The sequence below is a fragment of the Enhygromyxa salina genome, assembly GCF_002994615.1.
Taxonomy (GTDB): Bacteria; Myxococcota_A; Polyangia; order Nannocystales; family Nannocystaceae; genus Plesiocystis; species Plesiocystis salina_A.
Genome location: NZ_PVNK01000214.1, coordinates 1 through 54,934 on the forward strand (window position 1 = coordinate 1; position 54,934 = coordinate 54,934).

Genomic DNA, 54,934 nt, shown 5'->3' on the forward strand with positions numbered 1-54,934 from the left:
GACGGGGGGTGGGGGTGGAGGTGGGTCGCCGTCGCCCGGCGACAGGAGGAAGGGATAGGTGACGACCACGTTGCCGGCGTCTGGCGGCTTGGGGAATTTCCAGCGCTTGACCGCCTTGGCGACGCACTTGGACACGGTCGCGCTCTCGATCGTGCTCTCTTGTACGATCGAGCTCGCGACCTCGCCCCTCGAGGTGACCACGAACTTGATCGCAAGCATGCCGCCGAGGCTGGGGTCCTTGCTCAGCCCGGCGTTGTAGCAGCTGCGGACCTCGTTGATGTGGGCCCGGACGATCCGGCGGACGATGTCCTTGTCGAGCGAGCCCCGGATCGTGGGCCTGGCCTGCCGGACCGTCGGGACCCCCGTGCCCCGACCGCCGAAGCCGGCACCCGAGCCGCGGCCGTAGCCCGTGCCCGTGCCCGTGCCCGTGCCCGTGCCGCCCCCGCCGCCCGTGCCGATCAGCCTGGTGTCGCCGAGCTCGCTCGTGTCCTCGCTGGTCCCGCCGCCGCCGCGCCCGGTCCCGATCAGGCCCAGACCTCCGGTACCGTAGGCCTCGCCGATCTCGCTGCCGGTCAGGCCGCCCCACACCTCTTCGCTGTCCTTCGCCCCGTCGAACTCCCGCGCCATCTGGGGGACCACGCTCCGGGGGCCCTGCATGGCGTGGAGGCCGGACCTTGACCTGGACGTGGGCTTGCCCATTTGGCCCTCCTCGCCCTCGTGCCGTTGCCCCTGGCCGCCTGCTTGTTCGTCTGCCTTGGGCCTCGCTTCGGGCTGCTCGAGCACCGGGCCGCGGCCAAACCACAAGCTGGTCCGCGCGGTCGCGACCACGCCCTGCTCGCCGACGGTGAGGATGTCGGCCAGCGCCTTGCGATCGATGTTGAAGCGCGCGTAGTCGGCCTCGGTCTCGAGCACGAGCAGCGCCGTGAAGTCGCTGAGCACCCGGTGGGTCGTGGACAGCCGCACGATCTCCGCGCGGAGCTCGTCGCGCAGCGCCCGCTCACCCGGCTCGGTGCCCAGCTCGGAGCGCTGCAAGGTCTTGGCGTCGATCCGCGCGCCGACCCACGCGCGCTCGAGCAGCGCCTCGCTCACCTCCGTCAGCTCCACGGGGGCCTCGGTCGTCTGCTCGCCGCCGAGCAGCACCCGCATCGGCATGTCCTCGGGCAGCTTGGCGTAGACCAGGACCTCGTCGCCGGGCTGAACACCGTCGAGCTTGACCGGCCAGCTCCACTCGGCGCCCGGGACCGAGACCTCGATGTCCGACAGCGTGGCCAGCTTCAGGCGCGTCGCTAGGGTGTCCGCGGACGCGCGAGCGTCGAGCACGACGCCGTCGCGGGCGAGGCCGGCCGAGGTCATCGCCACCAGGGTGTCGCGGTCTTGGAGTCCACCATCGATGATCGCGTCGAGTCGCTCGACCCCGGCCTCGCCCAGCCCGGTCACCGCCGCCTCCAGCGCAAAGAGCTCGGTCTCGCCCGCGGTCGCGATGCCATCGCTGACCAGGACCACGCGCCGACTCCCGCCGACCTCGGCCAGCCGCGTCAGCGCGTGGGTCAGGTCCGAGGCGCCCATCGCCCGGCCGCTGTAGATCTTCTGGAGCTGCGCGGGGCCGAACCCGGTCGCGGAGCCCTCGTAGATCAGCGCGAGCTCCTGATCGAAGGTCATCACCCGCAAGCGGAAGTCCGCGCCCGCGCGCAGCTCGGCGACCAGGGCCTCGAGCCGGCGGAGCTGACCGTCGAAGCCCAGGGCCCGCGACGCGCTGGTGTCGAACAAGATCGTCAGCTCGTCGACCGGGTCGGGCGGCAGCTCCCCGACCGCGGCCACGCGCGCGAGCGCGAGCTCCTGGTGGCGGATCCCGACGGTCTCAGCCGGCCGCGCGGACGCGACCTCGAGGTTCTTGTCGGGCACGAAATTGTGCTCGAGCACGACGATCTCTTCGCGCGATGACGAGCTCCCGCCGATCGAGGTCGCGCCCGTCTTCGACCCGGCGCCCGCGGGCCGATCGATCACGATCTCGACGTCGAGCGTGTCGAGCTCGGGCAAGCCCTCGAGTATCATCCGGTAGGGCTCGCGCGAGTCCGTGAGCTCCTGCGAGTACGAGATGATCAGCTCCTTGCGCGCGTTGGCGGGGATCGGAAACACCCGGGCGGTGAAGCGGTTGCCGGCCTGCTTCTCGAGCAGCGCCGGGTCCTGCTTGCGGTGGAGGAAGTCCTCGTAGGCTCGGCGCGCGGCCTGGCGCTCGACGACCTCGCCCTCTTGCCAGCGCGCGCCGATCTTCATCGCAAAGCGCGAGATCGCGGCGTCGGGCGGCAGGTCGATCTGAAAGCGCCCCTCGATCGTGCGGGGCTCGGGGTTGTCGAAGACGAGGTGGAGCTCGGTGAAGGCGAGCGGCTCTTGAACGACCGCGCGCCCGGTCAGCGAGACCAACCGCAAGCCCGTCCCGTCGCTCGCGGTCAGGCTCAGCGGGGCCTCGGCTGCGCTGTCGTGGTTGGGGTCCGGGAGCGCGCGGGCCCCCAAGTCGGCGGCGAGGGGCTCGAGCGGCCCCGGAGCGGGCGAGTCCTCGCGTTGGGCGGGCGGCTGGCCCTTGGGTGCACACGCGCTGAGCAGGCCCCCGAGCATGATGGTCTGGAGACGGGGGACCCACCGATACGAGCGCATGAAGCCACGATACGATGGGCCCGCGACCGCGGCCACCGAGGACGCGGGCGGGGCGAGTGCGAGGACTCAACCCGAGCTTCGAACTTGTTGAGCTCGATGACGGAACTTCACCGGGCGCGAGCGGTCGGCGACCGAGATCGAGCTCGACAGTTCACGAGCTCGGATCCAGCTGGAGCTCGAGCTAGCAGGCCCGGCCGCGCCGCAGCCACAGCCCCAGGCCCGCGATCACGCCGAGCTCGAGCACGACCAACCACCAGCTCGGCGCGCGCTCGGGCGCGACGGGGACGAGCTCGCAGTCGCAGCCCTCGTCGGGCTGTTCGCCGTTGAGCATGACGCAGTCGCACTGCTCGCAGCCCGCGGGCAAGAGATCGGTGCCGCTGTCGTCGCGCAGCCAGCACAGCTCCGGCAGCGGCACGCCGTAGATGCCCCCTTCACCGCACGCGCCCCCGCGCGAGATGACCCCGGCCAGGCGCCACTCGCCCGACCCGAGCTGGACCAGCGCCGGACCGCCGGAGTCGCCGAGGCAGGTGTCCTTGCCCCCGCCGCCCGCTCGAAACTCGCGGCCCGACTCGTTGAACGAGGTCAGCGAGGCCAGGACCTCGCGCTTGGTCCCGACGACCGCGCTCTCGTCCTCGCCGTAGCCCACGAACCACAGCTGCGTGCCCGCTCGCATGACCTCGTCGAACTCGAGCGGATCGGTGATCGGGATGATCGGCTCGATCGCGACGGGCGCGGGCAGCCGGACCCACGCGAAGTCGTGGAGGTCTTCGCCGCAGTCGGCGGGCAGGCAAAAGTCGGGGTGGCGGCCCCACTCGCTCGACGACACCTCGTTGCCTGTGGCCAGATCGTCGCCGAAGTAGATCCGGACGTCGGCGACCGGCTCGGGGTCGAAGCAGTGGGCCGCCGTCAGGATCAGATCTGGCGCGATCAGGGTGCCCGTGCACAGCTTGCTGGTCCGGACCGCGACCACGGCCGGCCACTCACCCGGGTCGATGTCTTCGCCACCGTAGATCAGCGGGTCGCGCGGCTCGTGATCGATCTCGCCCGGGACCGTGGGTGGAGCTGCCAACCAGACACCGAACCAGAGCGCGACGAGCGACATCGAGGCCCCAGCATACCAGCACTGGCCGGCGGCGCTCATGCATACTCGGGCCGTGGCACGACCTCGCCCCCGCCCGGCTCCGGCTCCGCGCCCGCGGACGGTCGTGATCGGCCTGGTCGGCGCACAGCTCGACCGCGGCGGGCGCAAGCGCTGGGAGCGGTGGCGCCCGACCCTGGATCTGTGCCGCCACGAGGACTTCATCGTCGACCGGCTCGAGCTGCTGTTCACGGCGGGACCGCGGGGCCACGCGCACATCGTCGACGAGCTCGAGGCCGACCTCGCGGTCGTCAGCCCCGAGACCGCGCTGGTTCGCAACCCGATCGAGCTCGGCGATCCCTGGGACTTCGAGTCGGTCTACGCGGCGCTGCTCGACTTCGCCCGGGGCTACCGCTTCGCCGAGGACGAGGACTACCTGATCCACATCACGACCGGGACCCACGTCGTGCAGATCTGCCTGTTCTTGCTGACCGAGTCGCGCGAGCTCCCGGCCCGGCTGCTCCAGACCTCGCCGCCCGGGCCCGGGCAGTCGCGCAGCGAGCCCGGGACCTTGCGGATCATCGACCTCGACCTGTCGAAGTACGACCAGCTCGCCTCGCGCTCGGCCGCCCGCCAGGCCGCGGATCTGTCCTTCCTCAAGCAGGGCATCGAGACCCGAAACCCCGGGTTCAACGCGCTGATCGAGCGGATCGAGCGGGTCGTGCTCGCGAGCCGGGCGCCGATCTTGCTCTGCGGTCCGACGGGCTCGGGCAAGACTCGGCTCGCGCGGCGGATCTACGAGCTCGCCCGCGAGCGTCGGCAGGTTCGCGGGCGCCTCGTCGAGGTCAACTGCGCGACGCTGCGCGGCGACGGGGCCATGTCGGCGCTGTTCGGCCACGAGAAGGGCGCGTTCACGGGCGCGGTCGGCAAGCGACCCGGGCTGCTGCTCGCGGCCGACGGCGGGATCTTGTTCCTCGACGAGATCGGCGAGCTCGGCCTCGACGAGCAGGCGATGTTGCTGCGCGCGATCGAGGACCGCCGCTTCTTGCCGATGGGCAGCGAGCGCGAGACCGAGAGCGACTTCGCCCTGATCGCCGGGACCAACGTGGATCTGCGCGAGGCCGTCGCGAGCGGGAGCTTTCGCGCCGACCTGCTCGCGCGGATCGACCTGTGGACCTTCGAGCTCCCGGCCCTGCGCCAGCGGCCCGAGGACATCGAGCCCAACCTCGACTACGAGCTCGAGCGCTGGGCCGCGCGCAGCCACCTGCGGGTGACCTTCAACAAGGAGGCGCGGGCCAAGTTTCTGGCCTTCGCGCGCTCACCCGCGGCGACCTGGGCCGGGAATTTTCGCGACTTCTCGGCCGCGATCGAGCGCATGGCCACGCTCGCCGATGGGGCGCGGATCGACCTCGCCCTCGTTGACGAGGAGGTCGCGCGCCTGGTTCGGCAGTGGCGTCCAGTCGCGCGGCGGCCTGAGGGCGAGCTGCTCGAGGCCCTGCTCGGGGCCGAGGCCCTGGCGGAGATCGACCGCTTCGATCGGGCGCAGCTGGCCGAGGTCGTGAGCGTGTGTCGCGAGAGCGAGAGCCTGTCCGCGGCCGGGCGCGAGCTGTTCGCGGCCTCGCGCGCGCGCAGGCGCTCGCGCAATGACGCGGATCGGCTGCGCAAGTACCTGGCCCGCTTCGAGCTGAGCTTCGCTGACATCAAGGGCTGAGCGGCGCTCGACTCTTCCGCGCGAGGCTCTGCCAGCCCTGCCACCGAAGGAGGGGGCGCCGCAAAACTCCTGCCTGCCGCGACCTTCGCCTTGGTCGAGCGCCGCAAGACTCCTGCCTGCCGCGACCTTCGCCTTGGTCGAGCACCGCAAAACTCCTGCCTGCCGCGACTTCGAGCTCACAGACAAAGCGCGCGGACCTGCGGTCGCGGTGTGCTCCCAGCTGAGCTTGGTCACGACTGAGCGTGGGCCAGCGCGTGGTCCAGCCCGGCCTGGACGGCTGCGACCTGGGCGGCGTTGCAGATCTCCGGCGTGGCCTTGGGGCTGTCCGGATAGACCTCCGTGGTCGTGGTGAAGCGCGCACGCGTGAGGCCAGCGCACAGCCCCAGCGCCACGAGTGGATAGTTGATGACGCCGCGCTGGGTGACCTTTGATCCGATGATCTCACCGCGCTCGTCGGCCGGGGCGATGTGAGTGACCTGCTCGACGCCCGCGATGATCGCCGCCTGGAAGGCCTCTTGGGGGTTCTCGGTGTCGCCGACCGTGTAGAAGCCGTCGGGGATCAGGCCAGGCTCGAAGGCCTTGCCGTCGCGAGCTGCGAGCGCGGGTCGAAACTCGTCCTCGTCGCTGTCGGTGGTCTCGTGCAGATCGATGTGAACGAGGAAGCTGACGCCGAGCTGCGCGACGTGGCGCATCAGCGCCGCCGACTCCTCCGCCGGGCTGTTGGGCACGAAGGAGCGGTTGGGATCGATCGCCTGCGGGTTCCAGCGGTTGATCACCTCGTAGCCCCAGGGGCTGACGCAGGGCGCGACGACCAGGTTGAGGCGCTCGGCGTAGGCTGCGGCCGAGCTCGCGAGGAAGGCCAGCGCGCCCTGAACACCGCTGGTCTCGTAGCCATGGACACCGCCCGTGATCAGGACCCAAGGTGCGTCCGGCTCAACGCGGGCGCTGTGAACCGCAAACAGCGGGTAGCGATCGGCGTTGATGCTCAGGGCGCCGTACTGGCGGAGGTCGAACACCGAATCGAGGCGCTCGAGCTTGTCGAGCACCTCGTCTCGGTAGCTTCGCTCGATCTTTTGGCGGGCGTACCAGGTGGCCTTGTCAGCGTCGGTCCAAGGCTGGCCCGGCGTACCGATCGGATAAAAACGTTCAACGGTCATGGGTACCCTCGTCGAGGCCACTTTTTGCCACACGGGCCCCGCCCTGTCGACGATTCCAGCAATTCACGCCCACCCTAACATACGCGAGCGTCCGTTGGACGGGTGGACCCGCTGCCGTCGGACACACGAGCGGAGCCGTCGCCGCTCGCCAGGCCCCGGCGCTACAATGACGACTCATGCAGCTGGGAGCCTACGAGTTAATCCGCAAGATCGGCGCGGGCGGCATGGCCGAGGTCTGGATGGCCCGCCGGGTCGCGGCCGGCGGCGCGAGCAAGAACTTCGCCGTCAAACGCCTCGCCAAGCACCTGTCCGACAAGCCCGGCTACCGCGAGATGTTCCTGTCCGAGGCCCGGCTGTCGATGCTGCTGAGCCACTCGAACATCGTCCAGGTGTTCGACGCGGACGAGGACCAGGGCGAGCTGTTCTTGGCCATGGAGTGGATCGACGGCCTCGACCTCGCCCAGCTCGGCGACCGGCTCCGGGCCACGGGTGAGCGGCTCTCGCTGATCGCGGCCAGCTACGTGATCGCCGAGGTCCTCACCGCCCTCGCCTACGCCCACGATCTGCGCGACGAAGCCGGGGGCCAGGTCACGGTGGTCCACCGCGACATCTCACCGCAAAACGTGATGCTCTCGGTCTCGGGCGAGGTCAAGCTGATGGACTTCGGCATCGCCCGGCTGCAGTCCGAGGAGACCTCGGGCTCCCACATCAAGGGCAAGGTCCGCTACATGCCGCCCGAGCAGCTGCGCGGGGACACGCGCGCCCCGACGATCGATCTGTTCGCGGTCGGGGCCATGCTCCACGAGCTCCTCGACGGCCAGCGCTTTCGCGCTGACGCCAGCGACGAGGCCCGGCTCTACGGCATGGTCCTCGACGGCGAGGTCCCCGAGCTGCTCCACGCCGACGAGATTCCCCCCGAGCTCGAGGTCCTGCGCCAGCGCCTGCTCGCCGAGGACGTCGAAGATCGGATCCAGAGCGCGCGCGAGGCCCTCGAGTGCCTGTATCGCTGGCCCGGCTACCGCAACGCCAAGCTCGAGATCGCCACGCTGCTCAAGCGCCTGCGCGGGGTCGAGGCCCCGACGACGGGCGGGACGGCGGTCAAGACCGATCCTGGGGCCGGCGGGGCCGGCGAGGCCAAGACGGAGCTCGTCGCCCCGAACTTCGACCACGCCGAACCCGAGACCTCGCGGACCAAGCTGCTGGCCAGCTCCGACGAGGGGCCCGAGCTGTCGAGCACCCGGATGCTCCCGGGTCACGGCAAGCCGACCCTCGAGCAGGTCGACAACCCGGCGACCGAGCGTCGGGTCAAGGGCGCGGCCGCCGAGCGCGAGGACACCGAGCTCGGCGAGCGCGAGGGCACGACCCGGACCCGGCGCGAGCCCGCCCCGCGTCGAGGTCTCGGCCGCGTCGGCGCGAGCATCCTCGGCGTCCTCGCGCTCGCGGGCGTGGGCGCGGGTGTCGGCGCCGCGCTCGGGTGGTTCGAGCCCCCCGCGCCACCGCCCGGCGAGGACCCGAGCGAGCAGCCCGCGCCCGCGCCGGTCGTCGACGAGACCCGCCGCGCGCGGGTCCTCGGCGACGCGCTATCCGGCTACGCGGGCTTTCGCCACAAGGACATGGCGGCCCTCGCCCAGCTCGGGATCGAGTACGCCTACAGCGACGAGCCCGACAGCCACGCCCGCCTGAGCGCGCTCGGCCAAGGCGACGCGGAGTTTGCCCTCGCGAGCCTCGACCGTGTCCTGCTCGAGCGCCCGGCCGGAAAGATCGTCGCGCTCGTCAGTCTCTCGGTCGGCGCCGACGCGCTGATCCTCGACACCGTGCACCACCCCGAGCTCCAGACCCTGGCCGATCTGCCCAAGATGCTCGCCCACGGCGACGCCCGACCCGTGATGGCCTACGCCGGCGGGACCTCGAGCGAGTACTTGTCGCTCCACCTCGACCGGACCCTCGCGGCCCTCGACCGCAGCAGCCTGGTGATCTCGGACGACTTCGCTGACGTCGCCGCGGTCTGGAAGGCGCTCGAAGATCCCGCCACCCCCGTGGCTCTCGGTGTCTTGTGGGAGCCGTGGGTCAGCGAGGCGCGCCACGCCGGGATGACCGTCGCCGTCTCGACCCGCGACTTCCCCCACACGCTCATCGACGTGCTCGTCGCCAGCGATCGCGTGCTCGAGCAGGACCCCGAGCTCGTCGACGCGCTGGTGCTCGCCTACTACCGCCAGGCGATCGCCCTGCACCGCGAACCTCGACGCCTGCGCGAGCAGCTCGGCAAGGAGACCGGCCTCGACGCCGAGGACATCTCGCAGGTGATCGCCAGCCTCTGCATCCTGACGCCGCTCGGCGCCGAGCCCTGGCTCGTCGCCCCGCCTCCGAGCGCCGAGGGCGAGGCCCAGCGCGCGCTGATCGACAACGCGATCCACCACGTCTGGGCGACGCTGTCGCTCAGCGGCCGCGCCCAGGGCAAGCTCGGCGCGCCCGGGGACTACTACGACGATCGGGCGGTCCGAGCCGCGGCGGCCGACACCCGCGAGCTCCTGGCCGAGTCGGGGATCAGCGCGCTCGGGATCGAGAGCACCTGCCTCGAGGCTGACGCCACGCCGGGCTCGGCCGCCGAGGCCGCCACCCTCGAGCTCGGTCCCCTCGAGCTGCCGCCCTCGACGCTCGTCGCCCAGCCATGGTTCGTCGCGAACACCCCCGAGCTCGCCCTCGCCCTCGACGAGCTCCTCGAGGACGTCGAGTTCTCCCTCGCCGAGCTCAACGCCCAGACCATCGCCGTCCGGGTCGTCGGCTACGGCGACGGGCCCGGCTACAAGGGCCGCAAGCTCGGCGAGAAGCGGGCCAAGCGAGTCGCCGAGCTGCTCGAGGCGCGCGGGCTCGAGGTCCAGGTTACAGTCGAAGGCCGCGCGCTCGGCGAGACCGCGCCGACCTCCCGCGTCGAGTTCGAGCTGCTGCGCCGGGCTCGCGGCTGAGCGAGGAGCGAGGGCGAGGAGCGAGGGCGAGGAGCGAGGGCGAGGAGCGAGGGCGAGGGCCGGCGCTAAAAGGGCTGGCAGCTCGGGTCGCCGAGCTCGAGGTCGGCGGCGCTGCGCGGGCTCAGCTTGAAGTTCGAGAAGGACTCGAGCAGCACCCCGGTCACGCTGACAAAGCTCGAGTCGAGCGGGCACATGTTGTCGAGCGCCTCGAACATCAGATCATCGACGCGCAGCCCGTCGACCTCGAACTCGTCGTAGTCCATCGCGTCGGGGTTGACGTTGGTGATGACCACGTCCTCGACCCTCAGGAGCATCGACTCGTGGGCCTCGGCCTCGGCTCCGCCGGTTGCGATCTGCCCCGGCTCCATCAGCTTGGCCGCGAACCCGGGGCTCCCGTCGCCGGGGGTCACGATCGTGACCTCGGCGTCGACGAGCTCGGTCAGGTCGAAGTACTCCTCGACGGTGCCCTGAACGTCGACGAGGTCGCCGACCCCGAGCCCGCCCGGGTTGCCCCCGGTGAACACGAAGATCCCGGTGTAGGGCTGGCCGCTGCCGGTCTCGGCCGTGAACGCGCCGCCGTCGGGCTGGATCGCGGTCACGGTCAGGCCTTCGACGAGGACCACGGAGCCCGGCGGGACGTGGCCCGGATCGCTGGGGTCCTGGATCTGCTCGACGGTCGCCGGGCAGGCTTGGTTACCGGGGTTGGCCACCGGGCAGTCGTCGCAGGCGTCGCCCTTGCCGTCGTCGTCGGCGTCGGCCTGGTCGGCGTTGGGGTCGAGCGGGCAGTTGTCCTCGTCGTTGGCGACGCCGTCGTTGTCGCTGTCGTCGGGATCGGGGCCCTCGCACACCTCGCCCGCGTTGGACGGGCAGGGATCGCAGACGTCGCCGAGCCCGTCGAGGTCGCTGTCGGGCTGGTCCTCCCACATCGGAAAGGGCACGTTGAACACCGGGTTGAACACCTCGGGGCAGTTGTCGACCTCGTTCGGGATCCCGTCGCCGTCGAGATCCTCGGCGGTCGGGCCGTTGGGGTATTCGTCGCGCGAGGGCACGCAGCTGGGCTCGTCGTCGGGCAGACCGCAGAAGAACAGCGGGTAGCCAGCGGCGCCCTCGACCGCGCTGAGGCTGGTCCCGGTGTCTCGGGCCACGCACGCGCGCTTGGCCACGCCGCACACCTCGAGGGGCTCGCAGACCTCGGCTCCGAGCGCGCCCGAGCCGAGCAGCTCAGCGTCGCCGTAGAGCGGCTCGCCGCCGCGCAGGACCAGCGCGACCTTGGACTCGTGGCCACGCACGACCGCGCCGTGGTCGGCCTCGCCCTGCTTGGCGAAGACCGCGATGTCGGCGACCCAGCCGACCGAGAGCTCACCGATCGCAAGCTCGCCCCCGACCGCCTGCGCGCCGCCGCGGGTCGCCATCGCCCACAGGTCGCGGTCGGAGAAGTAGTCGCCGTAGTGGGTGTCGTCGAGGTACGCGGCGCAGGCCAGCTCGCGCAGCATGTTCATCGAACCCGAGGGCAGCCAGTCGGTCCCGAGCGCGAGCGGGATCCCGAGGGCGTCGAACATCGTGACCGGCGCGGTCGCGCCGTAGAGCACGACGTTGGACCGCGGCGACCAGATGACCTTGGCGTCGGCGTCGGCGATCTGCTGGGCCAGCGCGAGCGGGGCCCCGAGCGCGTGGACGACCGCGGTGTTGGACTCGACCACGTCGGTCGCCCCGGAGGTCGTGCAGACCAGCTCGTTGCTGGCGTACTCGTTGATGCCCTCGGCGATGTGCGGCAGGTAGGCGCCGCCGTCGAGGTCCTGGCTCGTGGTCGGATCGCCGCCGTAGCTGCAGCCCGAGGCCTGCTGGATCCCGTCGTTGTCGTCGAGGGGGAAGGTGTCGCTGTCGGCCTGGGGGATGCTCAGGCCCTCGAGCCCGCCCGAGTCGAGGTTGCGCAGGAGCCCGGGCTCGCCGCCGGCGCTCGCCGCCGAGGTCGCCCCCGCCATCACGAAGCGCAGCTCGGCGGCGAGCACCGTCTCGGCCGAGGCCCCGCCCGCGGTCGAGAGCGCGGCGTGGCCGTTGAGGCCCTTGCGCCAGTCGTGGCGGTGGTCGTAGCGATCGACGCCCGCGCCGATCGGCCAGTTGTTGGCGAAGGAGATGTGGTCGTGGGGGTTGATCAGCCCGGGCGAGACGACCGCGTCGGCGCAGGTCAAGGTCGCGTCGGCGGCCTCGCACTCGCAGCCGACGCAGGTGATCTCGCCGCCCTCGATCCGGACCGAGCCGCCGCGGTAGACGGCGTCGGGACCCAGCACGTCGCCGCGGATCAGCAGCGAGCCGCCAGCTTGGCCCTCGGCGGTGCAGGTGCCCGCGTCCGCGGGCTCGAGCTCGCCGCACTCGACGATCTCCGCTTCGTCGCCGGTCTCACCGGTCTCGCCGGTCTCGCTGGTGTCGTCGGACTTGCCACAGGCGGCGGCCGAGGCCACCAGCAGCGAGAGAATGGATGCGAGCTGACGAGTCGACATGGCGGTCCGCGACAGTTGCACGACTGGGCGCCCAGGGCTACAGCCTCCGCCGCGACGCGATGTCGACGCCATGCCCGGTCTGCGCTCGTGCGCGTTCGCGCCGACTTGCGCCAGCACGGTCACGCCCGCGAGCGACTCTCCCCCGCTGAAGCGCCCTCACTTGGGACAACACGCGAAACTCGTGGGTGACATGGGGGCTGTCGAGCGGGCATCATCGTCGGGAACTTCGAGTCGGCGACCGCGCGTCGCCTCTCCAAAGCCCTGACCATGGCCCGTCTACATTTTCTTCACCGCCCCCTGATCCCATTTACAGCCCTCGGACTCGCCTGTGGCGCCCTCGCCTGCGCGGACGATCCGCCCGACGGCAGCACCAGCCTCACAAACGGTGAGCTCGGCGACGGCGACGCAGACACCGAGACCGGCGACGGCGACGGCGACTCGGGCGACGGAGACGGCGACTCGGGCGACGGAGACGGCGACCCCGGGGACGGCGACGGCGACTCGGGCGACGGAGACGGAGACGGCGACGGCGACGGCGACACCGGGGACGGCGACGGCGACACCGGGGACGGCGACGGCGACTCGCTGTGCGGCAACGCCGTGGTCGACCCGGGCGAGGAGTGCGACGTCGGCAACGAGACCATGTACTGCGACAGCGACTGCACCTTCGCCGTGTGCGGCGACGGCTATCACAACACGCTGTCCGAGGAGTGCGACGACGGCAACGCCCAGAACAACGACGGCTGCATCGGCCCCTGCGTGATCAACGTCTGCGGCGACGGGACCGTGTGGGAGGGCGTCGAGGAGTGCGACGACGCCAACAACGTCAACACCGACGAGTGCAAGAACGACTGCACCAACGCCTTTTGCGGCGACGGGGTCATCTGGGAAGAGGTCGAGCAGTGTGAAGACCTGAACATGGTCGACACCGACGCGTGCACCAACACCTGCCAAGACGCCGTGTGCGGCGACGGGATCTTGTGGGAGGGCGTGGAGGTCTGCGACGACAACAACTTCGACGACGACGACATGTGCCCGGGCAGCTGCGAGCCGGCCTTTTGCGGCGACGGCTACACCCTCCTCGGCGTCGAGGAGTGCGACGACGCCAACATGGTCGACGACGACTTCTGCACCAACGACTGCACCTCGAACGGCTGGTACGACGACTTCGAATCCAACGATCTCAACACCCTGCCGTGGTCGAGCGACGGCGACGCGATGTGGGCCACGAGCAACACCGAGCCCCACCAGGGCAGCTTCGGCGCCGCGAGCGGGACGATCACCAACAGCCAGCAGAGCCACCTCGAGGTCACGCTCCTGATCCCCTCGGACAGCGAGATCAGCTTCTGGTACCGGGTCAGCAGCGAGGCCAACTTCGACTATCTGCGCTTTTACATCGACGACGTCCAGCAAGGTAACGGCTGGTCCGGCGACCTCGCCTGGGCCCAGGCCAGCTACCCGGTCGACGCGGGCAACCACACCTTCCGCTGGTCCTACACCAAGGACGGCTCGGTCAGCTCGTTCTCCGACAAGGCCTGGATCGACGAGGTCGACATCGGCCTCCCGCCGTGATCACGACTCGGGTCAAGGGCGATCAAGGGCGATTGAGCGCGCGGAAATCGGCGGCGTAAGCCCGATTGCGCAGATCAAATTCGATCAAGTCGTCGTCGGGCGTCACGTCGAACAGCGGCCGGGCGACCACGCGCATCAGCCCGTAGGGCAGCAGGCCGACCACCGCGACGCCGGCCCACGACCACCAGCCGCTCGCAAACAGCTCGAAGCGCTCGGCGAGATAGAGCAGCCCGGCGATCGCGGCGAGCGTGAACCCGGCGACCGAGAGCGCGTCGCTGATGCGCGCGTTCCGGAGCCGCCGGAGGTGCCCGCGGCAGACCGGCACCGTTGACTGCCAGCGCTGGATCACGTCGTCCGACAGCGGCCTGAAGTAGTAGCCGAGCACCTCGTCGATCCCGGCCGCGTGATCGGGCGAGGCCTTCCCGCACACCGGGCAGCGATCGGGGAAGCGAACGGGGTGACGCTTGGGGAGCACGACGGGAGCGTGACGGGGCATGCCAGACTCAATCGTGCCGCAAAATCAGCCGCAGTTCAGCCCGCCTAGTCACGCCGATTTTGCACGGGCTCGAGGAAGAACCCCGCGACGCTCGCACGGACGTTGTGGCCGGCCGCCGAGCTGACCCGCGAGATCATGTGCGGCGCCCCGGCCAGGACCACGAGGCGGTTGGGCTTGGGCATCACGAAGCTGCCGCAGCCCATGTCGAGCAGCCGCTCGGAGTAGTCCTCGGTCTCGAACCTGTAGCCCATGATCGGGAGCTCGTCGTCGTCGGGGTCCTCGCCCTCGGGCTCGCCGAGCTCACCGATGAGCAGCTCCCCGCCCCAGTGCGCGTTCCAGTGGGGATGCGCGTAGTAGACGAAGGCGCCGGCGTAGAGCGCGTGGTCGTCGACGTGCCACGAGAGCGCGGTGCCGTGGGGGTAGACATAGGGCCGCGCGCTGACGCTCGCCCAGCTGTCACTGACGAGGCCCTCGTGGAGCTCGGGCCGGGTCAGCAGCGCATGGATCACGCGATCGATCGGCGTCTCGCTCGGGTAGCGGTGGGGGTCCGCGTCGTCGTGGCGGGCGGCGGGGTCGCGGCCGTGGGTGCGGATCTCCTGGCCGCCGAGCGGGACCCCATCGTCGAGCTTCCAGGCCCCGCGGCTGCGCGTGACCGGCAGCAGGTCGACGAACTGAAAGTGGCTCCAGACCTCGGTCCACGCGTCTTCGTCGAGGAAGTCGTCGATCACGCGGAAGCTGGGGTGGTCGATCGTGCTCGGCACCGACGAGACCTTTTCACGGCTCGCGCAGGTCGGCAAGGGCGGGGCCCCGGCGGGTTGTTCGTCGAGGCCGACGAGCGCCGGCCGACGGCGGGCGCGGCCCCGAGCCCGATCCCCTCCTCGCCGAGCGCGTTGGCGACCCACACGACGCAGTCGGGGACCCAGCCCAACTCGGCGATGCGCTCGCTCGCCGCTCCGAGCCGAGCTCAGCCCGGCTTCGGCTCGGCGCACGCGCTTCTCTTGTCAGCCTACGCGCGGCGTCTATGCTCGCCCCCTTCGCGGGCCCGTCCCGCAGGAGCGAGCCCAGCATGCGAGTCATGGAAGTCCGAGAAGCAGGTGCCCCCCTCGTCCTCGCCGAGCGCGAGATCAGCGAGCCCGGTCCGGGTGAGGTGCGCATCGAGGTCGCCGCCTGCGGCATCTGTCACAGCGACGCCTTCGTCAAGTACGCGGGCTACCCCGGCCTCGAGCTCCCGCGGGTCCCGGGCCACGAGGTCGCCGGCACCATCGACGCGGTCGGTGAGGGCGTCAGCGTGTGGAAGATCGGCGATCGGGTCGGCGTCGGCTGGCACGGCGGGCACTGCTTTCAGTGCCAGGCCTGCCGCCGCGGCCACTTCATCAACTGCGCCAACGCCAAGATCACCGGCATCTCCCACGACGGCGGCTACGGCGAGTACATGATCTCGCCGTGGGAGGCGGTCGCGCGGCTGCCCGACGACATCGACTTCGTCAACGCCGGCCCGCTGCTGTGCGCGGGCGTCACCACCTACAATTCGCTGCGCAACAGCGGCGCGCGCCCGGGCGACACCGTCGCGATTCAGGGCATCGGCGGCCTCGGTCACCTCGCGGTCCAGTACGCGCACAAGATGGGCTTTCGGACCGTCGCCCTCTCGCGCGGCGCCGACAAGGAGGCCCTCGCCAGGGAGCTCGGCGCCAGCGCTTACATCGACACCGAGGCCCAGCGGTCCGGCAAGGCCCTCGCAGCCCTCGGCGGCGCGGATCTGATCCTCGCAACCGCCCCCAACGCCGCGGCGATCTCAGCCCTGCCAGCCGGGCTCAAGCCCCGGGGCAAGCTCATGCTCGTCGCCGCGCCCCAGGGCAAGCTCGAGGTCAGCGCGGTCCGCTTGCTCAGCGGCAAACAGATCCACGGCTGGTCGAGCGGCACCGCCGTCGACTCCGAGGACACCCTCGAGTTCAGCGTCCTCGCCGACGTCCGCCCGCGCATCGAGACCTTCCCCCTCGAGCAGGCCAACGAGGCCTTCGAGCTGATGATGACCAACAAGGCCCGGTTCCGCGCGGTCCTGACGATCGCCGAGCGTTCGTGACTCCAAGCGGGACCGACCGCCGGCGGGCTTCGAGTGACGCGACCGACGAGGGCGGCCCCCCGGTGCGAGGGGCCAAATGACCGCCCACGAGTGAGCGCGATCATTTGGCGACGCTCGGGAGCGCGGGCCCCTGCCCGACCACGACCATCTCGCTGACGCGGCCGTCGAGGGCCGGCAAGCTCCCGGCCGGATACTCGCGGACCCGACGATCCTCGCCGACCACGCTCAGGCCCTCGCGCGACGCGACCCAGAAGCGATGGCGCGCGTCGATCGCGATCGCCTCGGCGGTCTCGCACGCGTACTGCGTTCCAGCCAGGCGCCAGATCTTGGTCGGCGGCTTCGGGGTCACGCGCACGAGGTCGCAGGTGCGGGTCACGAGCCCGGCGTAGCCGTCGGCCGAGACGGCGAGGTCCGTCGCATAGCTGCGCGAGCCCTTGGTCTCGATCAGCACGTTCTCGAGTTGGGTCGGGTGGAGGCGGCTCAGCTTGGCGCCGTTGGTCGTGTGGACCCGGCCGAGCGCGGACGGGGTCGGGTGGAGCAAGCGCGGCGTCGCACCAATGATCGACAGGTCGAGGGGCCGCCACTGGCCCTGCGCGCGGTAAAAGGCAGCCCTGGGCCCGACGACCCAGACCACGCCCTCGCTGTCGATCGCGACCTCGACCTCGGCGCCATGCTCAGCGTCGCCCTCGAGCCCGAGCTCGGCCAGCGGCGTCATCTCCCACTCGCCCTCGACTCGGGTCCCGACGCCGCCGCCAGCGACCACCCACACGGCCCCGTCTTTGGCCAGCGCGACGTGATCGACCGGCGCCACGCCCTCGAGCGAGAGGCCCTCGACCTCGACGAGCGCGTCACCTTGGAGCTCGCGTAGCGAGCGAGCATCGAGGACATGGACGCGCCCCTCGGGGCCAATGAACAGGTCGAGGATCGCGCGAGCGGGGGTGTCGACCAACACCTTCGCGCCCCGGTGATCGAGGCGCACGATCCGCTGACGGTCGATGACAAGGTAGACCGGGCCGGGCTCGGCGACGTCCGGTGCCGAGCCGACAGATCGATCAACTTCACTCCGTGAAGGCGGCGACGAGCGCTGCTCGATCGGAGCCGCCTTCGTCTTCGCCTGCGTCTTTGCTTGGACCACCGCCTCGCCGTCGCGACTCGTGGCGGGCGGCGCCTGCTCACAGCCCGCGTGCGCGATCAGGGCAATGGCACAGAGGAACGCCAATTGAGAATGCATGTTCACGACCCTCAACATGCCAAATTATCATTTGTCTGTCGCGCCCATGGTTGTGCCTGGCACCATCCGTCAATTCGACTAAATGCGATTAAGCCTTGAGAACCAACGTTTTGCGTGAGAAGTTGGCGACCATGTTGATGAATCACGCGAGCTCCACGCTGTTACTGACGGCGCTGCTGCTCGCTACTAGCTGTAGTAGTGGCGAGGTCCCAAGCGACGCCTTCTCGACTTTCGGCGGATTCGATGACATGGGCGGGGACGGCGACCCCGACGACGCTCTGTTCGCCGAGCCCCGCATCCGGCTCCTGCTCGAGCGCCAATACGTCAACGCCGTCGGCGATCTGCTCGGACCCGCGGCCGCGATGGCGGCGAGCCCCCGGGCCGACGTCACGCTCAACGGCTTCGACGCGATCGGGGCCGCCCAGCTCTCGCTGACCGACGCCGACATCGACGCCTACGAGCGCTCGGCGGTCGCGGTCGCGGCCGCGGCCGTGGCCGACCCGACCAAGCTCTCGCCCTATCTGAGCTGCACCCCGCTTTCGCCGAGCGACCCCGACTGCATGCGCAGCTTTGTCGACGCCTTCGGCCTCATGGCCTGGCGCCGGCCCCTCGACGCGGCCGAGCTCGACCGCTGGTCCGCGGTCGGGGTCAGCGCGGCCGCCGACTTCGGCACATTCACCCGGGGCGTCGAGTCCGTGATCGCCGGGATGCTGCAGTCGCCCAACTTCATCTATCAGGTCGAGCTCGGGGCGGCGAGCGACGACGGCGCTGGCCAGCGCAAGCTCAGCGGCTACGAGCTCGCCACGCGGATGTCCTTCTTCTTGCTCGACACGACCCCGAGCGCGACGCTGCTCGAGGCCGCCGCCGCGGGCGAGCTCGACGACGCCGACGGGGTCCGCGGCTGGGCCGAGGAGCTGCTCCTCGATCCGCGGGCGCGCCTGGCCTTCAACAGCTACTTCGAGGAGCTCTTGCACCTGCGCAAGCTGGCCGAGATCGCCAAGGACCCCGGCACCTACCCGAGCTGGTCGCCCGAGCTCGCCGACTCGATGAAGGCCGAGACGATCGCGCTGATCGACGAGATCGTCTGGACCGAGAACGGCGACTTTCGCGACATCCTCGACGCCGAGTACACCTTCGTGGACGAGGCCCTCGCCGATCACTACGAGCTCGCCTCCCCGGGGCCCTCGGGCTTCCAGAAGGTCCCGGTCCCGCCGGGGGAGAAGCGCGGCGGCATCTTCGGCCACGCCGGGCTGCTCTCGGTCCTCGCCCACGTCAGCAGCAGCTCGCCGACGGTCCGGGGCAAGTTCATCCAGGAGCGGATGCTGTGCTTCTCGATCCCGCCGCCACCGCCGGGCACCGTGACCGACCTGCCCTCGACCGAGGACGCCAAGACCATGCGCGAGCGCCTCGCTCTCCACCAAGAAGATCCGCTGTGCGCCTCGTGCCACACGATCATGGATCCGCCCGGGCTCGGGCTCGAGAACTACGACGGCGTCGGTAAGTATCGAACCCTCGACAACGGTGCGCCGATCGACGCGCTCAGCGCTCTCGACGGCGCGCCCTTCGAGGGCGCCCTCGAGCTCGGTCAGGCCCTGCGCGAGCGCGAGCAATTCAGCTGGTGCAGCGTCTTGAACCTCTACCGTCACGCGACCGGCCACGTCGAAGCCAGCGGTGAGGTCGAGCGCCTGCGCGAGGTCGACGAGGCCTTCATCGACGCCGAGTACCGGCTCGAAGCCGCGATCGTCGAGCTCGTCTCGAGCCGGGCCTTTCGCTACGTCGGGGAGCAGAACTGATGAACAATCCCAAGCAATACAAGCCCCGCAAGGCGCCGATCATCCGCTCTCAGGGCCTCTCTCGCCGAACCATGCTGCGCGGTGTCGTCGGCGGCGCCACGGTCGCGCTCGCGCTGCCGCTGCTCGAGATCATGCTCGACCAGCACGGCGAGGCGCTCGCTGGCGGCGGCCCGCTGCCGCGGCGGATGATCACCTGGTTTTTCGGCAACGGCTGCGCGCTCAACGTCACCGGAGACGTCAACAGCGGCCTGCGCTTTTGGCCGAGCGCCGAGGGCCCGGGCTACGACGTCACGCCTCAGCTCGCGCCGCTCGCGAACGCGGGCGTGATCGACTACTGCTCGGTCCTGTCCAAGTTCGAGGTCAAGGCCGCGGCCGAGAACCGCCGCGGCCACCACGACGGCTGCACCCTGTTCTCGGGCTACCCCTTCATCGAGGTCGACGGCGCCAACTACTCGTCGAAGTCCGGCGGCCCGACGATCGATCAGGTCGCCGCCAACGAGATCGGCGGCCAGACCTACCTGCCCTCGGTCCAGCTCCAGATCTCCAAGCGCATCCTGACGACTGAGGGCCCGACGCTGCAGTACCTGTCGCACAAGGGCCCCGACCAGCCCCTGCCCCAGATCGCCGATCCCCAAGCCGCGTGGAACAAGCTGTTCGCCAGCTTCACGCCCGACGACGACCCGACCACGCCCCACCGCCTCGCGGCCCTCGACGCCGTCGGCGAGGACACCCGGGCCCTCAAGCAGCGGGTCGGCAGCGCCGACCGGATCCGCCTCGACGCCCACCTCGACTCGGTCGCGCAGATCCGCAATCAGATCGCCGCGAGCGCGCCCGAGTGCATGCAGCCGGTCCAGCCGAGCGAGACCAACACCGACATCGACGGCCAGGAGCCGCTGATCTCGGTCAACGAGGTGATGAGCGATCTCCTCGCGCTCGCCTTCGCCTGCGACCTCACCCGGGTCGCGAGCGTCCAGTTCACCGGCTCGGTCGCCTCCACCGTGTTCAGCGATCTCGGCCAGAACATGGGCCACCACGACATGACCCACGAGGCCGCCCAGAACGAGGCCATCGACGCCTCGACGATCTACACGATGGAGCGCCTCGCCTACCTGCTCTCGGCCCTGCGCGACACGCCCGAGGGCAACGGCAACCTGCTCGACAACAGCTGCGTGCTGGTCAGCAGCGACTGCTCCTCGGGGCTCACCCACAGCACCTTCGATCAGCCGATCATCGTCGCGGGCGGTGGCGGTGGCGCGCTGAAGTACCCCGGCGTCCACTACCGCTCGCCAAAGCGCGAGAACACCTCGGACATCTTGCTCGCGTGCCTCCAGAGCGTGTGCCCCGGGGCCAGCGAGGTCGGCGGAACGCTCGGCCACTCGAGCTCGCCGCTGTCCGCGATCCTCGCCTGACCCGAGTCACCACCGTGCGACCGGCTCCGACGCCAGCTCGAGCAGCGCGTCGCTGGGCCGCGCGGTGGCGTCGCCGCCCTCGAGCGCGCAGAGCACCGCCTCCCCTCTGACCCCCGACGCTCTGACGGGAGGGAGTTTTGAAGGAGGCCCTTCACAGGCTCTCGCTAGCCGCAGAATCCTCCACCGAGCCCGGGCAGCTCGGTGCAGTTGCCGCTCTGGCAGTCGGCCCCCGTCGCGCACGGGCTGCCGAAGCCGCCGTCACTGCACGTGCCGAGCACCGACTGGTTGAAGTGCACGCACGACCACTGCGCCGGGCAGTCGCTGACCGTCTCGCACAGCCCGATGAGGCAGATCGCGTCCTTGCTCGGCAGGTAGCCGTCGTTGCACACGGCGCCCTCGAGCCCGACGGGGCAGGCCCCGTCGACGCTGCACGCCGGCATCTCGTAGCAGACCCCGACCTCCGGGTCGTCGATGTCCTCGAGGCAGACCGCGTTGCTGGGGCAGCCGTCGTTGATGTAGTCGTCGAGGTTGCAGCCCGAGTCTTGCGCGTCGGGGGCGGCCGAGCAGAAGCCGTTGACGCAGACCTGTGAGCTCGCGCAGTCGCTGTCGCTCACGCAGGTCGGGACCTCGTTGTTGTGGCACAACATGTCCGTGTCCGTCGCGCAGTACTGATCGTCGCCACAGTCGGCGTCGCTGAGGCAGCCGACCGCGCACAGCCCGTTGAAGCAGAACTGGCCGTCGGGGCAGGCGTTGTCGGCGCTGCAGGGCACGTACTCGCCTCCGTCTTCGCCGGCCTCGCTCGACTCGCCGGTCTCGCCGCTCGAGCCGGCCTCGCTGCCGAGGCTGGCGTTGCAGCCGAGGATCGCAGACAGGCACACACACAGGGTCATGGGGATGATGCTTCGCATGATGGTCCTTGGTCGTCAGGCGGTGGGTCGCCGGACGGGCGCGGATCCGTTGGCGGTGATCAATTTTTTTCGTGCCCGCAGTCGGACTCGACGGCGGCGCGATGAATCGACGCGGGCCAGCGCGTCGCGAAGCGTTCGGCCGCGCGCTGGCCCGCGCTCGCGCGCCCGGCCTGGCACAGCGCCCGGGCCCTGGCGGCCATGCGCTCCTCGACGAACTGGCCGTCGGCGAAGTCGCGCTCGTGCTCGGCGACGAGCTTCAGCGCGCGGCGTGAATCTTTGCCGGCGAGCGCAGTCGACAGCGCCTGCATGAGCGCGATCTCATCGCCGAGGGTCTTGGGTTCGGCGGCCGGCTTCGGTCGCGTGGGCTCGGGACCGGGCTCTGGATTGGGCGCGAGCTCGGGCTCGGCCGGAGCGCCCTCGGTCTCGGGGCCCGCGGTCGCGGCAGAGGGGTCCGCCGAAGTCGCCGAGTCGAGGTCGCGCGTGGGCGCTGCGCTCGCGCCGAGGTCGAGCGTCGCGTCTGGCGGCTCGGGGTCGGCCTCGGCCTGCGTCGGCGCGGCGACGCGATCCGCCGACGCGGAGCCGCGATCGCGGGCCACGAGCCCGAGCCCGACGACGAGCCCGACGAGCGCGAGCACGCCGACGAGCTTCAGCGCGGCGGGGCTCGCCGCGGGCTGAACGAGGGGAGCGTCGTCGAGCGTCGGCCCGGGCGAGCCGGCCTCGAGCTCGGCCTCGACCCGATCCCAGATCGCCGCTCGGACCTGCGCCGGCGGCCCCGTGGCCTCGCGCTCGGCTCGCTCGAGTTGATCGAGAAGTTGTCGTGGTGTCGTCACGGTGGGGCACCCCCTTCATCGCGGAGGTCCGCGCACTTGGCGGCCGCGGCCAGCAGCTCGCGTCGAGCCGCTCGCAGTCGCGTGTAGATGGTGTTGACGTTGACCTCGAGGCCGGCGGCGACCTCGACCGCCGTCATGCCCTCGAGCTCGACGAGGACGTAGACCGCGCGCTTGTCCTCGCCAAGCTCGTCGAGCAGGCGCAGGAGCAGCCGCCGCGCGTCGGACCGCGCGAGCGGATCATGGGCGGCCTGCGGTTCGCGGGCGAGAACGTCGAGCTTGCGCTGGTGTCGCCACACCGTCCGCCTGCGCGTTTGCACGACCCGCATGGCGATCCCGAACAGCCAGGTCCGCAGCGACGAGCGGGCCTCGAACTCGTCGAGCCGGCGCGCGACGACCACGAACACGTCCTGGGTCGCGTCCTCGAGCGCGTGCGCGGGCACCCCAAGTCGCCGAAGGCTACGCCACACGAAGTCGAACTCGTCGCGGTAGACGTCGGCGAGGGTGAGCGCAGGTGCTGCGCGGTGCTGGGCGGTGCTGGACACGGGCTCGAGAGACGGTGGAGGAGTCGGGCGTTGGTGGTGAGTGGCCGGCCGCGGCGGGATCCGTTGGCGAAGCTCCCCGAGGACTCAGAACCGAGCCTCGAGGTCGAGGAGCGCGCGAAAGCCCGCCCGCGCGGGCCGCCAGATCTCGCCGAACTCGTCGGCCTCGAAGCGCGAGCGGACCAGGGCGACGAAGGGCTCGGCGCGCACGCCAACGGCGAGGTTGTCGAGCGGGTGCCAGGTCAGCCCGGGCGACAGGTCGAGGGCCAGCCAGGGGATCGCGCCCTCGTCGACGATCGAAAATCCGACGCCGCGGCCGAACTGCGCCCCGGCGTCGACGCCCGCGCACAGGGGAAACTCGAGCCTGGCTGGGGCGTGACGCAGGACCCCGCAGCCGCGCACGGTCGCGGACGCCATGCTCAGCTCGGCGCCGAGCTCCGGCGCGTCGTCAAAGCGCGAGCGTCGCTCGAACGCATACTGAAGATCGAGCTCGACGCGGGCGCGCGGCCAGGCGAGCCCGGCGCGCAGGCGGACGACGGGGCCGACCCCGGGCAGGGCGCCGAGCGAGACCCCGCCGCCGAGGCCGAACACGACGTCGAAGCGGCGCCGGGGGTGGATCGCGGTCACGGGCCGCCGCTGGTCCTCGGCGAGCTCGGCCTCGGGCTCGGCCTCGGGCTCGGCCTCGGGCTCGGCCTCGGGCTCGGCCTCTGCCTCGGGCTCGGGGATCGGCTCGGGCTCGGGGATCGGCTCGGGCGCGTCGACCTCCTCGGCCTGCTCGGCCTGGGACACGGCCTCGCTGGCGCCGGCGCGATCGAGGGCCGAGGGATCGATCGCCATCGCGGCGAGCAGCGCCGCGGCCTCGGCGAGGACCTGGCAGTCCTCGCCGATCATCGAGCGCTGGCGCGTCGCCGCCTCGGTCACGGTCCACAGGCGCAGATCCCAGCGCCCGTCGAGCTCGCGCCGTACCCGGGCGATCGCCGTCAGCCGGCGCTCGCCCTGGTCCGCGACGGGACCGCCGAGCAGCCGCTCGAGCTCGGCGACGACCTCGGCCTCGCTCGGGCAGCCCTCGGACGGCGCGTCCCAGCGAAACTCGCCGCCCGCCTGCGTCGGCGGCTGCGCGCGCGCGGTCTGGGGGCCGCCGAGCGCGAGCGCAGACACAGCGAGGCCCGCGCGCACCGTCGCCGCGAGCCGGGCGCGTCGGCAGCGGCGAGGCCCGTGACCTCGCTCGTCGCTGGCGTCGAGGACCTCCGTCACTGAAGCTCCAGCTCGGGCCAGGAGTGCTCCTCGCACGGGGCGAGCATCGACAGTCCCGCGCGCTCGCGCAAGCCTTCGCTACAGACCAGGGCTTCGAGCGCGGTCATCGGTCGTTCTTCATCCCGGTCCGCGGGGATCACCCCGCACAGATCCAGCGGCTGTGGAAGGGGCTGGTCGAGCACGCCCCGGTGCGATGCGAGCACGGCCCCTCTGGCTGGACGCCCCTGCATGGGATGCTCACCGACAAGTTCGGGATCACCTGGGTTTTCGCGGTGTGGGTGTCGATCAAGGTGTGGGCCACGAGCTCGTCGCGATCGGGGCGGGTGCCCGCACGCTGGAGCGAGCGTAGCCGGGGCCTGTTGGTCACTCGACCCAGGCCGGCCAGGGGGAGCGCAGCTCTTTATCCCTTCGTGCTACCTCTCGTACCCGCTCGAGCCCGCTTTTCACGCTTCCCCGGCCCTGTGTCCGGCGCGTGTCGTGCTCGCTCGGGTTCCCCTTGGCCAGCTCCCTTTCCTCCATCACCTCCGCCCCCTCTTCCCGACTCCGGGACGTCTCTCCAGCTTTGCCCGGCGCTTCAGCAGCCCGTGATGCAACCCATCGTGTCGTCTCGCGCCGGAATTTTCGTCGAGGGCAAGGAGCCAGAACGCCGCTGTGGTGGGCCCACTGCAAGTTTTGGCGACACTGACCACGGTGGCGCAACGGTCCCGCATGCGTGACGATGGACCGATGCGACGCTCCTTGCGGATCACGCTCTTCGGCCTCCTTGCCCTGACCGGCTGCGCGCGCACGCAGTCGACCGAGGTCTCGGGAACGACGTCCTCGGAGCCCTCGTCCGGACCGGCCTCCCCGACCTTCGTCGAGGCGGCGCCGACGGCTCCATGCACCGCCTCGACGCTCGACGCCTGCACCGAGGTCTGCAGCTCGCGCGCCTGCCTCGAGTGGTGCGGGGGGGCGAGCTGCGTGGCCGTGGCGAGCGAGCTCCACGCTTGCGTGGTGCCGGCTGCGGTCGAGTTCGACGCCGCCCACCCCGAGCCTCAGCTCGAGTTCCTCCCGCCTGGACCCGAGGCAGCCAAGGACGCCATGCCAGAGCTCGACCCGGCCTCCGAGGACCGGCTCATGGAGTGGGAGCTCGCCCGCGAGACGGCCCTCGACGAGCACTGGCGCGCGTCCTGTCAGGCCCCCTGCCGGGCGGCCTTCACCGAGGCGAGCCCAGACGAGGTCGAGCCCGTGTGCGGGCAAGCCGGGGTCCAAGCGTACGAGTGGAGCGCCCTCGTCACCGAGCCCGAGCCCGAGCCCGAGCCCGAGCCCGGGGCCAGGCCCGCGAAGCAGACGCAGATGGCGGACGTCCTGGCGCTAGCTGACAGCGGGCTCCTCACGACGCTGAACCCCTACGGCTCGATGTCGGCCTTCGGCGGCAGCTACCTCGACGTCGCGTACGAGAACCTCGCCGACTTCGAGCACGGTAGCGCCCTGACTCGGCTGATCACCCGATCCGCGAGCCTGACGGGGGCCGACGCCTGCGTCCCCGAGCTCGACGAGGAGGGCGAGAGCTTCGCGTTCACCGTCGAGTTCGACAGCGAGGGACACCTGCTGCGACCTCGGGGTGAGGCTTCGGGCAGCGAGGCCCAGTGTCTCGCCGACTTGCTCGAGGCTCAGCTCCACCTGCCCGCCCCCGCCGCTCGCGGCCTGCCCGAGCTCCGGCTCACGGTCCACGTGCGCGGGCCGATGCCAACGGACATTTGGGGCTCGGCAATCGACGACCCCAACGGCGTCGGCGGCCTCGGGCTCTCCGGCTCGGGAATGGGCGGCGGCGGCACGGGCGTGGGCGCAGGGTTTGGCGACATCGACACGGGTGGCGGCACGGGTGGCGGCACGGGTGGAGGCCCAGGGCCAGACGATCCGTGACCTCACGTGTCGCGACGAGCGCGCATGTGGTTCATGTGTCCCCATGGCATGCTCCGGGCGATGGAGCCCGAGCTGGTCTTCACCGTCGTCAACCTCCTGCCCATGCCGATCTGGCTGACGTGGCTCCTCGCGCCGCGCTCGAAACTCGCGCGCCTGTTCGCCGACGCGCTGTGGCCCTGGGTGTTCCTCGCGGCGATCTACGTGACGCTGATCGCGGTCACGTTCACGGGCCCGAGCCCGGGCGGGAGCTTCTCCTCACTCGCGGGGGTGATGGCCCTGTTCGACAGCGAGTGGGGCACGCTCGCGGGCTGGGTCCACTACCTGTGTTTTGATCTGTTCGTCGCGCGCTGGATCATGCGCGAGGCGCCGGACGCCGGGTATCGGCTGGCGCCGATCCTGGTTGCGACCTTGATGCTCGGGCCGCTGGGGCTGTTGCTGTTCGTGGGCGCGCGGCGCTGGCTGGTCCCGACTGACCGGAGCCAGATGAGCCCAGCTGCCCGCGCGCAGCGACGCGCTCGAGATACGTGACCCCCTCCCCTCATGTCAGGAAGGCAGCAAAGAGGGCGACGGGAGCGTCGAGTCACCCGAGCTTCGCTACGATCTTTGTGCGGACTCGGACGTATTCAAGAACGGCCCGGATCGAGAAGCCTCAGCTCTCGGGATCCGTGTACATCGACACCCCGCGGATGTCCTCGCGCAGCTGCAGGGGCTGGCGCAGCGAGGGCAGCACGCGCTGCTCGCAATCCCTTCGCTCGCACAGCCGACAGGTCACCCCGACGCTCAGCATCCCGTCCTCCTCGTCGAGGTCGACGCCGTCGGCGTAGACGAGCTCGTGGGCGTACTCGAGCGGACACCCGAGCCCGACGGCGAGGGTCGCCCGGTGGGCGCCGTAGCCCCCGCGACCGTGGGCGACCGTGCGCGCGACACAGAAGAATTTGTCGCCGTCGGGCATGATCGAGGTCTGGACCCGGATCAGCCCGGGGGTCTGGAACGCCCGAAACACGTTCCAGCGCGGGCAGGCCCCGGAGAAGCGGGCAAAGCGAATGCCCGAGCCCGAGAAGCGCTTCGAGATGTTGCCCGCGATGTCGACCCGCAGCATGTGGAAGGGCACGCCCTCGGCCTCGGGGCGGCGCAAGGTGGTGAGGCGATGGCAGACCTGCTCGAAGCTGGTCCCGAACCGGTTCGAGAGCAGCTCGACGTCGTAGCGCTGCGACTTCGCCGAGCGCACGAAGCTGTCGTAGGGCATGAGCACGGCCCCGGCGAAGTAGTTGGCCAGGACCAGGCGCGCGAGCGTGCGCGAGCTCGACGAGCTCAGCCCCGGCTCGTCGTCGGTCAGGCGCTCGAGCACGTCGTGGTGGCAGATCAGCGCGACCTGGGCCGCGAGCTGAAAATTCCGACTCGAGGGCGGCAGCGCCTCGGACAGGCTGATGCGGCGAAGATCGCTATCGTAGCGCCGAACAATTCGCTGCTCGCCAGCCGAGAGCTGCACGCCGATGCCCCGGCGCCCCAGCCACTCGGCCATGCCCGCGAACCGAGCCCCGCGCTTGAGCTTGGCGTCGACCCACAGCGCCTCGGCGAGCTCCTCGAGCTCGTCGAAGTAGTTCATGTGGCGCTGGATGAAGTCGTTGACCTCCTCCGAGGGCAGCGCGTCGGCCCGCAAGCTCCGGGTCGGGTCGATCCCGCTCGCGCCCCCGGCCTGGCTCTCCTGGTGCGCGTAGCTGTCTTCGGCGAGCTCGGCGAGGGTCTCTCGCGCCCGACGAAACTGCTCGTAGAGGGTCAGCACGGCCCGAGCGATCGCGGGCGAGCTGCTCGCAAGCTCGCGGACGTCGGCCGAGTTGAGCTCGTGCTCCTCGAACACCGGATCCGAGAAGGCCTCGAGCAGGTGCGCCGCGGTCCGGCGATCGTCGTCAGCCGCGAAGTCGCTGAGCTCGAGGCCGAACTCCTGGGCGAGCTTGATCAGCAAGGTCGCCGTCAGCGGGCGCTGGTTGTGCTCGATGAGGTTGAGGTAGCTCGCCGAGATGCCGAGGCGCCGGGCGAGCTCGGCCTGGGTCAGGTTTCGTCCCCGGCGCTTATTACGCACCTTGGACCCGAGGTTGCTGTTGACGGACGCCGCCGACACCCCCGGAGCGTAGTCCGCCGCAGCTCGTCCGGGCTAGCGCGCGAAGCTAGAAAATTTACAAGCATTACAGATTTACTCGACTTCTGAGATTCCCATTTACAGCTACAACTACTTGAAAACACTAATCTTATTGATCTGAACAGCGTCAACCATATGCTCTGTAAACATGTTGGGCGCCGCACACAAGTCACTCGAGGTCACCGGCCCGAAGGTCCCGGGGACCGACGAAATCCTGACCTCCGCGGCCCTCGCCTTTGTTGGCGTGTTGTGCGCGCAGTTCACGGATCGGATCGACGCGCTCCTCGCCGAGCGCCGCGAGGCCCAGGCCCGCTTCGACGCCGGCGACCTGCCCCGCTTCCTCCCGGAGACCGAGAGCGTCCGAGCGGACAGCTGGCGCGTGGCCGAGCCGCCCGCCGACCTCGTCCGGCGGACCGTCGAGATCACCGGCCCCGTCGATCCAAAGATGATCATCAACGCGCTCAACTCGGGCGCCGACGTGTTCATGGCCGACTTCGAGGACTCGAGCGCGCCGACCTGGGCCAACATGGTCGGCGGCCAGCTCGCCCTACGCGCGGCCGTGCGCCGCGAGCTCGAGTACGTCGACGAGGCCCGCGCCAAGCACTACCGCCTCCGGCCCGAGACCCAAGATCAGCCCCTCGCGACCTTGCTCGTGCGCCCCCGCGGCCTCCACCTGCCCGAGGCCCACCTGCGCTTCGGCGGGCGCCCGGCCCCGGCCGCGCTCGTCGACTTCGGCCTCTACCTGTTTCACAACGCCGAGCACCTGCTCGACAGCGGCAGCGGCCCCTACTTCTACCTGCCCAAGCTCCAGTCTCACCTCGAGGCCCGGCTGTGGAACGAGGTCTTCGTCGCGGCCCAGGATCTGCTCGGGATCCCGCGCGGCTCGATCCGCGCGACGGTCCTGATCGAGACCCTGCCCGCGGCCTTCGAGATGGACGAGATCCTGTTCGAGCTGCGCGAGCACAGCTCGGGGCTCAACTGCGGGCGCTGGGACTACATCTTCTCGTACATCAAGACCTTCCGCGCCGACCCGAGCCGGATCGTCCCCGACCGCAGCGAGGTCGGAATGACCCAGCCCTTCATGCGGGCCTACACCCAGCTGCTGATCCGGACCTGCCACCGTCGGGGCATCCACGCGATGGGTGGGATGGCGGCGCAGATCCCCCGCAAGGACGACCTCGCCGCCAACGAGGCCGCGCTCGCCAAGGTCCGCGAAGACAAGCTCCGCGAGGCCCGTGACGGCCACGACGGGACCTGGGTCGCGCACCCCGGGTTGATCGCCGTCGCCCGCGAGGCCTTCGCCCGAGTCACCGAGGCCCCGAACCAGCTCGACCGCCTGCGCGAGGACGTCGAGGTTGGCGCCACGCAGCTGTGCGCGCCGCCCCACGGTCAACGGACGGAGGCCGGCCTCCGCCTCAACGTCCGCGTCGGCATCCAGTACCTCGAGGCCTGGCTGAGCGGCAACGGCTGCGTGCCCCTCTATCACCTGATGGAGGACGCGGCCACGGCCGAGATCTCGCGGGCGCAGGTCTGGCAGTGGCGCAAGCACGCCGTGACCCTGGCCGACGGGCGGGTCGTCGACGCCGACCTGATCGAGGCCGTCGTCGCCGAGGAGCTCGACACGATCCGCGCCGAGGTCGGCGAGGCCCGCTTCGACGGCGGCCGCTTCGAGCTCGCCCGTGATCTCTTCCTCGAGCTCGCGCTCGCCGACGAGCTCGCCGATTTCCTGACCCTGGGCGCCTACGCCCATTTGCCCGAGAGCCCAACACCATGACGACGACCAACCAGACCTTCAACGACACCCGCTTTCGCGCGATCGAGCGCCCCTACGACATGACCGAGGTCGAGCGCCTGCGCCCGTCCGTGGTCGTCGAGCACACGCTGGCTCGAGTCGGAGCCGAGCGCCTGTGGCAGCTGCTCCACGAGCGCGACTACGTCGCCGCGCTCGGGGCCCTGACCGGCAACCAGGCTGTCCAGCAGGTCCGCGCCGGGCTCGAGGCGATCTATCTCTCGGGCTGGCAGGTCGCGGCCGACGCCAACCTCGCCGGGCAGATGTACCCCGACCAGAGCCTGTACCCGGCCAACTCGGTGCCCAGCGTCGTCAAGCGGATCAACAACGCGCTGCTGCGCGCCGACCAGGTCGAGCGCAGCGAGGCGGCGAGCATGACCAGCAGCCGCCACTGGCTCGCCCCGATCGTCGCCGACGCCGAGGCCGGCTTCGGCGGCCCGCTCAACGCCTTCGAGCTGATGAAGAGCATGATCGAGGCCGGCGCCGCCGGGGTTCACTTCGAGGATCAGCTCGCGTCGGAGAAGAAGTGCGGCCACCTCGGCGGCAAGGTCCTGGTCCCGACCTCGCAGTTCGTCCGGACCTTGACCGCGGCCCGGCTCGCGGCCGACGTCTGCAACGTCCCGACCGTGCTGATCGCCCGGACCGACGCCAACAGCGCCAAGCTCCTGACCTCCGACGTCGACGAGCGCGACCGGCCCTTCATCGTCTCGTCCGAGCGCACGCCCGACGGCTTCTTCCGCGTCCGCGACGGGATCGAGGCCGCGATCGCCCGCGGCCTCGCCTACGCGCCCTACGCCGATCTGATCTGGTGCGAGACCTCGACCCCGGACCTCGACGAGGCCCGCCGCTTCGCCGAGGCGATCCACGCCAAGTTCCCGGGCAAGCTCCTGGCCTACAACTGCTCGCCGAGCTTCAACTGGAAGCGCAAGCTCGACGACGCCACGATCGCCAAGTTCCAGCGCGAGCTCGGTGCGATGGGCTACAAGTTCCAGTTCGTCACCCTCGCGGGCTTCCACGCCCTCAACCACTCGATGTACGAGCTCGCCCGCGGCTACCAGGCCACGGGCATGAGCGCCTACGCGCAGCTGCAGGCCCAGGAGTTCGCCGCCGAGGCCGACGGCTACACCGCCGTTCGCCACCAGCGCGAGGTTGGGACCGGGTACTTTGACCGGGTCACGCAGGCGATCACCGGTGGCCAGGCGTCGACGCTGGCGATGAGCGGCAGCACCGAGACCTCGCAGTTCGACGCGGCCTGAGCCGGACGGGCGAGCGAGTCCGCCCAGCGGGCTCGCGCCCCGCTCAGCCCTGGGGATCCAACACCACGTCCCTGATCGGCTGCACGTTCACGCCCGCCGGGTAGGCCTAGGCCTACCCGGCGGGCAGTTGCCGTTGAGCTGGAAGTCGCCGCTGGTCAGATCGAAGCAGGTCCACTCGTAGTCACTGCCCAGCTGCGGCCCCCCGGACCGGCGGGCTCATCTGCTCGGCCTGCTCCGAGTACGAGGTCCCGACCGGGACCTGCATGCCCGAGTGCCCACCCATCAGCCCGAGCGGCTTGTCGCTCTGGATGATGCTGCCGGTCAGCTCGATGGCTTGGATGAACTGCGCGTGCTCGCCCCGCGTCGAGCTCGAACTGCAGGCCCCGAGCGGAATCGAACCGTGAGAATCCTCAGCAGTTGAGGTGCGATCGTTCAGCCAGAAATCCCAACAGATCATCCGGAGCCCGCACCTATGAATTCGATGTCGGAGATGATGCTGATCGAAGAGACGGCGGAGCGCGCAAGCGCCCAGTTAAGCGCGTTTTTGACCCTCGTGCGCCTCAGCTTCGAGGCGGGCGAGACCGAGGCCCGAACGATCGCGCGGGAGACTGACTACGTCATCGATCCCGAGGCTGCCTGCTACTTCGACGAGGCCCGGTCGCTGCTCCTGCGTGCGGTCCCAAACCTGGGTTTGGCGCTGATGGCCCTCGACCTGGCCGCGAGCCGCGAACCTGAGTGCTACGGATCAACCTTGATCGGCGTCCGCGAGCTGCTGCTGCAGGGCGCTCGCGACACGGCGGCCGCCGAGCTCGCCGAGGCCGCCGAGCAGGGGCCACCGCAGCTGCCTCTGGTCCGCTCGGTCAGCTGAGCAAGCCCGCGAGCCCGACCCCGATCGAGGCCCGACCCGCGTCGAGCTCAGCTTGCGCAGCGCTTCGTTGAGCTCGAAGCGGGTCGAGCCTCGCTCGGCGCCCGCCCTCGGTGGGGCTGAACCCACACGCGAAGCCGAAGCCCGGCCAGCGCCGCGCTCGGCTCGTCGCACATGGCGCGAACATCTCACGCCATGTACGCGGGCCGACCGGTCAGCCGGGCGGGGGGCAGCCGTACTTGCCGTCGAAGGTCGCGGCGCCGTTCTTGAAGTCGGTGCAGTAGGTCCCGCAGAAGGTCACGATCAACCCCTCCTCGACCCAGGTCCAGCCGTCTTCGGTGTCGCAGTTGTCGATCTTGGGCACGGTCTCGCCGTCGGAGGTGAACTCGACGAAGGGGATCTGCTCCGGCGCGGGCGGGCCCTCTTCGGTCATCGTCAGGTCGATCTCGCAGCTCGTGACGTTGCCGAGGATCTCCTCGAGCGCGGCCAGGAGCTCGTCTTGGTTGGTGGCGTTGAAGAACTTCTCGGTGTCCATGCCACCGTTCTTGGGCGCGCCACCAGCGAGCGCGACGTCGTTGAGGCGCTCGAAGGGGTTGGCCTCGGGCGCGCCGTCAGCTCCGGCGCCGACGAGCTCGTCGATGATGTCGATGCCGACGACGAAGGTCGTGATGTTGTCGTTCATGAACGCGGCCTCGACCGTGGTCGGGAGCGTCTCGTCGTAGGACTCGATGTAGTCCGGGAAGGGCAGGTCCGTGTTGCAGTTGGCCGCGCCGTCGGTGACGAGCAGGATGTAGCGCTCGAGGTTGGGGTTCGAGTCGAGGAGGTGGTTGATGGCCGAGTTGATGCCCTTGGTCGCTGGCGTGCCGCCCTCGATGTCTTCGCTGGTGGCGTCCGGACCGGGGATCGCCGCGAGGACCTCCGCCGCGTTGTCGAGCGCGACGCCGACCTCGGGGGTCCCGGAGACCGTGCACGAGGTGATGTCGTAGCAAGGGTGCGGATCGCAGGCGTCGGCCGACGGGAAGCGCTGAATGCCGGCGTACATCGCCGGACCGAAATTGGACATGACCGAGTCGACGACGCCGTGCAGTGAGAACCACCGGGTCACGTCCGGCGTCATCTCGTCGAGGTCGTGGTCCCAGTTGTTCGCCGGGCTGACCATGCTGCCCGAGGCGTCGACCACGAGCATGACGTTGGGCGGCACGTACTCCGGGATGATCGAGACCTCGCCGCAGTCCGGGCCGTCATCGTCTCCGTCGCCGGAGTCGCCGTCGCCGGGGTCGCCGTCGCCGTCACCGGCGTCACCGTCGCCGGAGTCGCCGTCGCCGTCGCCCGAGGTCCCGAAGGTGGTGATTCCGGTGGAGTCGTTCTCCTCTTCGCCGCCCCCTGGGGGGGTGCTCGGACAACCAGTGAGGGCCGCCGCGAGGGGCAGCGTGACGCAAATCAGCATGCTACGGTTCATCGCTTCTCAAGCTCCTTGATCGTAAGTCGCATCGTCAGCACAGGGCTCCCAGGGCTTCGACACCAGCTGGACCGGGCTTTCTGCCGGCCTGTCGAATTCTGATGGCTGGCGGGCAGAAACGCCACCCCTTGGCCGTCGCTGAGCATCGTGGGAACCACGCTGACTCAGACACCATACCCGATCGGGCCCCAAGATGTCGCCCGCTTCGCCTACGCCATCACCATCCAAATAGCTCGAATCGGCAGCTATGTCGGGCGTGTTAAAAGCGCACTCGGACCCGCACGCCCCCACCTGTCAGAGATCGTGGCGTGGCGACAGCCCCTTCACCCCAGGCCCACCCCGCGGGCGAAGGGGTCAACCACGGGCCGAGCTGCAGTCGCCGCGTCAACGGGGGGTGACGCAGCTGCGTCACTTCGCCTCGCTGCCAGCGCTGGTGTCGCTGACGGCGAGATGCGCCGATCGCCAGGTAGACGATCCCGGTCCCAATCATCAAGCTGCCCTCGCCGATGCCGACGAAACCGTAGGTACGCAGCGAGCTGCAGTCTGCGTCGGCGGAGATCGGGCACAGGTCGGGACGCCCGGCCATCCACAGCGACAACGCCGCGGCGCCGGCTCGCAGCAACCCGAGGGAAAAGAGCACCGAGCCGATCGTCAGCTCGTCGTCGCCGTCGGCGGGCTCGCGCTCACGCTCGCGCTGCTCCCCCATCGTCCAGTAGCCACCGGGCGGAGCCTCGCTCGGCGGCGCCGAGATCGTCCCGGCGAGCAGTAGGTTGGCCACGAACAACGCCACGTCCGCGCGAGGATGGACGCGCCCACGGCCGAAGGCAAAACCAGCGCCGCGCGTCAGGTCACGGCTCGGTCCTCGCGCGAGCGGCCTGCGGACCTTGCGTCGCCAGCGACGATGACCACCTTCGAAGCCGAACAGCAGACGCCTGTCCACACCACCGCACACGCCCTCCGCGGGCGCCCCGCGCCCGGATGGGCGCAGAGAGAGAGACAACCAACATGGCTGCGTTCAACCCCGAAAAAGCCACCGTCAAGACCCGTCACGCGATCGCCCACGCCCAGGCCATGGCCCGCGAGCTCGGCCACCCGGAGGTCGACAGCCTCCACCTGCTGATGGCCGCGATCTCCCAGGACGGCGGCCTCGTCCGGCCCCTGCTCGAGCGGGCGGGTGTCCACGGGGCGGCGATCGAGCGGGCGGTGAGCGCCAAGTTCTCCAAGCGCTCGAAGGTGAGCGGAGCTGAGCTCGGCGTGTCGCGCGAGCTCCACGCGACCCTCGACATCGCCGCCGACGAGGCCGAGTCACTCAAGGACAAATTCATCAGCACCGAGCACCTGGTCCTCGCGATGCTGTCCGACGGCGCCGAACGAGCCGGGATCAAGGCCGGCGCGCTCCTGCGCGAGCTCGGAGCGGCCCGCGAGCTGGTCCTGTCTGCCCTGCAAGAGATGCGCGGGACCCAGAGCGTCACGACCGAGGACCCCGAGGGCACCTACGAGGCCCTGGCCAAGTACACCCGCGACCTCTCGGGCCTCGCCCGGGCACAGAAGCTCGATCCCGTCATCGGACGCGACACCGAGATCCGCCGGGCCCTGCAGGTCCTGTCGCGCCGGACCAAGAACAACCCGGTGCTGATCGGTGACCCCGGCGTCGGCAAGACCGCGATCGCCGAGGGCATCGCCCTGCGCATCGCCTCGGGCGACGTGCCCGAGTCCCTCAAAGATCGGCGCCTGGTCCAGCTCGATCTCGCGGCCCTGGTCGCAGGGGCCAAGTACCGGGGCGAGTTCGAGGAGCGGCTCAAGGCCGTGCTGACCGACATCACCGAGGCCGAGGGCCGGATCTTGCTGTTCATCGACGAGCTCCACACCCTCGTCGGGGCCGGCGGCAGCGAGGGCACCCAGGACGCGGCCAACATGCTCAAGCCCGCCCTGGCCCGCGGTGAGCTGCGCTGCATCGGGGCGACGACCCTCGACGAGTACCGCAAGTTCATCGAGAAGGACAAAGCGCTCGAGCGCCGCTTCCAGCCCGTGATGATCGACGAGCCCTCGGTCGACGACACGGTCTCGATCCTTCGCGGCCTGCGCGATCGCTTCGAGGCCCACCACGGCATCCGGATCGAGGACGCCGCCCTCGTCGCCGCCGCCAACCTCAGCCACCGCTACATCCAAAACCGCTTCTTGCCCGACAAGGCCATCGACCTGATCGACGAGGCCTCGGCCCGGCTCAAGATGGAGGTCGAGAGCGTCCCGCTCCCGATCGACGAGCTCGAGCGCCGCATCACCCGGCTCGAGATGGAGCGCCAGGCGCTGGCCCGCGAGGCCGAAGGTGGCGGCCTCCGAGACAAGCTCGGCGCGATGTTCAGCTCGACGAGCGACGAGGACAAGCAAAAGCAAGAGCGCCGCGGCGAGCGGCTGCGCGAGCTCGAGGCCGAGCTCGCGGGCCTGCGCGAAGAGGCCACGGCCCTGCGCGGGCGCTGGCAGACCGAGCGCGAGCGCTTCGCCGACATCAAGCAGCTCAGCGAGCGGATCGAGCAGACCAAGTCCGAGGCCGCCCGCGCCCAGCAAAGCGGCGATCTCGAGCGCGCCTCGCAGCTGACCTACGGGACCCTGCGCGAGCTCGAGACCCAGCGCGAGCAGGCCCGCGAGGAGCTCCACCAGGCCCAGGCCGACGGCTCGTTCCTGCGCGAGGTCGTGACCGACGAGGACATCGCCGAGATCGTCAGCAAGTGGACCGGCATCCCCGTCGCCAAGATGCTCCAGGGCGAGCAAGACAAGCTCCTGGCCATGGAGGACAACCTCCACAAGCGGGTCATCGGCCAGGACGAGGCGATCGCGGCCCTGGCCTCGGTCGTGCGCCAGAACCGGGCCGGGCTCGGCGACCCCGACCGCCCGATCGGCTCGTTCTTGTTCCTCGGCCCGACCGGCGTCGGCAAGACCGAGCTGGCCAAAGCCTGCGCCGAGTTCCTGTTCGATGACGAGCGCAACGTCGTCCGCATCGACATGAGCGAGTACATGGAGAAGTTCTCGGTCTCGCGCTTGATCGGCGCGCCGCCCGGATACGTCGGCTACGACGAGGGCGGCCAGCTGACCGAGGCCGTGCGCCGCAAGCCCTACAGCGTGGTCCTGCTCGACGAGATCGAGAAGGCCCACCCCGAGGTCTTCAACCTCCTGCTCCAGGTCCTCGACGACGGCCGCCTGACCGACAGCCAGGGTCGCACGGTCGACTTCCGCAACACGATCATCTTGATGACCTCGAACATCGGGTCCGAGCTGCTCAGCAGCGGGCAGTACGACGGCGACGCCCAGGAGCTCGAGCGCGCCCGGGCCAAGCTCCTGCGCCAGCACTTCCGGCCCGAGTTCCTCAACCGCCTCGACGGGGTGATCTCCTTCCACTCCCTCGGCCGCGAGCACATGCTCGGGATCCTCGAGATCCAGCTCCGCCGCCTGGCCAAGCGCCTCGCCGAGCGCGAGCTCGAGCTTGAGCTCAGTAACTCCGCCAAGGCCTGGCTGGCCGAGCGCGGCTACGAGCCCGAGTACGGCGCGCGACCGCTCAAGCGCCTGCTCCAGCAGCGCATCCTCGAGCCGCTGTCCCGAGCGATCCTCGCCGGGGAGTTCGGGCGCGGAGACACGGTCGTGGTCGACGCAGACCCCAACGGCGAGGGCCTGGTCGTCAAGCCCGCGGCCCCGTCCTGAGCCAAGGTCACAGTCTCCCAGGACCTAGGGGCCGAGCGCAGCGAGGTTGTCGGGCCGCAGGCCCGAGTCAGGAGACGTTAGAAACAGTCTCCCAGGACCTGGGGGCCGAGCGCAGCGAGGTTGTCGGGCCGCAGGCCCGAGTCTTGGAGACGATAGAGACTGGGCCAAAGTCACTGGGCCGAGGTCAGTCCGGGGCCACGATCACGAGGTCGATGGCGGTCCCGGGCTGGACCTCCGAGCCCTGCCTCGGGCTCTGGGACAGGACCCGCCGGCTGCTCAGCTCCTCGTCTTCGCGCTCGCGGACCGAGCCGACCGACAGGCCGGCCGACTCGAGCTGCTTGCGGGCGCGATCGAACGACATGCCCAGGACCCGGGGGACCTCGACGGTGCCGCTTTGCTCGGGCGCCGCAGGGGTCCCCGCGGTCTCGGCGGCCTCACCCTCGGGCTCGCCGGACACGACGAGGCGGACGAGCGAGCCCTTCTCGCTCTTGCTGCCCGCGTTGGGCTCTTGGCGCAGCACCGTCCCGGCCGCCTCGCTCGCGGCCTCTCGCTCGGGCGAGGGGACCTCGAAGCCGGCCTCGACGAGGGCCTCGGTCGCGTCCGTCGCCGACTTGCCGATCACGCTCGGGACCGTGACCATCTCGGGCGCGGCCGCGACGACGACGCGGATCTCCTTGGTTTGGAGCGGCGCGCCGCCAGACGGGATCTGCGAGAGGATCGTGCCCGGCTCGACGGTCGTGTCGACCCGCTGGCTGTCCTCGATGATCACGATACTCTGGGCCCGCCAGCGGTCCCGTGCCCCGCGCAGGTCGAGGCCCTGGAGGTTGGGCGCGGTCATCTGCCCCGAAGCTGGCTGCGGCTGGACTGGCTGGACGCCGGGGGCTTGTTGGGCGGGCGCCTCGGCCTGCGGCTTCGGGCCGGCGGGCTCCTGCATCTTCATCATGAACGGCCCGAGCGCAAACAGCACCGCCACCGAGGTCACGAGCGCGATCAAGAAGATCTTGAGGTAGTCCTGCACGGTGCTGCCCGAGTCCAAGGGTGTCACTTCCGCGGCCGACCACGGTCGATCCGTCGCCGGTTTCAGAGTATCCCGAGAGCACCCCGATTGCGAAAAACGATCGACCGCGCCACGCGCGACACTCGCTCCGCGTTCGCACGAAGTCAGAGAAGATCGCGCGAGGCGTGCTACCGTCCCGCCCCGTGAGCGCCCCCGAGTCGGCCGACGCCGCGACATCCAGCCCCGAGCTCCCGGCCAAGAAGCCCAACGTCGTCAGGCGTCTCTACGACTGGGTGTTGAGCTGGGCCGAGTCTCCCTACGGCGTCGCGGCCCTGTTCTTGCTCGCCGTCGCCGAGTCGAGCTTCTTCCCGATCCCGCCCGACGTGCTGCTGATCGCCCTCGCGCTGTCGGCCCCGACCAAGGCCTTCCGCTTCGCGGCCTGGTGCACGGCCGGCTCGGTCATCGGCGGGATCCTCGGCTACTACATCGGCTTTGGGCTGTGGACCACGGTCGAGCCGATGCTGATCCCCACGGTGTTCTCCGCAGAGAAGTTCGACCAGGTCGCCGGGCTCTACAACGAGTATGGGGTCCCGATCGTGTTCGCGGCCGGGTTCACGCCGATCCCCTACAAGGTGTTCACCGTCGCGGCGGGCGTGGCCGAGATCAACCTCCCGGCGTTCATCCTGACCAGCATCGTCGGTCGTGGGGCGCGCTTCTTCCTGGTCGCGGCCGTGATCCGTCGCTACGGCGACCAGGCCCGGGAGCTGATCGACCGCCACTTCAACCTCGTGACCCTCGCGTTCACGATCTTGCTAGTCGGCGCGTTCTTGCTGCTGAAGGTCGTTTTGCACTGAGTCCTGGGGCGGGCGGGGCGCGCCAGCTGCTATCATCGCGGTATGCGCCTCAAAGACGCACGCAAGCGACTCCCGATCGTCACCGCGCTGCCCAAGGGCCGCGGTCGGAAATTCATGACCAGCGAGGGCGCCCCACGTCCGGCCCTCGCGGTCTGGGAATTCACCCTCGCGTGTGACCACCGCTGCATCCACTGCGGCCCGCGAGCGGGCGAGGCCCGCCCCGATGAGCTCAGCACCGACGAGGCCCTGCGCCTCGTCGACGACCTCGCCGAGGCTGGGGTCGGCGAGGTCGTGCTGATCGGTGGCGAGGCCTACCTGCGCAACGACTTCATCCTGGTCATCCGGCGGATCCGCGAGCGCGGCATGAGCTGCACGATGACGACCGGAGGCCTCGGCCTGACCAAGGCCCGAGCCGAGGCCATGGTCGAGGCCGGGATCCAGAGCGTGTCGGTCTCGATCGACGGGCTCGAGCCCGCCCACGACAAGCTCCGCAACCGCGAGGGCAGCTGGAAGCGCGCGTTCCAGGCCATGCGCAACCTCCGAGAGGCCGGCTCGAAGGTCGCGGTCAACTCGCAGATCAACCGGGTCAACTTCGGCGATCACGAGCCCCTGCTCGAGCTGATCGCCGAGGCCGGGGCCCACTCGTGGCAGCTGCAGATCACCGTCGCGCACGGCAACGCGGCCGACAACGCCGACATCATCCTCCAGCCCTACATGTTCCTCGAGCTGTTCGAGCAGCTCGACCGCATCGCCGATCGCGCGCAGGAGCTGCGCATGCGGATCTGGCCGGCCAACAACCTCGGCTACTTCGGGCCCTTCGAGGCCAAGCTCCGCCGCCACCAGAAGCTGCACTACAAGGGCTGCTCGGCCGGGCGGACCACGATCGGGATCGAGAGCAACGGCATGCTCAAAAACTGCCCGAGCCTCGGGGGTCCGACCAACAGCGCGGGCTCGTGGCGAGAGCACGGCTTCGACCCGATCTGGCAGGGCGCCGAAGAGATGACCTACATCCGCCGGCGGACCCTCGACGATCTGTGGGGCTACTGCCGCGAGTGCTACTACGCCGAGACCTGCATGTCGGGTTGTACGGCCGCAAACGAGCCGCTGCTCGGGCGGCCGGGCAACAACCCCTTTTGCCACCACCGCGCGATCGAGATGGATCGCATGGGCATGCGCGAGCGGATCGAGCCGATGATCCCGGCCAAGGGCGTGCCCTTCGACAACGGGCTGTTTCGGATCATCCGCGAGTACAAGGACGAGGCCCGGCGCGAGGCAGAGGGGCCGATCGAGGTCACGCTGCCGCGGGTGTCGCGACTGGTCGAAGAGATGGGGTCGGGCCGGCCGATCCGCGACGACGAGCTGGTCGACGGATACGCGCCTTTTTAGGCCCCCCGCAGCCGCTGGTGCACTTTGCCACGCACGGCCGCAAGCGGCCGGTCGCTACGTCGCTTCGCTCCTTCGCTCGGTGGGCTGGGATGAGCTTCGGGGTTTTTAGACCCCCCGCAGGCGCTGGTGCACTTTGCCACGCACGGCCGCAAGCGGCCGGTCGCTACGTCGCTTCGCTCCTTCGCTCGGTGGGCTGGGATGAGCTTCGCAGTCTGGGTTCGTGACCCCCCAGAGGGGGGTTTTTTAGGCCCCCCGCAGCCGCCTTCGCACTTTGCCACGCACGGCCGCAAGCGGCCGGTCGCGCACTCGCTTCGCTCCTTCGCTCGGTGGGCTGGTATGAGCTTCGGGTTTTTTAGGCCCCCCGCAGGCGCCTTCGCACTTTGCCACGCACGGCCGCAAGCGGCCGGTCGCTTCGTCGCTTCGCTCCTTCGCTCGGTGGGCTGGCATGAGCTTCGGGTTTTTAGGCCCCCCGCAGGCGCCTTCGCACTTTGCCACCCATGGCCGCAAGCGGCCGGTCGCGCACTCGCTTCGCTCCTTCGCTCTCATCGCACGAGAAGAACTCTCTGACGCAAACGGGGTACCGACTATGAGGCACGCACTGCCACATTTGGGTCCCCGAGAAGCTCCTTTGGGCGGCCAGTTTTTCTCTGCACGGGGCTCTTTTTTCGATATGCTCTGGGCATGCTTGTATGTAATGGCTGTCAGCGACACGTCCGCGTTCACGAGAGCTCGTGCCCTTTTTGTGGTGCGGCGGTTGAGACCGTTGCAGCACCTGGGCCCGGCAAGCTTGGGGCGATGGTCTTGATCGCAGGTTTGAGTCTGCTCGGGTGCTCGGACGACGGAGCTAGCACCCCCAGCGAGACCGGGATGACGACCGGGGCAGAGACCACCACCACGAACGGGACCAGCAGCGAGACCGGTACGACCAACGCCAACGAGACCGAGGACTGGGGTGGGGCCGACTATGGCGACCCGAGCGAGACGGGCTGGGAGGGTGATGGAGACGGCGACGGCGACGGCGATGGTGACGGTGATGGCGATGGCGACGGTGACGGCGACGGCGACGGCGACGGCGATGGCGATGGCGATGGCGATGGCGATGGCGATACGACGACGGGCGATGGCGATGGCGATGGTGACGAGGGCGGGGCCGACTATGGCGGCGCGCCGCCTCCCGACCCGGACTGGGAACGCTAGCAGCCAGGGCTAGCAGCCCGTGGTGCAATGCCTCGCGCCGCCTCGCTTGGCCTTTTCGCCGAGGGCTTTGTCGCCAAAACTTGCAGCTAGCAGCCCGTGGTGCAATGCCTCGCGCCGCCTCGCTTGGCCTCTTCGCCGAGGGCTTTGTCGCCAAAACTTGCAGCTAGTCCGAGGGGTCCTCGGAGCCCTGCTGACCGGTGGCTTCGCTGCAAAGCGGAGTCCCCCCCGGCAAGACCAGAAAAGGCCCCTCGCTGCGGCGGCGAAGCCCTCTCCGCTCCCCCCAGACGCTCCCCGCTCTAAAAGCGCAAGGCGAGCTCGAGCTGGGCGGAGACGGGCTGCTGGAAGCGGGTCTCGACCCCGAAGTTGCCCTGGGGCTGGACGATCTCGCGGTTGAAGAAGCCGGAGCCGCCGCCTTGACGATGGACCTTGGCGTGCTTGAGATCCTCGAGCTCGCCGCCTGCGATCGGGCGAGCGCCGTCGAAGCTGTAGACCTCGTCGACACGCAGGGCGGCCTTGGCGTTGCTGACGTTGACGACGCGGCCAACAAACTCGAGCTCGAGATCCTTGGGCAAGGGGTAGGTGTAGGACGCGCTGAGGTTGACGCGGTAGTTGGGCGCGACGCGACCGCCGGCCCCGCGCGGGAGCAGGTAGACGAGGTAGCCGCCGCGGTACTGCGCGATCGCGGTGTCGGTCCGCACGCTGATCGGCACGCCCGAGCGGACGCGGACGTTGGCGGCGAGGGTGATGCGGCCCGCCTTGCGTAGATCGATGCTGTAGATCCCGTCGAGGTTGAGCATGTGCGGGACGGTCCCGGTCAGCGGGCCGTAGCCGTTGCGGACCAGATCGGGGATGTCGTACTGCGTGCTCGCGCCGAGGTTGACCGAGCCGTTGACCGGATCGGTGAAGCCGTCGTAGTTGCCGACGTTGCGCGAGTAGGTGTAGCTCGCGCGCACGCTCCAGCCCTTCGCCAGGCGCCGGGTCAGCTGCAGGGTCCACGCGTCGAGGGTCCGCGTTGGTTTGGGGAACATGGTGCCGAGCTCGCGGAAGGCCCCGGCCATGTAGGTGCAACGCGACAGCTCGCGGGCCAGCTGGCCGCGGGTCTCGGCCTCCTCGGGGGTCGCCTTGAAGGTCTCCTCGAGCTCGGCGCAAGCGGCGTCCTGGGCCTCGATCGCGGCCTCGGACACGGTCTCGCCCGGGTTGGCGATGATGAAGTCGGTCCCGCCGTTGGTCGAGACGTCCTCGACCGCGCGGCCAAGATCCTGGTGGACCCAGCGCAGGTTGACGACGAGATCCTCGATGAGCTCCTGCTCGTAGCCGAGCTGAAACTGCTGGTTGTAGGGCCCCTTGAGCCCGGGAGCCACGGCGCCGCCGGTCAGGCCGGTCGTCGATCCGCCCCCGTCGACGCACCACTGCGTCGGTTGGCCACGATCGTCGATCCGCGAGTGGGTCACGCCGTCGATCGTGGTCGTCCGGTTGATGCAGTCGCTTTGGTTGTAGCCCCGGGTGACCTGGACGAGGCCACCGAAGGCGCGGCTGTTGAGCTGGAGCGGGAGCGGCTGGTAGAACCACCCGTAGCTGGCGTAGAGGCGGCTGCGGCCCTCTTTCGTCCAGTCGTAGACCAGCCCGAGGCGGGGCGCGACGTTGTCCCAGATCAGCACCTGGCTGCGGCCGTAGATGTCGCGCATGTCCTGGATCTCCCAGCGCGCGCCGCCGCTGAGAACCAGGTTGGGCGCGATCGCCCAGCGATCTTGAAGGTACACGCCGTAGTTCATGGTCGAGAGGGTCTCGCTGTAGCCGTCGACCCGCACGCCGCGGCCGAGGGGATCGGCGAGCGCCCTCAGCTCGCCGGTCTCGTGGCGCACGGTCCCGTAGCCGAAGGTCGTGGCCTGATCGGGGTTGTTGCCGTCGACGAGGATGTAGCGGTTGTTGTTGACCTGGTCCGAGCGGGTGAAGCGGTAGCCGTCGGCGGGGCCGTAGCAGTACTCGCCGCCGCCTTGCTCCCCGGCCTGACAGCCGTGGTCCATGAACCCGGCCTCGTTGCTGCCCGAGTAGCGGTAGCTGCTCTGGCGCTGCATCCACGAGACCTGCCCGCCCCACTTGATCTGGTGGCTGCCGCCGCGCCTGCGCTTGGCGTCGACGAAGTGGGTCAGATCGAGGCTGCCCTGGACCCGGCGCGCGACGTCGCGGTCGTACTGCCCGAGCCCGCCAGACACCCAGGTTCGGACCGGACAGGCGTTGCCCGGCAAGCTCGAGTCGTTGCACGCGTCGTCGACCCCGGGCACGAGGCTGGTCCGGCCCTCGCGGTCGAGGTACTCGATCAGGCTGCGACCGCCCGAGGTCTGCTCCTGGGTGGCCGGGCGCCGCTTTTGCGCTGGGTCCTCGAGCCGCCAGGCCATCTCGGACACGCCCTGCCAGTAGCTGACCTGGGCGTCGATCTCGACGCGGTCGTCGAAGGCCCGGCCGTGGTACTCGAGCCCGACGAGGTTGCTGAACCCGAGATCCCAGCCGAAGTGGTCGTTGACGATCCCGGTTGCGATGCGGGCGCTGCCCCCGAGCGCGGCGTCGGGGTTGGTCCCGAACGCGACCGGGTCGACGGAGAAGGGCAAGCGATAGCTGGTCTTGGCGAAGTTGGGTCCGCCGAGGACCGTGATCCCGAGGGTGTGCTGCGGCCGGATCCGCCAGTCGAGCCCCCCGATCCAGCCGAGCTGCGCGCCGCCGGTCCCAAAGGTCTGCTCGGCGAATTTCTCGGACGCGATGTAGTTGCCGTCGATGACGCAGTCGTTGGTCCCGTTCTCGTAGGGGCAGTCGGCGTAGCCGCCCGAGTCGTCGAGATCGACGCGGTGATAGAAGCTCTGGGTCAGCGTGTGCTTGGCCCCGGCGAAGTTGAGCCCGAACGAGAAGAACAGGCGATCCTTGATAATCGGGCCCGAGATCGCAACATAGGCCGCGCCGCCGTAGTCGGGGTTTTGGGTCACGCGCAGGGCCTCGTCGGTGGCGAGGATCGTGCGCGGATCGGCCAACCGCGGCGAAAAGCGCAGGCCCGCGACCCCGCGCAGCTCGTTGGTCCCCGCGAGGCGGCGGACGCTGATCTGACCGCCCGAGGCGTTGCCGTGCTCGGCCTCGTAGCCGGCCTCGAGGACCTCGGCCTCCTCGACAAACTCGCGAATGATCGAGACCCCGACCGCGCCCATGAGCGGATCGTTGGCGCTGTGACCGTTGACCTCGTAGTTTTGCTCGACGTCGCTCAGGCCCATGACCTGCTTGCGCGGGCCGTTGTCGTTGGCGGTCGGGGCCTGATCGATGACGCCCGAGAACCCGTCGTTGTCGATGCCGTTGCCGCCATTGAGCAGGCGCAGCTCGTCGCCCGTGTAGCGGTATTTGGTCTCCGGGCTGCTGGTGTCGACCGGCGTGCGCACGATCAGGGTCGTGTCTTCCACCCGACGATCGCCGCGCAGGCGCAGGTCGGCCCGGACCTTGCTGCCGCGGGTGAGCTCGACCCGGCTCGTCCCCTCGATCTCGCCGTAGAAGCCCTGGACGACGTACTGACCGGCCGGGAGCCCGCGGGCCGTGTACACGCCGCGGGCGTTGGTGAACACCTGGAGCTCCTCGCTCAGGCACGCGCACGAGAGGACCACGGCCGCGTCTGCGACGGGCTCGTGGTTGTCGCCGTCGGTGACGATGCCCGAGATTGTTCCAGAGCTCGCGGTCGACGGCGGCGCGGCCTGGACCTCCCGGGCGGTGCCGAGCATGACGCTCCCGACGGCCAGCAGTGATGCAGTCACCGCGAGGCCGGACAAAACATGTCGTGACAAAGTGGGCTCGCAATCGGGCCCCGAGCAGGTTGACCCCGGTTCGCAGCGGGTTCTCTTGGGCAACGTCGAGTCCTGGGGCGGCTTACGTTGTTGGGCATCCTGGCAGGAGCGGCGACACCCGCAGCGGTTTGAGGGCAGCTCGAGCTCGTTGGACGAGGGCTGGTGTGGCCGTTGGGCTCCGCACCCGGGCCCAGAGGGCACCTCGAGCTCGTTGTACGAGGGCTAGAGGTGCCCGCCGCCGCACTAGGACTAGGCGAGGCGCCCTCCCCTCCCCCGGCTGACTGCCCTGACTGCCGACACAAAAAAAGAAGCGACCCGAAGGCCGCTTCTTTTTCTTGGTCGCTCGCGCCCGCCTCTAGAACCGAAGCTTGAGCTCGAACTGGGCCGAGAGGGGCTGCTGGAACGAGGTCTCGACCCCGAAGTTGCCCTGCGGCTGGACGACCGTCCGGCCGAAGAAGTTCTCGGCGCCGCCACCTTGGGCCCAGACCTTGGCGTGCTTGAGGTCGCCGAGGTCGCCGCCGGCGATCGGCCGCGCAGCCTGGTAGGTGTAGATGTCGTCGACGCGGAGCACGGCCTTGGCGTTGGTCACGTTGAGCACGCGCGCGTTGAACTCGATCTCGAGGTCCTTGGGCAGCGGGTAGGCGTAGCCCGCGCTCAGGTTCCACTGGTAGTTGGGCTGGACCCGACCGCCAGCTCCGCGGGGGAGCATGTAGATCAGGAACTGGTTGCTGTAGTTGAAGTTCGGGGTATCCGAGCGGACGTTGATCGGGAACCCGGACTGGAAGCGGAAGCTGGTGCCGAGGGTCAGGCGACCGGCCTGCTTGAGGTCGAAGCTGTAGAAGCCGTCGACCTTGAGCCGGTGCGGGATGTTGCTCGACAGCGGACCGTAGCTGTTGCGGACCAGCTCGGGGGTGTCGTACTGCGCGCTGGCGCCGATGTTGATCGAGCCGTTGATCGGGTCGACGAAGCCGTCGTAGTTACCGACGAGGCGGCTGTAGGTGTAGCTGGCCAGGAGCAGCCAGTTCTTGGCGAAGCGCTTTTGGAGCTGGAAGGTCCAGGCGTCGTAGTTGCGGGTCGGCTCGTCGAAGATCTGGTTGATCTCGCGCAGGGCCAGGGTCTTGTTGTTGCAAGTGTTGAGCTCGCGGGCGATGGCGCTGCGCTCTTCGTCGTCAGGCGCGAAGGCGTCGAGCTGGCTCTGAAGGTCGGCGCACAGCGCCTCCTCGGCCTGGATGTCCGACTCGCTGACACCGACGCCGGGGTTGGCGATGATGAAGGTCTGGCCGCCGTTGACCGAGACGTCCTCGACCGCGCGGCCGAGATCGGTGTGGAGCCAGCGGAAGCCGAGGACGAGATCCTCGATGACCTCTTGCTCGTAGCCGACCTGGAACTGCTGGTTGTAGTTGCCCTTGAGCCGCGGGACGATCGCGCCCTCGCTGAGGCCCGTGGTCCCGGAGTTGGTGTCGACGCACCACTCGGTCGGCTGACCGTTGTCGTCGATGCGCGGGTGGGTCTCGCCGTTGACGGTCGTGGTCTGACCGAAGCAGTCGCTTTGGTTGTAGAAGCGAGTGACCTGGACGAGGCCGCCGAACACGCGGCTGTTTAGCTGCAGCGGCAGCGGCTGGTAGAACCACCCGTAGCTGGCGTAGAGGCGGCTCTTGCCCTCGTCGGTCCAGTCGTAGACGACGCCGACGCGGGGCGCGACGTTGTCCCAGATCAGGATCTTCGTCTGGCCGAAGATGTCGCGCATGTCCTGAACCTCCCAGCGGACACCGCCGCTGATGTAGAGGTTGGACAAGATCGCCCACTTGTCCTGGAGGAACACGCCGTAGTTGAGGGTCGAGAGGGTCTCGTCGTAGCCGTCGACGCGGACACCGCGGCCGAGCGGATCGGCGACGGCGCGCAGATCTTGTTGCTCGTGCCGAACCACGCCGAAGCCGCGGGAGAAGCGGTTGTCGGGGTTGTCGGTGTCGACCTGGATGAAGCGGTGGTTGTTGACCTGCGTCGAGCGGTTGTACTCGTAGGTGTTGTCGGCGGGGTTGTAGCAGTACTCACCGCCGCCCTGCTCGCCCGCTTCGCAGTTGTCGTAGAAGTCGGCGTCGTTGGAGCCCGAGTAGGTGTAGATGCTGCGACGGTTGTCCCACGACATCGCGCCACCCCACTTGAGCTGGTGCGAGCCCGCGGCCTCGAAGAAGTGGGTGAAGTTGAGGCGGGCCTGGACGCGACGCTGGATGTCGCGGTCGTACTCGCCGATACCACCCGACAGCCAGGCGCGGGTCGGGCAGGCGATGCCGGGCAGATCCGCGCCGTTACAGGCGTCGTCGACCCCGGGCACGAGGTCGACCGCGCCCGAGCGATCGAGGAACTCATAGAGGTTGCGGCCCTGAGAGTCCTGCTCTTGGGTCGCGGGGATGTTCTTGAGGTTCGGATCGTCGAGGCGCCAGGCGTCCTCGTAGACCGACTGGTAGTAGGACAAGCCCGCGTCGATCTCCATCTTGTCGTCGAGGACGCGGCCCTCGTAGTTGAGGCCGACGGAGGTCGTGTGCGCGAGCGTGGTGCCGAAGTGATCGTTGACGACGCCGGTTGCGATGCGGGACGCGCCGCCGAGGGGATCGGACGAGGGGTTGGTCCCGAAGGCGTTCGGATCAAAGGAGAAGGGCAGCCGGTAGGTCGTGCGCAGGAAGCTGGGGCCACCGATCGCGGTCAGGCCGATCTTGTGACGCGGGGTCACGGCCCAGTCGATGCCGGCGACGTACTGGAAGTTGAAGACGCCAGTCCGGAATTTTTGCTCGGCGAACTTCTGCGAGGCGATGTAATTGCCGCCCTCGACGCAGTCGTTGGTGCCGTTCTCGTAGGGGCAGTCCTCGTAGCCGCCCGAGTCGTCGAGATCGACCCGGTTGTAGAAGCTCTGGGTCAGCGAGAACTGGGTCCCGCCGGGCGCGAGGCCGATCGTGAAGAACACCTTGTCCTTCTTGATCGGGCCAGACACGACCGCGTAGGCCTGAGCCTGGAAGTCGCCGACCTGCTGGACGCGCAGGGCCTCGTCGGTCGCGGTGATCAGGCGAGGCTGGGCGAGGCGCGGCGTGAACCGGACGCCGGCCTCACCGCGCAAGGTGTTGGTGCCCGCGACGCGGCGAGCCGAGACCTGACCACCCGAAGCGCCGCCGAACTCGGCGTCGTAGCCGGACTCCTTGATCTCGACGTCCTGGATGAACTCCTGGACGATCGAGGCGCCGACGGTGCCGAACGCGGGGTTGGTGATGTTGGCCCCGTCGACCGTGTACTTGGTCTCGGCGCCGGAGGTGCCCGCGAGCGAGATGCCAGCCGCGTCGCGGCTCGCCGTCGGCGCGATGTCGACGACAGCCGTGAAGTCGCGCGCGGTGCTCGAGCCGACCGGGAGCTGCTTGGCCTCCTCCATGCCGATGGTCATCGACGCGGCCGGGTTCGACGCGACGGGCGAGGCCTCGACGACGATCTCGATGACCTGATCTTGCTCGGGGTTGAGCGAGAAGTTGGCCCGGAACTTGGCCCCACGCGGCAGCTGCGTGATCTTGGAGACGTTGGCCTTACCCGCCAGAACCTGGATCGTGTAGTTGCCCGAGGGCAGATCCGTGAACGAGTAGATGCCGCGGGCGTTGGTCATGCGCTCTTGCTGACCACCCAAGCAGGTGCACTGCACGACGACGATCGCGTTCTCGATCGGCTGGTTGTTGGTCGAGTTCTTGACGACGCCGTTGATGACGCCCTTGTCGCCGCTCGGGGGGGCCGCCTCGGCGGCGGTCGGCGCGAGCAGGACCGCGAAACCGGGGACCGTCACCAAAGATACGGAGATCAGGGACTTGAGCAGGGAACGCTTCACAGGAGGGAGCTCCTTGTCGGTGCGAAACCAGTCGGATGTGTCGTCATGGGCGGGCCGAAATGAAGGGCGTGATGGGAGTCAGAACCGAAGAAAGACACTCCGAGGCCGCCTGATATAACACAAGAGCCACGACCTGTTTACCGGTTCCTGACATCGTTGGACGTCGATCGTGATCGGTCTCGGGCTCGGTCTCGGGCGGGATCAGCTGGGCACCTTCGCGCGCTGCCGAGGCCGACGCGGTGCGGCGCTGGGAGGTCGACGCGAAATTGGGAATCTGGTGCTCGTCGGGCAACGGGACGCTCATCGCCGACTTACAGGGGCACGAAATGGTCCCGCACCGTACTACGGATCGCGTGACCTGTGGTGGCTTTCCGGGGCCGCAGCGGCGCGCTCGCCAGCGATCTCGATGCTGTGAGCCAGCGCCCATGTCCTTTCGGCCGGCGGCGAAAGGCTCGCGCGGTACACCTGCCCAGTGCCGGGATCTCTCGCCGCTTGCCCGCTCAGAAGCGACCCGAGACAACCAGGCCGCCGCCGCCCCTCGACCAGCTCGGGACCACCGACAGCTGCCGCAGCTCCCAGGCCTTGGTCTTCTTGTTGCCCTGCACGAACACGACAGCCCCGGCCACGAGCCCGATCAGCCCGACACCGCCGAGCGTCAGCCCGAGCCCGACAGACAGCCCGTTGGCCAGGCGGCCGTTGTTTCGGTAGGTCTCGATCCGGTCGTTGGCCTCGTCGCACTCGGGGCGACCGTCGTTCGCGGTGCAGCCGAGCCCGTTGTAGTCGGTGTAGGCGTTGCTGAGGTTCTCCTCGAACTCCTGCCCGCGCACGCCGAGCACGACGCCGCTGACCACGCCTCCGACGACGAACACGCCGCCCGCGCCCATTGCGATCGCGCCGCCGAGGCGCAATTTTTTGCCGGGATCGGGGCCGTAGTCGACGGGCCGGTCGGCCCCTCGCTCGGGGGCCTCGGCCTCGGCCTCGGCCTCGACCCCGGCGATCTTCGCGTCGATCTTCGTGATGAGCTCTTCGGCCTCGTCGAGATCTCCGAGCTCGGGGTCCTTCTGGATCTCGATGATGTAGTTCTGAAGGACGACCTTGGCCTTGCGCAGGTGCGCGACGTCGGGATCGACGTCGTACCAGCGCAGGTGCGCGAGCCCGATGTTGTAGAGGATGTCGGGGAGATCCGAGAGCTCGTAGGCGTGCTCGAAAGCGACCGCCGCGTCCTCGAAGCGGCCGAGGCGATAGGCCTTCTCACCCTCGTCGTAGGCCGCGCGAGCTTTGGCGGTGTCCTCGTCGGAGGGCTGCGCGAGCGCGTAGCGAGCCCCAAAACCAGCCCCAAATTGAGTCAGGGACGCCGCGAGGACCGGGGTTGGAAGCAGCGCGAGGCCCCCGCTAAGCGCGACGGTCAACCCCAGCTTCAACACGTTACAGGTGCTTGAAAGGCTCATCGTCGTCGGGGCGCGAAGGTATCACAGGTCGACCAGCTCGATGTCGTCGAGGGAGATCGCGCAGGCGAGGAACACCGCGCCGACCCGGGCGAAGCGCTCGGGGGCGTCGGTCGCCAGAAAGCGGACGCTCTCGCCGGGCCCTCGCGGGCGGACCGGGCTCGGGCCCGCGAGCCCTCCTTGCTCGAGCAGCTCCGCGACCTCCGTCGCGGTCGTGCGCGCCGAGTCGACCAGGGCCACGCCCGGGCCGCAGACCCGCTCGAGCACGGCGCGCAGGACGGGGAAGTGGGTGCAGCCGAGGACCAGCGTGTCGACCCGGGTCCGCTCGGGCCCGGCGAGCTCGAGCTCGAGGTAGCGCCGGGCCACGGCCTCGGGGATCGGCCCCTCGGTCCAGCCCTCTTCGGCCAGGGCCACGAACATCGGGCAGGCGACGGCGTCGACGCTGAGCTCGGGGCGAAGGGCGAGCATGGCTCGCTCGTAGGCGCCGCCCGAGACCGTGCCCTCGGTCCCCGTCACCAGCACGTGGCCGGTCTGGGTGGCCACGCACGCGGCCCGGGCCCCGGCCTCGACCACGCCGATGACCGGCAGCGGCGCGAAGGCCTCGCGCAGATCCTCGACCGCGACGGCCGAGGCGGTGTTGCAGGCCACGACCAGGAGCTTGACCCCGCGCTCGACGAGCTTGCCCGCGGCCTGGCGCGCGTAGCGACGCACGGTCTGGGGGCTCTTGCTGCCGTAGGGCAGCCGCGCGGTGTCGCCGAGGTACAAGAAGCGCTCGTCGGGCAGCCGCTCGCGCAGCGCCGCGAGCACGGTCAGGCCCCCGACGCCGCTGTCGAACACACCGATCGGGCTGGCTGAGTGGCCCGCCACGGGTGTCTAGCTGCGCAGCAGGTTGCGGGCGATGACCATCCGCTGGACCTGCGAGGTGCCCTCGTAGATCTGGAGCAGCTTGGCGTCGCGGTAGAGCTTCTCGACCGGGTACTCGCGGGTGTAGCCGTAGCCCCCGAACACCTGCACGGCATCGGTCGCGGCCTTGACCGCCGCGTCGGCGCCGTAGCACTTGGCCAGCGACGAGGTCATCGTGCGCTTGACGTCGTTGTCGACCTCCCACGCGGCCTGAAGATAGAGCGCGCGTGTGGCTGCGTACGAGATCGCCATGTCGGCGAGGATCATCTGGATGGCCTGGTGCTGGGCGATCGGCACCCCGAAGGTCTTGCGCTCGAGCGCGTAGTTGCGCGACTCGTCGAGGCAGCGCCGGATCAGCCCCGCACACGAGGCGCCGATCATCGGCCGCGACTTGTCGAACACCTCCATGGCCACATAAAAGCCCCGGCCGGGCTCGCCGATGATGTTCTCGGGCCCGAGCTCGACGTCGTCGAACAGCACGTCGCAGGTCTCTGAGGCCCGCTGGCCGAGCTTCTTCTCCTTGCGCCCGACGCTGACGCCCGAGACCTTGCGATCGACCACGAAGGCGGTGATGCCCTTGTGCTTGAGGGCCGGGTCGATGGTCGCAAAGCCGGTGTAGGAGCTCGCCTGGCCGGCGTTGGTGATCCAGCGCTTTTGCCCGTTGAGCACGTAGCCGCCGCCGTCTTTGGCCACGAGCCGCGACTTCATCCCGGCGACGTCGGACCCGGCGTCGGGCTCGGAGCAGGCGTAGCTGATGAACTCGAAGTTCTCGACCAGGCGCCCGAGCCAGCGCTGCTTTTGCTCCTCGGACCCGCCGACGATCAGCGGCAGGGCCCCGAGGTGGTTGCACATCATCGAGGTCGCGATCGCGGGGCAGCCGTAGGCCAGCTCCTCGGCGATCAGGCAGCCCTCGACGGTCCCGAGCCCGAGCCCGCCGTAGTCCTCGGGGATCTCGACGTTCATCAGCCCGAGCTCCCAAGCTTGGCGGAAGACCTCGGTCGGGAAGGTCTCGCTCTCGTCGTATTCGGGCGCGGCCGGGATGATGACGTCGGCGGTGAACTTACGGGCGGTGTCGACGAGCTGGCGCTGCTCATCGCTGATCTGTGGGTTGTACATGGGGTCTCCTGGGCGGCCAGTGATAGCCGCCGGGGTTGGGGCCTGCAAGCGAGCTCAGGAGTCTTCGCGCGCGCGTCGGCGTGCGTCGCGGGCTGCCTTGCGTTGGTCTTTTTCGGCCTGATCGTCGGCCGCGAGCTCGGCCCGGCGTCCGCCGAGCACGAAGCCGATCACGGTCCCGAGCAAGAGGATGCCCGGGATGTAGATGAAGTGGCCGAGGGTCATGAGCTCACGAGGTCATGGCTTGGGGGTGGACTTGCTCAGCTTGGCCTGCAAGGCCGCGAGGTCGGCCTTCTGGGCGCTCGCGCGACGCCACAAGAGCACGCCGTAGATGGCGAAGAGCGCCCAGATGATCCCGTAGGCCCAGACGATGTGGCTGTAGTCGGACGCGACCTTGTTCTCGACCTCGGCCTCGTAGGCGCGCTTGAGGCGGACGGTCTTGGGGTCGCGACCCTCGACCTTCTTGGTCCCAACCTCGGGGGTCTCGGCGTCGCGTTGGCCTTCGGGTTGCTCGAGCTCGAGTTCGTTCATGAAAGTTGTCCTTGCAAGCCAGCGGGCTGGTCTTGGGCGACCCAGGCCTCATCGAGGGCCATGGCGGTGCGCGCTTGCGCGGCGCGGATCCAGACCAGGGCGATGCTCAGCGAGAGCATCGCGCCGAGGCACACGAACAGCGTGTTCCACATGGTCTGCGGCAGCGAGCCGACGACGCCGGTCTGGGGGTGCGTGGTCTTCCAGATCTTGACGGCGTAATAGATGATCGGGACGTCGATCGCCCCGAAGATCGCTAGCGCGGCCGCGAGGCGCTCGGAGCCCTGGGGCCCGTACTTGCGGACCAGCAGGTAGGCCACGAACACCAGCCACAGCAGCGCGGTCGAGACCTGGCGGGCGTCGCCGGTCCACGGCGTGCCCCAGGTCGCGTCGCCCCAGATCGGGCCGGTGATCAGCACGCCGACCCCGGCGAGCACGGTCATCTCGCCGGCCGCGATCGCAACGGCCTCGGCTCGGTCCGAGCGCCTGCGCAGCTGGATCCCGGCCGCGACCCCGCAGACGACGGCGAAGAGCATGCAGATCCAGGCCAGGGGCACGTGGAAGTAGAAGATCTTCTGCGCCGTGCCCATCTCCGCTTCGATCGGCGTGTCGAGGAAGATCCGCTGAACGCAGTAGGGGAACAAGACGGCGCAGACCGCCAGCAGCGCGTAGGGGATGTGTTTCATGCGCTCACCTCGGAGTCTCTCAGGTGGTTCGGGCCCGGGCTGCGGCGGCGCGCGTTCGAGTTGGCGCCGCCCGGGCCGCCCCGATCAGCACGACCTCGAACAGCCACGCGCCGACGCCGATCAGGGCCAGATCCAGCGCGGCCATCTGCGAGAGCGTTGCCCACAGCTCGGGGTGGCCGTCGAGCAGGCGCTGCGTGGTCACGATCGCAAACAGCAGCACCGGGGTCGTCAGCGGGTACAAGATCAGCGAGAGCAGCACGTTCTTGCCGCTGCTCGTCGCGAGCCCGGCCGCGAACAGGGTCCCGACCGCCGCGTAGCCGAGGCAGCCGAGGACCATCAGCGCGACGGTTGCGAGGGGCTCGGCGCCGAACACCCCCGAGGCCGGGAACAGCAGCCCGAGCCCGGGCACCAGCAGCGCCGAGCACAGCAGCAAGACCACGAGCGTGACCAGCAGCTTCGACAGGTAGATCGCCAGGCGCTCGACCGGCGCGGCGAGCAGCGCGGCGAGGGTCGCCGACTCGCGCTCGCGCTCGAACACGCGGGTCAGCGTCAGCGCCCCGACGAAGGCGATACACAGCCAGATCATGCCCGGGATCGCCTTGCGCTGCACGGCGTCGTCGAGGGCAAAGAACGCGAGCGCGAACATCACGACCACGACGAGGGTGAAGAACCCGACCGTCAACACCAGCTCGAGCTGCCGCGCCTCTTGCCGGAGGTCGTTGCGCGCGAGGAGCCAGGTCTGTCGCAGCAGGCGCATGAGCCTCGGCCAAGGTACGTCACGCGGCGCCCTTGGCCCAGCCGGGCCACGCGCCGGCTGCCAGCCCACCGAGCGCAGAACGAGCGCCCGGCCGCTCGCGGCCGCCTCCGCCCCCTCCCCCACGG

The 54,934-nt window shown here is 69.7% G+C and carries 41 protein-coding genes; 15 read left to right on the plus strand and 26 right to left on the minus strand.

Annotated features, from left to right (window positions below):
* The coding region (locus tag ENSA5_RS25025; RefSeq protein ID WP_146156085.1) for an AgmX/PglI C-terminal domain-containing protein at nt 1-2,652 on the minus strand (2,652 nt) is incomplete at its 3' end.
* 181 nt (nt 2,653-2,833) lie between these two features.
* Nucleotides 2,834-3,754, minus strand: a complete 921-nt coding sequence (locus ENSA5_RS25030) for a S1 family peptidase (protein ID WP_181198119.1) — start codon at nt 3,752-3,754, stop codon at nt 2,834-2,836.
* A gap of 52 nt (nt 3,755-3,806) precedes the next feature.
* Here ENSA5_RS25030 and rtcR point away from each other — a divergent pair, with 52 nt between their 5' ends.
* Nucleotides 3,807-5,441 (plus strand): RNA repair transcriptional activator RtcR, encoded by a 1,635-nt coding sequence (gene rtcR, locus ENSA5_RS25035; RefSeq protein WP_258183011.1) that lies wholly within the window; start codon nt 3,807-3,809, stop codon nt 5,439-5,441.
* Nucleotides 5,442-5,671: 230 nt separating this feature from the next.
* On the opposite strand, the gene ENSA5_RS25040 is transcribed toward rtcR, so the two are convergent.
* On the minus strand, nt 5,672-6,598 hold the full coding sequence (locus ENSA5_RS25040; protein ID WP_106394224.1) for a M14 family metallopeptidase: 927 nt from the start codon (nt 6,596-6,598) through the stop codon (nt 5,672-5,674).
* 176 nt (nt 6,599-6,774) lie between these two features.
* Between ENSA5_RS25040 and ENSA5_RS25045 the strand changes: the two genes are divergently transcribed.
* Nucleotides 6,775-9,561 carry a serine/threonine-protein kinase gene (locus tag ENSA5_RS25045; RefSeq protein WP_106394225.1) on the plus strand — a complete coding sequence of 929 codons (2,787 nt, stop codon included), beginning with the start codon at nt 6,775-6,777 and terminating at the stop codon, nt 9,559-9,561.
* 65 nt (nt 9,562-9,626) lie between these two features.
* Here ENSA5_RS25045 and ENSA5_RS39345 read toward each other — a convergent pair whose 3' ends face one another.
* Complete coding sequence (locus tag ENSA5_RS39345; RefSeq protein WP_181198120.1) at nt 9,627-12,059, minus strand: amidohydrolase family protein; 2,433 nt, start codon at nt 12,057-12,059, stop codon at nt 9,627-9,629.
* Between the two features lie 267 nt (nt 12,060-12,326).
* Between ENSA5_RS39345 and ENSA5_RS25060 the strand changes: the two genes are divergently transcribed.
* Nucleotides 12,327-13,631, plus strand: coding sequence for a DUF4215 domain-containing protein (locus tag ENSA5_RS25060; protein WP_181198121.1), 1,305 nt, complete (start codon nt 12,327-12,329; stop codon nt 13,629-13,631).
* Nucleotides 13,632-13,653: 22 nt separating this feature from the next.
* On the opposite strand, the gene ENSA5_RS25065 is transcribed toward ENSA5_RS25060, so the two are convergent.
* On the minus strand, nt 13,654-14,127 hold the full coding sequence (locus ENSA5_RS25065; RefSeq protein WP_106394228.1) for a hypothetical protein: 474 nt from the start codon (nt 14,125-14,127) through the stop codon (nt 13,654-13,656).
* Between the two features lie 44 nt (nt 14,128-14,171).
* Nucleotides 14,172-14,888, minus strand: coding sequence for a 2OG-Fe(II) oxygenase (locus ENSA5_RS25070; RefSeq protein ID WP_146156087.1), 717 nt, complete (start codon nt 14,886-14,888; stop codon nt 14,172-14,174).
* A gap of 305 nt (nt 14,889-15,193) precedes the next feature.
* Here ENSA5_RS25070 and ENSA5_RS25075 point away from each other — a divergent pair, with 305 nt between their 5' ends.
* Nucleotides 15,194-16,207 (plus strand): alcohol dehydrogenase, encoded by a 1,014-nt coding sequence (locus ENSA5_RS25075; RefSeq protein WP_106394230.1) that lies wholly within the window; start codon nt 15,194-15,196, stop codon nt 16,205-16,207.
* Nucleotides 16,208-16,307: 100 nt separating this feature from the next.
* On the opposite strand, the gene ENSA5_RS25080 is transcribed toward ENSA5_RS25075, so the two are convergent.
* Complete coding sequence (locus ENSA5_RS25080) at nt 16,308-17,186, minus strand: hypothetical protein (protein WP_181198122.1); 879 nt, start codon at nt 17,184-17,186, stop codon at nt 16,308-16,310.
* Nucleotides 17,187-17,569: 383 nt separating this feature from the next.
* Here ENSA5_RS25080 and ENSA5_RS25085 point away from each other — a divergent pair, with 383 nt between their 5' ends.
* On the plus strand, nt 17,570-19,231 hold the full coding sequence (locus tag ENSA5_RS25085) for a DUF1592 domain-containing protein (RefSeq protein WP_146156089.1): 1,662 nt from the start codon (nt 17,570-17,572) through the stop codon (nt 19,229-19,231).
* Nucleotides 19,231-20,640 carry a DUF1552 domain-containing protein gene (locus ENSA5_RS25090; RefSeq protein WP_106394233.1) on the plus strand — a complete coding sequence of 470 codons (1,410 nt, stop codon included), beginning with the start codon at nt 19,231-19,233 and terminating at the stop codon, nt 20,638-20,640. Before ENSA5_RS25085 ends, ENSA5_RS25090 begins: the two co-directional genes overlap by 1 nt.
* Nucleotides 20,641-20,804: 164 nt before the next feature.
* On the opposite strand, the gene ENSA5_RS38200 is transcribed toward ENSA5_RS25090, so the two are convergent.
* The 5 genes from ENSA5_RS38200 to ENSA5_RS36365 all read right to left on the minus strand — a co-directional run bounded on the left by ENSA5_RS38200 (nt 20,805) and on the right by ENSA5_RS36365 (nt 24,353).
* The gene (locus tag ENSA5_RS38200; RefSeq protein WP_258183013.1) at nt 20,805-21,548 is read right to left on the minus strand and encodes a Dickkopf N-terminal cysteine-rich domain-containing protein; all 744 of its coding nucleotides are present in this window, start codon (nt 21,546-21,548) and stop codon (nt 20,805-20,807) included.
* Nucleotides 21,549-21,607: 59 nt separating this feature from the next.
* A complete protein-coding gene (locus tag ENSA5_RS25100; protein ID WP_106394234.1) occupies nt 21,608-22,378 on the minus strand; it encodes a hypothetical protein in 771 nt (256 codons plus the stop codon).
* On the minus strand, nt 22,375-22,920 hold the full coding sequence (locus tag ENSA5_RS25105) for an RNA polymerase sigma factor (RefSeq protein WP_106394235.1): 546 nt from the start codon (nt 22,918-22,920) through the stop codon (nt 22,375-22,377). The genes ENSA5_RS25100 and ENSA5_RS25105 overlap by 4 nt, the downstream gene beginning before the upstream one ends.
* 84 nt (nt 22,921-23,004) lie before the next feature.
* Nucleotides 23,005-24,171: a hypothetical protein gene (locus ENSA5_RS38205; RefSeq protein ID WP_181198123.1), complete on the minus strand. Its 1,167-nt coding sequence runs from the start codon at nt 24,169-24,171 to the stop codon at nt 23,005-23,007.
* A complete protein-coding gene (locus ENSA5_RS36365) occupies nt 24,168-24,353 on the minus strand; it encodes a hypothetical protein (RefSeq protein WP_181198124.1) in 186 nt (61 codons plus the stop codon). The genes ENSA5_RS38205 and ENSA5_RS36365 overlap by 4 nt, the downstream gene beginning before the upstream one ends.
* A gap of 544 nt (nt 24,354-24,897) precedes the next feature.
* On the opposite strand from ENSA5_RS36365, the gene ENSA5_RS25120 reads away from it, so the two are divergent.
* On the plus strand, nt 24,898-26,076 hold the full coding sequence (locus ENSA5_RS25120) for a hypothetical protein (protein WP_146156093.1): 1,179 nt from the start codon (nt 24,898-24,900) through the stop codon (nt 26,074-26,076).
* A 6-nt stretch (nt 26,077-26,082) separates the two neighbouring features.
* Entirely contained in the window at nt 26,083-26,604 is a 522-nt protein-coding gene (locus tag ENSA5_RS25125; RefSeq protein WP_219906855.1) for an ABA4-like family protein, read from the plus strand.
* 121 nt (nt 26,605-26,725) lie between these two features.
* On the opposite strand, the gene ENSA5_RS25130 is transcribed toward ENSA5_RS25125, so the two are convergent.
* Complete coding sequence (locus ENSA5_RS25130; protein WP_106394238.1) at nt 26,726-28,195, minus strand: helix-turn-helix domain-containing protein; 1,470 nt, start codon at nt 28,193-28,195, stop codon at nt 26,726-26,728.
* Between the two features lie 166 nt (nt 28,196-28,361).
* On the opposite strand from ENSA5_RS25130, the gene aceB reads away from it, so the two are divergent.
* Together aceB and aceA are read left to right on the plus strand one after the other, a co-directional pair.
* Complete coding sequence (aceB, locus tag ENSA5_RS25135) at nt 28,362-29,987, plus strand: malate synthase A (protein ID WP_106394239.1); 1,626 nt, start codon at nt 28,362-28,364, stop codon at nt 29,985-29,987.
* Nucleotides 29,984-31,258 carry an isocitrate lyase gene (aceA, locus tag ENSA5_RS25140; protein WP_219906856.1) on the plus strand — a complete coding sequence of 425 codons (1,275 nt, stop codon included), beginning with the start codon at nt 29,984-29,986 and terminating at the stop codon, nt 31,256-31,258. The genes aceB and aceA overlap by 4 nt, the downstream gene beginning before the upstream one ends.
* A 181-nt stretch (nt 31,259-31,439) precedes the next feature.
* On the opposite strand, the gene ENSA5_RS38210 is transcribed toward aceA, so the two are convergent.
* On the minus strand, nt 31,440-31,715 hold the full coding sequence (locus tag ENSA5_RS38210) for an IgGFc-binding protein (protein WP_106394240.1): 276 nt from the start codon (nt 31,713-31,715) through the stop codon (nt 31,440-31,442).
* A 15-nt stretch (nt 31,716-31,730) separates the two neighbouring features.
* Here ENSA5_RS38210 and ENSA5_RS25150 point away from each other — a divergent pair, with 15 nt between their 5' ends.
* Nucleotides 31,731-32,126, plus strand: coding sequence for a hypothetical protein (locus ENSA5_RS25150; protein ID WP_146156094.1), 396 nt, complete (start codon nt 31,731-31,733; stop codon nt 32,124-32,126).
* A gap of 211 nt (nt 32,127-32,337) precedes the next feature.
* Here ENSA5_RS25150 and ENSA5_RS25155 read toward each other — a convergent pair whose 3' ends face one another.
* Nucleotides 32,338-33,582 carry a vWA domain-containing protein gene (locus ENSA5_RS25155; protein WP_146156095.1) on the minus strand — a complete coding sequence of 415 codons (1,245 nt, stop codon included), beginning with the start codon at nt 33,580-33,582 and terminating at the stop codon, nt 32,338-32,340.
* Nucleotides 33,583-33,841: 259 nt separating this feature from the next.
* Entirely contained in the window at nt 33,842-34,372 is a 531-nt protein-coding gene (locus ENSA5_RS25160) for a hypothetical protein (RefSeq protein ID WP_106394242.1), read from the minus strand.
* 215 nt (nt 34,373-34,587) lie between these two features.
* On the opposite strand from ENSA5_RS25160, the gene clpB reads away from it, so the two are divergent.
* Nucleotides 34,588-37,275 (plus strand): ATP-dependent chaperone ClpB, encoded by a 2,688-nt coding sequence (gene clpB, locus ENSA5_RS25165; RefSeq protein ID WP_106394243.1) that lies wholly within the window; start codon nt 34,588-34,590, stop codon nt 37,273-37,275.
* Between the two features lie 184 nt (nt 37,276-37,459).
* Here the strand turns inward: clpB and ENSA5_RS25170 are convergent, their stop codons facing one another.
* Complete coding sequence (locus ENSA5_RS25170; RefSeq protein ID WP_181198125.1) at nt 37,460-38,311, minus strand: PASTA domain-containing protein; 852 nt, start codon at nt 38,309-38,311, stop codon at nt 37,460-37,462.
* 164 nt (nt 38,312-38,475) lie between these two features.
* Between ENSA5_RS25170 and ENSA5_RS25175 the strand changes: the two genes are divergently transcribed.
* From ENSA5_RS25175 to ENSA5_RS38215, 3 genes are all read left to right on the plus strand, one after another.
* Nucleotides 38,476-39,126, plus strand: coding sequence for a YqaA family protein (locus ENSA5_RS25175; protein WP_106394245.1), 651 nt, complete (start codon nt 38,476-38,478; stop codon nt 39,124-39,126).
* Nucleotides 39,127-39,168: 42 nt separating this feature from the next.
* The gene (locus ENSA5_RS25180) at nt 39,169-40,512 is read left to right on the plus strand and encodes a radical SAM/SPASM domain-containing protein (protein WP_106394246.1); all 1,344 of its coding nucleotides are present in this window, start codon (nt 39,169-39,171) and stop codon (nt 40,510-40,512) included.
* 795 nt (nt 40,513-41,307) lie between these two features.
* Nucleotides 41,308-41,709 (plus strand): hypothetical protein, encoded by a 402-nt coding sequence (locus ENSA5_RS38215; RefSeq protein ID WP_181198126.1) that lies wholly within the window; start codon nt 41,308-41,310, stop codon nt 41,707-41,709.
* A 296-nt stretch (nt 41,710-42,005) separates the two neighbouring features.
* Here ENSA5_RS38215 and ENSA5_RS25190 read toward each other — a convergent pair whose 3' ends face one another.
* From ENSA5_RS25190 to ENSA5_RS25225, 9 genes are all read right to left on the minus strand, one after another.
* A complete protein-coding gene (locus ENSA5_RS25190) occupies nt 42,006-45,491 on the minus strand; it encodes a TonB-dependent receptor (protein ID WP_258183014.1) in 3,486 nt (1,161 codons plus the stop codon).
* Between the two features lie 385 nt (nt 45,492-45,876).
* Nucleotides 45,877-49,377 (minus strand): TonB-dependent receptor, encoded by a 3,501-nt coding sequence (locus ENSA5_RS25195; RefSeq protein ID WP_258183015.1) that lies wholly within the window; start codon nt 49,375-49,377, stop codon nt 45,877-45,879.
* A gap of 500 nt (nt 49,378-49,877) precedes the next feature.
* Entirely contained in the window at nt 49,878-50,786 is a 909-nt protein-coding gene (locus ENSA5_RS25200; RefSeq protein ID WP_146156097.1) for a tetratricopeptide repeat protein, read from the minus strand.
* Between the two features lie 60 nt (nt 50,787-50,846).
* The gene (gene murI / locus ENSA5_RS25205; protein ID WP_106394248.1) at nt 50,847-51,689 is read right to left on the minus strand and encodes a glutamate racemase; all 843 of its coding nucleotides are present in this window, start codon (nt 51,687-51,689) and stop codon (nt 50,847-50,849) included.
* 6 nt (nt 51,690-51,695) lie between these two features.
* A complete protein-coding gene (locus ENSA5_RS25210; protein WP_106394249.1) occupies nt 51,696-52,841 on the minus strand; it encodes an acyl-CoA dehydrogenase family protein in 1,146 nt (381 codons plus the stop codon).
* Nucleotides 52,842-52,895: 54 nt separating this feature from the next.
* The gene (locus ENSA5_RS38220; RefSeq protein WP_181198127.1) at nt 52,896-53,063 is read right to left on the minus strand and encodes a hypothetical protein; all 168 of its coding nucleotides are present in this window, start codon (nt 53,061-53,063) and stop codon (nt 52,896-52,898) included.
* Nucleotides 53,064-53,075: 12 nt separating this feature from the next.
* Nucleotides 53,076-53,369 (minus strand): hypothetical protein, encoded by a 294-nt coding sequence (locus tag ENSA5_RS25215; RefSeq protein ID WP_106394250.1) that lies wholly within the window; start codon nt 53,367-53,369, stop codon nt 53,076-53,078.
* On the minus strand, nt 53,366-54,052 hold the full coding sequence (gene ccsA, locus ENSA5_RS25220) for a cytochrome c biogenesis protein CcsA (protein ID WP_106394251.1): 687 nt from the start codon (nt 54,050-54,052) through the stop codon (nt 53,366-53,368). Before ccsA ends, ENSA5_RS25215 begins: the two co-directional genes overlap by 4 nt.
* Before the next feature lie 19 nt (nt 54,053-54,071).
* Nucleotides 54,072-54,809, minus strand: a complete 738-nt coding sequence (locus tag ENSA5_RS25225) for a heme exporter protein CcmB (protein WP_106394252.1) — start codon at nt 54,807-54,809, stop codon at nt 54,072-54,074.
* Nucleotides 54,810-54,934: the final 125 nt, after the last annotated feature.

Bases quoted from the DNA above. Each gene is read 5' to 3' on its own strand.
- aceA (WP_219906856.1), top strand. From the start codon at position 29,984: ATGACGACGACCAACCAGACCTTCAACGACACCCGCTTTCGCGCGATC.
- ENSA5_RS25210 (WP_106394249.1), bottom strand. From the start codon at position 52,841: ATGTACAACCCACAGATCAGCGATGAGCAGCGCCAGCTCGTCGACACC.
- ENSA5_RS25045 (WP_106394225.1), top strand. From the start codon at position 6,775: ATGCAGCTGGGAGCCTACGAGTTAATCCGCAAGATCGGCGCGGGCGGC.
- ENSA5_RS25150 (WP_146156094.1), top strand. From the start codon at position 31,731: ATGAATTCGATGTCGGAGATGATGCTGATCGAAGAGACGGCGGAGCGC.
- aceB (WP_106394239.1), top strand. From the start codon at position 28,362: ATGTTGGGCGCCGCACACAAGTCACTCGAGGTCACCGGCCCGAAGGTC.
- ENSA5_RS25040 (WP_106394224.1), bottom strand. From the start codon at position 6,598: ATGACCGTTGAACGTTTTTATCCGATCGGTACGCCGGGCCAGCCTTGG.
- clpB (WP_106394243.1), top strand. From the start codon at position 34,588: ATGGCTGCGTTCAACCCCGAAAAAGCCACCGTCAAGACCCGTCACGCG.
- ENSA5_RS25060 (WP_181198121.1), top strand. From the start codon at position 12,327: ATGGCCCGTCTACATTTTCTTCACCGCCCCCTGATCCCATTTACAGCC.
- ENSA5_RS25030 (WP_181198119.1), bottom strand. From the start codon at position 3,754: ATGTCGCTCGTCGCGCTCTGGTTCGGTGTCTGGTTGGCAGCTCCACCC.
- ENSA5_RS25075 (WP_106394230.1), top strand. From the start codon at position 15,194: ATGCGAGTCATGGAAGTCCGAGAAGCAGGTGCCCCCCTCGTCCTCGCC.
- ENSA5_RS25090 (WP_106394233.1), top strand. From the start codon at position 19,231: ATGAACAATCCCAAGCAATACAAGCCCCGCAAGGCGCCGATCATCCGC.
- ENSA5_RS25215 (WP_106394250.1), bottom strand. From the start codon at position 53,369: ATGAACGAACTCGAGCTCGAGCAACCCGAAGGCCAACGCGACGCCGAG.
- ENSA5_RS25065 (WP_106394228.1), bottom strand. From the start codon at position 14,127: ATGCCCCGTCACGCTCCCGTCGTGCTCCCCAAGCGTCACCCCGTTCGC.
- ENSA5_RS25155 (WP_146156095.1), bottom strand. From the start codon at position 33,582: ATGAACCGTAGCATGCTGATTTGCGTCACGCTGCCCCTCGCGGCGGCC.
- ccsA (WP_106394251.1), bottom strand. From the start codon at position 54,052: ATGAAACACATCCCCTACGCGCTGCTGGCGGTCTGCGCCGTCTTGTTC.
- ENSA5_RS25085 (WP_146156089.1), top strand. From the start codon at position 17,570: ATGTTGATGAATCACGCGAGCTCCACGCTGTTACTGACGGCGCTGCTG.
- ENSA5_RS38210 (WP_106394240.1), bottom strand. From the start codon at position 31,715: ATGATCTGTTGGGATTTCTGGCTGAACGATCGCACCTCAACTGCTGAG.
- ENSA5_RS38220 (WP_181198127.1), bottom strand. From the start codon at position 53,063: ATGACCCTCGGCCACTTCATCTACATCCCGGGCATCCTCTTGCTCGGG.
- ENSA5_RS25180 (WP_106394246.1), top strand. From the start codon at position 39,169: ATGCGCCTCAAAGACGCACGCAAGCGACTCCCGATCGTCACCGCGCTG.
- ENSA5_RS39345 (WP_181198120.1), bottom strand. From the start codon at position 12,059: ATGTCGACTCGTCAGCTCGCATCCATTCTCTCGCTGCTGGTGGCCTCG.
- ENSA5_RS38215 (WP_181198126.1), top strand. From the start codon at position 41,308: ATGGTCTTGATCGCAGGTTTGAGTCTGCTCGGGTGCTCGGACGACGGA.
- ENSA5_RS25225 (WP_106394252.1), bottom strand. From the start codon at position 54,809: ATGCGCCTGCTGCGACAGACCTGGCTCCTCGCGCGCAACGACCTCCGG.
- ENSA5_RS25120 (WP_146156093.1), top strand. From the start codon at position 24,898: ATGCGACGCTCCTTGCGGATCACGCTCTTCGGCCTCCTTGCCCTGACC.
- ENSA5_RS38200 (WP_258183013.1), bottom strand. From the start codon at position 21,548: ATGCGAAGCATCATCCCCATGACCCTGTGTGTGTGCCTGTCTGCGATC.